General features: G+C 69.6%; 49 protein-coding genes, 1 pseudogene and 2 riboswitches (1 of these 52 running past the window's edge). Of the genes and pseudogenes, 28 read left to right on the top strand and 22 right to left on the bottom strand.

Annotation, left to right across the window (positions count from 1 at the left end):
* The 4 genes in view from ABTX24_RS12825 to ABTX24_RS12810 are tightly spaced (at most 56 nt apart) and all read left to right on the top strand, a layout consistent with a single transcriptional unit that may run on beyond the window.
* Positions 1 to 794, top strand: partial view of a hypothetical protein gene (locus ABTX24_RS12825; RefSeq protein ID WP_350840056.1) — the 3' portion only. 277 nt of this gene lie to the left of the window's left edge; only the last 794 of its 1071 coding nucleotides appear in the window; its start codon lies beyond the left edge, outside the window; its stop codon occupies positions 792 to 794.
* Complete coding sequence (locus ABTX24_RS12820; RefSeq protein ID WP_350840054.1) at positions 791 to 1288, top strand: DUF4919 domain-containing protein; 498 nt, start codon at positions 791 to 793, stop codon at positions 1286 to 1288. Before ABTX24_RS12825 ends, ABTX24_RS12820 begins: the two co-directional genes overlap by 4 nt.
* Positions 1289 to 1309: 21 nt before the next feature.
* Positions 1310 to 2365, top strand: a complete 1056-nt coding sequence (locus ABTX24_RS12815) for a WD40 repeat domain-containing protein (protein ID WP_350840053.1) — start codon at positions 1310 to 1312, stop codon at positions 2363 to 2365.
* A 56-nt stretch (positions 2366 to 2421) separates the two neighbouring features.
* Positions 2422 to 3366, top strand: coding sequence for a hypothetical protein (locus ABTX24_RS12810; protein ID WP_350840051.1), 945 nt, complete (start codon positions 2422 to 2424; stop codon positions 3364 to 3366).
* On the opposite strand, the gene ABTX24_RS12805 is transcribed toward ABTX24_RS12810, so the two are convergent.
* Complete coding sequence (locus ABTX24_RS12805) at positions 3351 to 5210, bottom strand: AMP-dependent synthetase/ligase (protein WP_160028164.1); 1860 nt, start codon at positions 5208 to 5210, stop codon at positions 3351 to 3353. The two genes, ABTX24_RS12810 and ABTX24_RS12805, sit on opposite strands and share 16 nt — an antisense overlap.
* 310 nt (positions 5211 to 5520) lie before the next feature.
* On the opposite strand from ABTX24_RS12805, the gene rpsT reads away from it, so the two are divergent.
* On the top strand, positions 5521 to 5781 hold the full coding sequence (gene rpsT, locus ABTX24_RS12800) for a 30S ribosomal protein S20 (protein ID WP_160028162.1): 261 nt from the start codon (positions 5521 to 5523) through the stop codon (positions 5779 to 5781).
* Positions 5782 to 6012: 231 nt separating this feature from the next.
* Here rpsT and holA read toward each other — a convergent pair whose 3' ends face one another.
* The 13 genes from holA to ABTX24_RS12735 form a co-directional block, all read right to left on the bottom strand.
* Positions 6013 to 6996, bottom strand: coding sequence for a DNA polymerase III subunit delta (gene holA, locus ABTX24_RS12795; protein WP_160028160.1), 984 nt, complete (start codon positions 6994 to 6996; stop codon positions 6013 to 6015).
* Positions 6997 to 7025: 29 nt separating this feature from the next.
* Entirely contained in the window at positions 7026 to 9314 is a 2289-nt protein-coding gene (locus ABTX24_RS12790; protein ID WP_350840049.1) for a ComEC/Rec2 family competence protein, read from the bottom strand.
* Complete coding sequence (locus ABTX24_RS12785; RefSeq protein WP_350840047.1) at positions 9311 to 10201, bottom strand: helix-hairpin-helix domain-containing protein; 891 nt, start codon at positions 10199 to 10201, stop codon at positions 9311 to 9313. Before ABTX24_RS12785 ends, ABTX24_RS12790 begins: the two co-directional genes overlap by 4 nt.
* A gap of 103 nt (positions 10202 to 10304) precedes the next feature.
* Positions 10305 to 11165 (bottom strand): DegV family protein, encoded by an 861-nt coding sequence (locus ABTX24_RS12780; RefSeq protein WP_160028156.1) that lies wholly within the window; start codon positions 11163 to 11165, stop codon positions 10305 to 10307.
* A gap of 51 nt (positions 11166 to 11216) precedes the next feature.
* A complete protein-coding gene (gene leuS, locus ABTX24_RS12775; RefSeq protein WP_350840045.1) occupies positions 11217 to 13700 on the bottom strand; it encodes a leucine--tRNA ligase in 2484 nt (827 codons plus the stop codon).
* Between the two features lie 580 nt (positions 13701 to 14280).
* Positions 14281 to 15336 carry a lipoate-protein ligase small subunit gene (gene lplB / locus ABTX24_RS12770; protein WP_350840043.1) on the bottom strand — a complete coding sequence of 352 codons (1056 nt, stop codon included), beginning with the start codon at positions 15334 to 15336 and terminating at the stop codon, positions 14281 to 14283.
* A gap of 199 nt (positions 15337 to 15535) precedes the next feature.
* Positions 15536 to 16873, bottom strand: coding sequence for an aminotransferase class V-fold PLP-dependent enzyme (locus ABTX24_RS12765; protein ID WP_350840041.1), 1338 nt, complete (start codon positions 16871 to 16873; stop codon positions 15536 to 15538).
* Between the two features lie 43 nt (positions 16874 to 16916).
* Positions 16917 to 17030: riboswitch (SAM riboswitch) on the bottom strand.
* 74 nt (positions 17031 to 17104) lie between these two features.
* Positions 17105 to 19567, bottom strand: a complete 2463-nt coding sequence (locus ABTX24_RS12760; RefSeq protein WP_350840040.1) for a transglycosylase domain-containing protein — start codon at positions 19565 to 19567, stop codon at positions 17105 to 17107.
* A 130-nt stretch (positions 19568 to 19697) separates the two neighbouring features.
* Positions 19698 to 21848 carry a catalase/peroxidase HPI gene (gene katG, locus ABTX24_RS12755; protein WP_350840038.1) on the bottom strand — a complete coding sequence of 717 codons (2151 nt, stop codon included), beginning with the start codon at positions 21846 to 21848 and terminating at the stop codon, positions 19698 to 19700.
* A 95-nt stretch (positions 21849 to 21943) separates the two neighbouring features.
* Positions 21944 to 22369 carry a Fur family transcriptional regulator gene (locus ABTX24_RS12750; RefSeq protein ID WP_160028146.1) on the bottom strand — a complete coding sequence of 142 codons (426 nt, stop codon included), beginning with the start codon at positions 22367 to 22369 and terminating at the stop codon, positions 21944 to 21946.
* A 63-nt stretch (positions 22370 to 22432) separates the two neighbouring features.
* Positions 22433 to 23623 (bottom strand): MFS transporter, encoded by a 1191-nt coding sequence (locus ABTX24_RS12745; RefSeq protein ID WP_350840036.1) that lies wholly within the window; start codon positions 23621 to 23623, stop codon positions 22433 to 22435.
* A 41-nt stretch (positions 23624 to 23664) separates the two neighbouring features.
* Complete coding sequence (locus ABTX24_RS12740) at positions 23665 to 25098, bottom strand: protein kinase domain-containing protein (RefSeq protein ID WP_350840034.1); 1434 nt, start codon at positions 25096 to 25098, stop codon at positions 23665 to 23667.
* 8 nt (positions 25099 to 25106) lie between these two features.
* Positions 25107 to 26204 carry a serpin family protein gene (locus tag ABTX24_RS12735; protein ID WP_350840032.1) on the bottom strand — a complete coding sequence of 366 codons (1098 nt, stop codon included), beginning with the start codon at positions 26202 to 26204 and terminating at the stop codon, positions 25107 to 25109.
* Between the two features lie 76 nt (positions 26205 to 26280).
* Between ABTX24_RS12735 and ABTX24_RS12730 the strand changes: the two genes are divergently transcribed.
* The 3 genes from ABTX24_RS12730 (at position 26281) to ABTX24_RS12720 (ending at position 30377) form a co-directional block, all read left to right on the top strand.
* Positions 26281 to 27150, top strand: a complete 870-nt coding sequence (locus ABTX24_RS12730; RefSeq protein ID WP_350840030.1) for an oxygenase MpaB family protein — start codon at positions 26281 to 26283, stop codon at positions 27148 to 27150.
* Positions 27151 to 27236: 86 nt separating this feature from the next.
* Positions 27237 to 28871 carry an alkaline phosphatase D family protein gene (locus ABTX24_RS12725; RefSeq protein ID WP_350840028.1) on the top strand — a complete coding sequence of 545 codons (1635 nt, stop codon included), beginning with the start codon at positions 27237 to 27239 and terminating at the stop codon, positions 28869 to 28871.
* A gap of 45 nt (positions 28872 to 28916) precedes the next feature.
* Entirely contained in the window at positions 28917 to 30377 is a 1461-nt protein-coding gene (locus ABTX24_RS12720; protein ID WP_350840026.1) for an ArnT family glycosyltransferase, read from the top strand.
* A gap of 13 nt (positions 30378 to 30390) precedes the next feature.
* Here the strand turns inward: ABTX24_RS12720 and ABTX24_RS12715 are convergent, their stop codons facing one another.
* Positions 30391 to 31272 (bottom strand): hypothetical protein, encoded by an 882-nt coding sequence (locus tag ABTX24_RS12715; protein WP_350840024.1) that lies wholly within the window; start codon positions 31270 to 31272, stop codon positions 30391 to 30393.
* A gap of 121 nt (positions 31273 to 31393) precedes the next feature.
* Here ABTX24_RS12715 and ABTX24_RS12710 point away from each other — a divergent pair, with 121 nt between their 5' ends.
* Complete coding sequence (locus ABTX24_RS12710) at positions 31394 to 31957, top strand: DUF6199 family natural product biosynthesis protein (RefSeq protein WP_350840022.1); 564 nt, start codon at positions 31394 to 31396, stop codon at positions 31955 to 31957.
* Here ABTX24_RS12710 and ABTX24_RS12705 read toward each other — a convergent pair.
* Positions 31923 to 32495, bottom strand: a complete 573-nt coding sequence (locus ABTX24_RS12705) for a TetR/AcrR family transcriptional regulator (protein ID WP_350840020.1) — start codon at positions 32493 to 32495, stop codon at positions 31923 to 31925. The two genes, ABTX24_RS12710 and ABTX24_RS12705, sit on opposite strands and share 35 nt — an antisense overlap.
* Before the next feature lie 78 nt (positions 32496 to 32573).
* Between ABTX24_RS12705 and ABTX24_RS12700 the strand changes: the two genes are divergently transcribed.
* Complete coding sequence (locus ABTX24_RS12700; protein WP_350840018.1) at positions 32574 to 33593, top strand: alpha/beta fold hydrolase; 1020 nt, start codon at positions 32574 to 32576, stop codon at positions 33591 to 33593.
* A gap of 15 nt (positions 33594 to 33608) precedes the next feature.
* On the opposite strand, the gene ABTX24_RS12695 is transcribed toward ABTX24_RS12700, so the two are convergent.
* Positions 33609 to 34085, bottom strand: a complete 477-nt coding sequence (locus ABTX24_RS12695; RefSeq protein WP_160028124.1) for a hypothetical protein — start codon at positions 34083 to 34085, stop codon at positions 33609 to 33611.
* A gap of 233 nt (positions 34086 to 34318) precedes the next feature.
* Here ABTX24_RS12695 and ABTX24_RS12690 point away from each other — a divergent pair, with 233 nt between their 5' ends.
* The 8 genes from ABTX24_RS12690 (at position 34319) to ABTX24_RS12655 (ending at position 40671) form a co-directional block, all read left to right on the top strand.
* Entirely contained in the window at positions 34319 to 34627 is a 309-nt protein-coding gene (locus tag ABTX24_RS12690; protein WP_160028122.1) for a hypothetical protein, read from the top strand.
* Positions 34627 to 36960: a WXG100 family type VII secretion target gene (locus ABTX24_RS12685; protein ID WP_350840016.1), complete on the top strand. Its 2334-nt coding sequence runs from the start codon at positions 34627 to 34629 to the stop codon at positions 36958 to 36960. Before ABTX24_RS12690 ends, ABTX24_RS12685 begins: the two co-directional genes overlap by 1 nt.
* The gene (locus ABTX24_RS12680) at positions 36953 to 37576 is read left to right on the top strand and encodes a hypothetical protein (protein ID WP_350840014.1); all 624 of its coding nucleotides are present in this window, start codon (positions 36953 to 36955) and stop codon (positions 37574 to 37576) included. Before ABTX24_RS12685 ends, ABTX24_RS12680 begins: the two co-directional genes overlap by 8 nt.
* Positions 37577 to 37731: 155 nt before the next feature.
* Positions 37732 to 38280, top strand: coding sequence for a hypothetical protein (locus ABTX24_RS12675; RefSeq protein ID WP_350840012.1), 549 nt, complete (start codon positions 37732 to 37734; stop codon positions 38278 to 38280).
* Positions 38281 to 38441: 161 nt separating this feature from the next.
* Entirely contained in the window at positions 38442 to 38771 is a 330-nt protein-coding gene (locus ABTX24_RS12670; protein ID WP_160028116.1) for a PadR family transcriptional regulator, read from the top strand.
* Positions 38772 to 38774: 3 nt separating this feature from the next.
* Positions 38775 to 39146, top strand: a complete 372-nt coding sequence (locus ABTX24_RS12665; protein WP_350840010.1) for a DUF1048 domain-containing protein — start codon at positions 38775 to 38777, stop codon at positions 39144 to 39146.
* Entirely contained in the window at positions 39143 to 39913 is a 771-nt protein-coding gene (locus ABTX24_RS12660; protein WP_350840008.1) for an ABC transporter ATP-binding protein, read from the top strand. The genes ABTX24_RS12665 and ABTX24_RS12660 overlap by 4 nt, the downstream gene beginning before the upstream one ends.
* Entirely contained in the window at positions 39910 to 40671 is a 762-nt protein-coding gene (locus tag ABTX24_RS12655; RefSeq protein WP_350840006.1) for an ABC transporter permease, read from the top strand. Before ABTX24_RS12660 ends, ABTX24_RS12655 begins: the two co-directional genes overlap by 4 nt.
* Positions 40672 to 40704: 33 nt before the next feature.
* Here the strand turns inward: ABTX24_RS12655 and ABTX24_RS12650 are convergent, their stop codons facing one another.
* A complete protein-coding gene (locus tag ABTX24_RS12650; protein WP_350840004.1) occupies positions 40705 to 41493 on the bottom strand; it encodes a metallophosphoesterase family protein in 789 nt (262 codons plus the stop codon).
* Between the two features lie 50 nt (positions 41494 to 41543).
* Complete coding sequence (locus tag ABTX24_RS12645; protein WP_160028108.1) at positions 41544 to 42302, bottom strand: DeoR/GlpR family DNA-binding transcription regulator; 759 nt, start codon at positions 42300 to 42302, stop codon at positions 41544 to 41546.
* Positions 42303 to 42332: 30 nt separating this feature from the next.
* On the opposite strand from ABTX24_RS12645, the gene ABTX24_RS12640 reads away from it, so the two are divergent.
* Together ABTX24_RS12640 and cobU are read left to right on the top strand one after the other, a co-directional pair.
* Positions 42333 to 43532, top strand: a complete 1200-nt coding sequence (locus ABTX24_RS12640; protein ID WP_350840002.1) for an MFS transporter — start codon at positions 42333 to 42335, stop codon at positions 43530 to 43532.
* On the top strand, positions 43529 to 44068 hold the full coding sequence (gene cobU, locus ABTX24_RS12635; RefSeq protein WP_350840000.1) for a bifunctional adenosylcobinamide kinase/adenosylcobinamide-phosphate guanylyltransferase: 540 nt from the start codon (positions 43529 to 43531) through the stop codon (positions 44066 to 44068). Before ABTX24_RS12640 ends, cobU begins: the two co-directional genes overlap by 4 nt.
* Here cobU and ABTX24_RS12630 read toward each other — a convergent pair.
* The 3 genes from ABTX24_RS12630 to ABTX24_RS12620 form a co-directional block, all read right to left on the bottom strand.
* Positions 44065 to 44841 carry an adenosylcobinamide-GDP ribazoletransferase gene (locus ABTX24_RS12630; protein ID WP_350839998.1) on the bottom strand — a complete coding sequence of 259 codons (777 nt, stop codon included), beginning with the start codon at positions 44839 to 44841 and terminating at the stop codon, positions 44065 to 44067. The genes cobU and ABTX24_RS12630 overlap by 4 nt on opposite strands.
* The gene (gene cobT, locus ABTX24_RS12625) at positions 44841 to 45890 is read right to left on the bottom strand and encodes a nicotinate-nucleotide--dimethylbenzimidazole phosphoribosyltransferase (protein ID WP_350839996.1); all 1050 of its coding nucleotides are present in this window, start codon (positions 45888 to 45890) and stop codon (positions 44841 to 44843) included. The genes ABTX24_RS12630 and cobT overlap by 1 nt, the downstream gene beginning before the upstream one ends.
* Before the next feature lie 130 nt (positions 45891 to 46020).
* Entirely contained in the window at positions 46021 to 46764 is a 744-nt protein-coding gene (locus tag ABTX24_RS12620) for an IclR family transcriptional regulator (RefSeq protein ID WP_160028100.1), read from the bottom strand.
* Between the two features lie 70 nt (positions 46765 to 46834).
* On the opposite strand from ABTX24_RS12620, the gene pcaH reads away from it, so the two are divergent.
* The 8 genes and pseudogenes from pcaH to ABTX24_RS12580 all read left to right on the top strand — a co-directional run.
* On the top strand, positions 46835 to 47611 hold the full coding sequence (pcaH, locus tag ABTX24_RS12615) for a protocatechuate 3,4-dioxygenase subunit beta (protein ID WP_160028098.1): 777 nt from the start codon (positions 46835 to 46837) through the stop codon (positions 47609 to 47611).
* Positions 47608 to 48159, top strand: coding sequence for a protocatechuate 3,4-dioxygenase subunit alpha (gene pcaG / locus ABTX24_RS12610; RefSeq protein ID WP_350839994.1), 552 nt, complete (start codon positions 47608 to 47610; stop codon positions 48157 to 48159). Before pcaH ends, pcaG begins: the two co-directional genes overlap by 4 nt.
* An 8-nt stretch (positions 48160 to 48167) precedes the next feature.
* On the top strand, positions 48168 to 49427 hold the full coding sequence (locus tag ABTX24_RS12605) for a lyase family protein (RefSeq protein WP_350839992.1): 1260 nt from the start codon (positions 48168 to 48170) through the stop codon (positions 49425 to 49427).
* A complete protein-coding gene (gene pcaDC / locus ABTX24_RS12600) occupies positions 49424 to 50575 on the top strand; it encodes a bifunctional 3-oxoadipate enol-lactonase/4-carboxymuconolactone decarboxylase PcaDC (RefSeq protein WP_350839990.1) in 1152 nt (383 codons plus the stop codon). The genes ABTX24_RS12605 and pcaDC overlap by 4 nt, the downstream gene beginning before the upstream one ends.
* Positions 50576 to 50615: 40 nt before the next feature.
* Complete coding sequence (locus ABTX24_RS12595; RefSeq protein ID WP_350839988.1) at positions 50616 to 51176, top strand: GNAT family N-acetyltransferase; 561 nt, start codon at positions 50616 to 50618, stop codon at positions 51174 to 51176.
* Positions 51172 to 51281: riboswitch (cobalamin riboswitch) on the top strand. Its footprint overlaps the gene before it by 5 nt.
* 51 nt (positions 51282 to 51332) lie before the next feature.
* On the top strand, positions 51333 to 54938 hold the full coding sequence (locus ABTX24_RS12590) for a cobaltochelatase subunit CobN (protein ID WP_350839986.1): 3606 nt from the start codon (positions 51333 to 51335) through the stop codon (positions 54936 to 54938).
* Complete coding sequence (gene cobF, locus ABTX24_RS12585; RefSeq protein WP_350839984.1) at positions 54935 to 55720, top strand: precorrin-6A synthase (deacetylating); 786 nt, start codon at positions 54935 to 54937, stop codon at positions 55718 to 55720. The genes ABTX24_RS12590 and cobF overlap by 4 nt, the downstream gene beginning before the upstream one ends.
* Positions 55717 to 57138 (top strand): annotated as a pseudogene (locus ABTX24_RS12580) (cobyric acid synthase); the annotation flags it as partial. The gene cobF and the pseudogene ABTX24_RS12580, both read left to right, overlap by 4 nt.
* Positions 57139 to 57308 lie beyond the last annotated feature (170 nt).

Genomic DNA, 57308 nt, shown 5'->3' with positions numbered 1-57308 from the left:
TCGCCGGGATCCTCGACCGGGCCAAGACCAACGAGTTCACCGTCAGCGACGACGGCACGGTGACCAGCACCGCCACGCCGCCGACGTTCAAGAGCCGTTTCGAGGCCGAGGAGTGGAGCAGCAGCCGTCAGAACATCGCCCAGGAGATCGCCGACGAGATCGAGAAGGCGCTCGCCAAGGCCGTCGGCGTCGACGCGATCCTCGCCCGCGGCCTGCCGACCGGCATCAACGAGCAGGGCGACGAGTACGGCAACATCGACCCGGCCATCGCGGAGAAGTGGGAGACGCTCACCATCGAGGAGCGCAAGGCCGTGCTCGAGGAGATGGTCAAGAAGATCGCCGAGGAGAGCGGCGTCGACATGCCCACCATCGACTGGTCCGATCTGGAGAACGACGACTGGAGCGACGGCAGCATCACCTACGGCTACTGGAACGACGAAGAGCCGACGATGGCGCTCAACCCCAACGTGCTCGACGACCCCGGCCAGCTGATCAACACCGTCGCCCACGAGGTCCGTCACGGTCGCCAGCACGAGGCCATCGACGACAAGAACGACTGGCAGTTCTGGTGGGAGGACGACCCCTTCGACGAGCACAAGGAAGACGGGATCACCGAGGAGCAGGCCGAGGACTGGGAGGAGAACTTCGACGACTACAAGAGCACCGACAACGGCGACTCCTTCGACGAGTACTACAACCAGCCCGTCGAGACCGACGCCCGCAACTCCGGCCGTGACTACCTGAACAACCTCACCGAGGAGGAGTTCAACCGGCTCCTGGAGGAGTCCCGATGACGACGTACGCCGACCTGGTCTCCGCCTACCTCGACGACCCTGGCCCCGAGACCCTCGGGCCGCTTCGCCGCGCCGTCCGTGGCGCGGCGAACTTCACCGCCGATCTCGACCTCGACTCGGTCGACAGACTGCTCGCCGAGGGGTCGTACGCCGCGGCCGCCGCCGAGCTGCGGCGGGCCATGCCGGGGGCGATCTTCAGCCCCTCGGTCCACCTGCGGATGGCCGCCGCGCTGGAGCAGTCCGGCGACGGCCGGGCCGCCGCCCGCGAGCGGCAGGTCGCCGGTGCCGCGCTGCGCAGCATCCGCTCCACCGGCGACGGCAGCGAGCAACATCCGTGGTCGGTGCTGCGTATCAACGACGAGTACGACATGCTCCGAGCCCTCGACAAGGTCCGGGACCGCCAGGACCTCGTCGAGACCGGGGGCCGTCGACTCGACCGCCTCACCTGCACCGACGGCACCGTCGCCTACTTCGACGTGTCCTCGTTCGCCTGACCGATCTCTCCAGAAGGACCGATGAAACCCCGAACGTACGTCCTCAGCGTCCCGCTCATCGGCGTGCTCGCCGCCGCGCTCCTGGCCGGGTGCGCCGGCGACCCCGACCAGGACGGCTGCGACATCTCCGCGCTCGGGACGTCCGGCGGCACGATCAGCCTGGCCGCCGCGGTCATGCCGTCGCGGGTCGACGCCGGCTCGCTGGTCACCGACCCCGACGGGAAGTACGTCGTGGCCAGCTGCACCGACGGCACCTGCCGCTGGAACGCCGCCGGTGGTGCGTACGAGACGGTCTCCGACACCGGCTACAGCGCCATCAGCCCCGATCTCACGCTCGTCGCGCGGAAGGTCGGCTGCTCGGACATCGCGCTGGTCGAGGTGGACGGCGACAAGCAGGCCCAGAGGCTCGAGGGCCTGCCGAACCCGCAGGTCACCGACGCCAGCCCGGTCGGCGAGATCGCGTTCAGTCCCGACGGTCGGCTCGTGGCCGGCGCCGGGCTCGAGGGCGACCTGATCATCTGGTCGGTCGAGGACGGCGACGAGGTGGCGAGCACCGATCTCGGCAACGGTGTCGGATCGATCTCGTTCAGCCCCGACAGCAAGAAGGTGGCGGTCGCCTCCGGCGACAGCGTCTCGATCCTCGAGTCCGAATCGGGCGACGAGGTCGACAGCCTCGTGGCCGCGAACGTAGCCGACCCGGTCTGGAGCCCGGACGGCCGCTGGATCGCCGGCGCCACCACCGAGGGCTACCCCACGATCTGGGACGCCGAGACGCTCGAGGCCGTCGAGACGCTACCTGATCACCCGGTCGGCGCCGTCGCTTTCTCCCCCGACTCTCGCACGCTGGCTGTCACGAGCGCCTCCGCCGATGCCGAGCTGGTCCTGTGGGCACCGAAGTCGCTGGGAGGTACGGGCGAGTCCCGTGACCTCGTCCGGTCCGCGGTGCCGGGTTCGAACGTGATCTTCAGCCCCGACGGGAAGGCCCTCTACACCGCGTCGGCCGTGGAGGGCATCGCCGCCTGGGACATCGCCACGGGCAAGCCCGCCGCACAGCTCGACCAGCCGCCGATGTCCTAGCTTCCCGTGCCGTGGTGCGCTGGCGCTTCATGGCCGGCGTACACAAGGATGTGGTCGTGAGCGCGATCCCGACGAACATCCCGCACGGGCAGACCGCCCGCCGCCTGGAGTGGCCGCACCTGCCGCCGTTCCTGCGGTCCTCGATCGAGAAACGCCTCGGCGGTGGGCCGGTGGTCTCGGCGGAGTCGCACGGGGCCGGGTTCACGCCGGGGTTCGCCTCGGTGCTGACCTGCCAGGACGGATCCCAGCACTTCGTGAAGGCGGCCTCCGCCAAGGCGCAGCGCGACTCCGCGGCGCTCTACCGGGAGGAGGCCGCGAAGCTGAAGAAGCTCGCCGGCTGGGTCCCCACCCCGAAGCTGAGGTGGTTCGACGACGGCGAGTGGGTCGTCCTGGCCTTCGAGCACATCGAGTCGCGGCTGCCTTCGCGGCCCTGGACTCCCGCGGACCTCGAGGTCGTCTCCCAGGCGCTGGTCGAGACCGCAACCGCCCTCACCCCGGCCCCGGGCATCGGCTGGCCGACCTTCGCCGAGGAGCACGCCTCGTACCCCGCCTTGTGGGACCGGGTGGCCGGCTACCCGCACGCCGACCGGGCGGCCGAGATCGCCGCGGGGTTCGCGGAGCACACCGCCGGCGAGACACTGGTCCACCTGGACGTACGCGACGACACCATCCGCATCCGCCCCGACGGCGGCGTCCTGCTGCTCGAGTGGACCTGGCCGGTCCTCGGCGCCGACTGGATCGACTCGCTCCTGCTGCTGGTCGGACCTCGCGGTGACGGCCTCGACGCCGAGTCGTTCCTGGCCACCCATCCGCTGCTGTCGCAGGCCGCCCCGGAGGCCATCGACTCCGTCCTGGCCCTCTTCGCCGGCTACTTCCTGGCCGCCGCCGACCAGCCGGTCAAGACGACCTCGCCCCACCTCCGCAGGATGCAGCGGTGGCAGGGCGAGGTGTGTCTGGACTGGCTGGCGGAGCGCCGAGCCTGGGATCAGGACCCGGCGTAGAACGCGTCGATCCGCGCCTGCTCCTTCGCCTCCACGACGTTGCGCTTCACCTTCAGCGACGGGGTGAGCTCACCGCTCTCGACGGTCAGGTCGTGCTCGAGGATCTCCCACTTCTTGATGGTCTCCCAGCGGTTGAGGCCGGCGTTGAGCTCGTCGACGTAGCCGCCGATCAGCTCACGCACCTGCGGCGAGGTGACGATCTCCTCGTACGACTTCCCCTCCAGACCGTGGGAGGCGCCCCAAGCGGTGATCGACTCGGGGTCGAGGGCGATCAGGGCGCTGACGAAGTTACGGTTGGCACCGAAGACCAGGAACTGGCTGGTGTAGGGGCACAGCGCGGCGAACTTCGACTCGATCGCCGGCGGCGCGACGTACTTCCCGCCCGAGGTCTTGAAGAGCTCCTTGATCCGGCCGGTGATGGTGATGTAGCCCTCCTCGTCGATCGAGGCCTTGTCACCGGTGTGGTACCACCCCTCGGCGTCGAGCGCCTTGGCGGTCTCCTCGGGCAGGTTGTGGTAGCCCGGCATCACGTGCGGGCCGCGGATGAGCAGCTCGTCGTTCTCGCCGATCTTCACCTCACTGCCCGGGAACGCCTTGCCGACGGTGCCGAGCTTGTTCTCCGTCAGGGTGCCGACGGACGCGCCCGCAGCGTTCTCGGTCGAGCCGTAGCCCTCCATGATCAGGATCCCCGCGGCCCGGAACCACTCGGCGATCTCACGGTTGAGCGGGGCCGAGCCGGAGATGAAGAACCGTACGCGGCCACCGAAGCGCTCACGCACCTTGCTGAGCACCAGCTTGTCGAGCACGGCGTGCTTGAGCGCCATCGAGGTCGGCACGGACTTGCCCTCGCGCAGCAGCCGGTCGCGGGCGATGCCGTTGGCGAAGGCGGCGTCGAAGAGCTTCTTCTTCACACCACCGTCGTTCTCGACCATCATCGTGATCCTGGCGTGCACCTTCTCGAAGATGCGCGGGGCGGCGCCCATGAAGGTCGGCTTCACGATCGCCAGGTTGTCGACGATCTTGTCCATCCGGCCGTCGATCGCGGTCGGGAAGCCGCAGGCGATCTGGACCGAGAGCAGCACCTTGCCGAAGACGTGCGACATCGGCAGCCACAGGAACTGCAGGTCGTCGGGGCCGAGCACGTCGCCCTTGGCCCGGAACACCTCGCCCTCGTAGACCCAGGCGCGGTGGAGCAGGCGTACGCCCTTCGGCCGACCGGTGGTGCCGGAGGTGTAGACCAGCGTGGCCAGGTGGTCCGGGGTGATCTTGGCCGCGGTCTCCTCGATCACGTCCGGGTGGTCGGCGAGGTACTTGTCGCCGATGGCCGCGAGGTCGTCCAGACCGATGACCCGCTCACCGTCGGTCTGACCGTCGAAGGTGATCACCTTGACGATCTCGGGCAGGTCGGCGGCCCTCTCGGCGATCTTGGCGAGCTGACCGTCGTCCTCGGCGAAGACGAAGCGGCACTCGGCGTCACCGAGGATGTAGGCGGTGTCGTCGACGTTGGTCGTCGGGTAGACAGTCGTGGTGGCGCCACCGGCGAGCATCACCGCGAGGTCGGCGATGATCCACTCGTAGCGGGTGGTCGAGGCGATGCCGACCCGCTGCTCGAGCTCGAGGCCGAGCGAGACGAGGCCCGCGGCGAGGCGGCTGGCCAGGTCGCTGGCCTCCTTCCAGGTCAGCGACTTCCACTCCTCTCCGCCTGCCTCGGTCGTCGAGCCGACCACGGGATAGCGGAACGCTTCCGCATTCGGGGTCGCCTTGACCCGGTTGAGGAAGTGAAGGGCGAAGTTCGCCGGCATCTCGTCGAGGAATGCGAGATCGATCGCGGACTGGGTCGGCATGATTCTCCTGGCCTGCAGTGTGTGCGTGGGGGGTGAACGGTGGGCGGTTAGCACGAGAGGGACCGCGCGGGGGACCCTAGACGCTGGAGCCGAGCCGCAACAGGGGGTTCCGCCGGAAATCTCGTGACCGAGATCACCACAGCCTACCCCGGAGTAGCTATGGGAGGTACGGCGATTTGAGGCCAAACGACGCGAGTCTGTAATCTTGACCGCAAGCGTGTTCGCGTAGGCCTCTCCCCTCTCATTTCCCCGAGGGGCCGGATTGAGAGCTCGCACCACCACACGTCGAAGCACTGGAGATCATTCACCCATGGCGAACATCAAGTCGCAGATCAAGCGCAACAAGCAGAACGAGAAGGCGCACGAGCGGAACAAGGCCGTCAAGAGCGAGCTCAAGACCGTCATCCGCAAGTTCCACGCCGCCGCTGAGGCCGGCGAGAAGGACGCGGCGGTCGAGACCGCCAAGGTCGTCGCCAAGAAGCTCGACAAGGCCGCCTCCAAGGGCGTCATCCACAAGAACCAGGCCGCCAACCGCAAGTCGGCGATCGCCAAGAAGGCTGCCTCCCTCTGAGGTAAGCCCCACCGAAGCCCCCGTCCTCCGCGACGGGGGCTTTCGCATGTGCCGAGACGTCACTTACGTCGGCCGAGGCGTCACTTACGTCGGCCGAGACGTCACTTACGTCGGCCGAGACGTCACTTACGTCGGTCGAGACGTCACTTAGCTGCCGTCTCGACCGACCGGACTGACATCTCGACCGACCGGACTGACGTCTCGGCCGACCGGAGTGACGCCTCGGCGGGGTCAGCGCTGGCGGAGGGCGGCGATCGTGAGGACGAGGCGCTCGAGCGTGTACGCCGGGTCGCTGGCGGCGCCCTTGAGGTCGGCGTCAGCTCGGGCGACCGAGCGGAGGGCCTCGCCGATGCCTTCGCGGGACCAGCCGCGGGCGAGGCCGGCGATGGACTTCTGCTTCCAGGGCGGAGTGCCGCTGTCGCGGATCCCGGCGACGTGGTTGGCGACCGTGCGCAGCTGGCCAGCGACGGCGGAGAGGACGTAGACCGGGGAGGAGCCGGTGTCGAGCGCCCAGCGGATCTCCTCGAGGGCCTTGACCCGGTCGCCGGAGATGATCGCGTCCGCGATCACGTAGTTCTTCACCTCGGCCCGGCCGCCGAAGTACTGCTTCACATGCTCCAGGCCGAGCCGCTTGGCCTCATTGTCGCCGGCGAGCTGGCTGGCAGCGGCGGCCAGGGCGCGGAGGTCTTGGCCGACGGCCTGGATCAGGAAGTCGGCGCCCTCCTCGTCGATGCTCGCTCCGTGCAGCCGCAGCTCGGCCTTCACGAAGCTGCCGAACTCACGCGCCTTCAGCTCGACCGACTTGTGCTCGGTCACCTTCGGAAGCTTGCGGAGCTTGGCGAGCGTGCCGCTGCCCTTCTGCCCACCACCGTGGACGAGGACGAGGGCGACCTCCTCCGCGGGCATCCCGGCATAGTCCATCAGGCCCGCCACCGACTCGTCCGGCAAGTTCTCGAGGTTCCGGACGACGACGCACCTGATGCTCGAGAAGAGCGACGGTGCGCTCAGCTCGCCGAGCGTTGCCAGCGTCAGGTCGGCGGCGGTCGCCTCGGAGACCTCAGCCTCGGCGTCGTAGGCCTTCACCGCGGCTTTCGCAGCCGCGACCGTACGCTCCCCCAGGAACTCCTCCTTGCCGGTCACCAGGGTCACCCGCCCGAGGACGTCGGAGGCCGAGAGGTTGCCGGTGGGGCTCGGTGCGGAGGCGGTGCGTGCCATGCTCAAACCCTCCCACACGGCACCGACACTTATCTCGTCACCACGGCGGCCTCACCTCCCGACTCGACGACCGCGACCGAGCCGTCGCGGTCGGTGCGGTAGACCTTGGTGCCGCTCTCCGCGAGCCCCTGGACCGTGGCGGTGGCCGGATGGCCGTAGTCATTGCCGGCACCGACCGGGACGAGAGCGACCTGCGCGCGCAGCGTACGCAGCCAGTCGAGGTCCTGATAGCGCGAGCCGTGGTGGGGCACCTTGAGCACGTCGATGTCGAGCTCGGCCAGGTCGTCGGCGAGCTGGTCCTGACCCTCCGGCTCGATGTCGCCGGTCAACAGCAGACGCAGGCCGCGGGACTCGACGAGAAGAACCACGCTCGCGTCGTTCGCGGTGGAGCCGTCCCCGGGGCCGCGGGTGTCGGACTCGCCCGTCGGCCAGAGCACCTGGATCCGTACCTCACCGATCGTGGTCGTGGCCGCGTAGGGAGCCGGAACCGGCACCACCCCGGCCGCACCGGCAGTCTCGCCGAGGACCCGTACGCCTTCGGGCGGGTCCTGGAGCCGTGAGGTCCACAGCTCCCCGACCCGGCGGCCGGCGAAGACGCCCCCGACTCCGTTGACGTGGTCGGCGTGGAAGTGGGTGATCACGGCGAGCGGGACGTCCTCGATCTCGAGGCGGTCGAGGCAGTCGTCGACGAGGTCCGGATCAGGGCCGGCGTCCACCACAACGGCACTCCCCGACCCGGTGCGCACCACCAGGGCGTCTCCCTGTCCCACGTCGCACATCACGAGCACCCATCCCGGCGGGGGCCAGCCCGGGCTGGGCAGCCGCACCAGCGCGACCGCGAGCAGCACCAGGCATCCGGCCACCCCGGTGACCGGATGCCGCAGGATCCGCGGCGCCAGGAAGGCGATGGCGACACAGACGACCACGAGCACCGCCAGGGCCAGCGGCCCGGTCGCCCACCCGACCTCCGCGGTCGGCAGCCCGGCACCGAAGCGGGCGACCGCGATGATCCAGGCGACGCGCCAGGTCGCGATCGTGCCCGCGACCATGCCGAGCGGATCCCATACCAACCCGAGCAGACCTCCCAGGAGACCGAGCACCGTCGCCGGTGCGACGGCGGGCTCGACCAGCAGGTTGGCGAGCACCGCGACCAGGCTGACCTGGCCGGAGATGGCGGCGACCACCGGAGTGCAGGCCAGCTGCGCCGCTGCCGGGACGGCGATCGCCTCCGCACACCACTGCGGCATCCAGCGCCGCAGAGCGTCCCGCCACGGTGGCCCGAAGAGCAGGATGCCGGCCGTGGCCAGAACCGAGAGGGTGAACCCGATCGAGGTCGCCAGCCCGGGGTCGATCAGCAGCAGCCCGATCACCGCCGCGCCGAGCCCACGCAGCGCTCGCTGGCGTCCGTTGTGCGTCATCGCCAGCAGTCCGACCGCACCCATCGCGGCCGCCCGCACCACACTCGGCTCGGTGCGGGCGAGCACGATGAACCCGAGGATGCCGAGCACCCCGACGGCGTACAGCCCTCTCCCCCGCACCCCGGCCCAGCGGGCGACGATGAGCAGGAATCCCACCACCAGGGTCAGGTTGGTGCCGGAGACCGCGAGCAGGTGGGTCAGACCGGTCGTGCGGAAGTCGTCCGCGAGGTCGTCGGAGAGACCGGTGTCGTCACCGTCGACCAGCGCCGGAACCAATGCCGCCTGGTCCGGCGGCCGATGCGCCACCGCGTCCCGGATCGAGCCACGCAGCGTCTCGGAGGCGCGCCACCAGATCCCCGGACCCGCGACGACTCGCGGCTGCCCCGCGATCAGCAGCGCCGACTCCTCGTGCGAGCCGCTCTCCCCCAGACGTCCGGTCGTCGACACCGTCGCCCCGAGCGGGATGTCCGCCCAGGGGTCGCCGCCGAGCACGACCACCGGCGCACGCAGCCTGTAGACCACCCCGCGGCCCCTGATCTCTCGCACGCTGGCGCGCCGGAGCTGGTACGTCCCGTGCTGACCCGTCACCTCCTTCGGGTCGGTGGTGACGGTGGCGACCACCCGCACCTGCGCCTTGCGCGCGGCCAGGTCCGCCACCGGGTTGTCGCTGACCCGGGCGGCATGCAGCCCCGCGACGACGGCGGTCCCGGCGACCATCAGTGCCAACGCCAGCGCCGTCGGGCGGCGCTTCCGAACGGCCCAGCCACCGCCGATGCCGAAGACCGCGGCAAGGAGCACGAGCAGAACCACCCCGGACCGTCCGCCGGCCACCACCACCGGCCCGGCCAACGCCCCCGCCCACGCACCGGCTCCGAGTAGCGGCAGTCGCAGGTCGTTCACAACGTGACCAGCGGCGCCAGCGAGTCGTAGGTCTTCGGTCCGATCCCGTCGACCTCGAGCAGCTCGTCGACGGAGGTGAACGCGCCGTTGGTGGTGCGCCAGTCGATGATCGCCTGCGCTGTCACCGGCCCCACTCCGGGCAACGTCTCCAGCTCCTCCAACGAGGCGGCGTTGAGGCTCACCCCCGCCCCTGGCGCACCAGCCGCCGGGGCACCAGAGCCGGGCGCCGCGGCTCCACCTCCCCCGTTGGGCGCACCGACCACGATCTGCTGACCGTCGCTGAGCAGAGCAGCGAGGTTGAGCCCGGCGAGCTGCTTGTGGGAGGCCCCACCGGCAGCCTCGACGGCATCCACCACCCGGGACCCGATCGGCAGCACGACGATGCCGGGCTTGGGCACCTTGCCCTCGACGTCGACCGTCACCGTCCCGGCCGACGCCCCGCCCGACGGCATCGCGGGCGTGCTCCCGGGTGCCACCGAGGCGGTCGGCAGCGCGACCAGCGGGGAGGCCGAGGGCGAGGCCCGGGCGGCCGGCACCACCTCCGGGTCGGCGCGGATCATCCACCAGCAGGCCACCGCCAGCCCGGCGACCAGTACCAGCGAGACGACGACGAGATGCCATGGGCCGAGGCTCACCCGCCCGCGCAGCGGCTCGGGCAGCACCGCATCAGGCGAGATCACGACCTGACGCCGAGACGCGTGGCGTCCCGGGACCGGCACCAGCGGATCCAGCTCCGCGGTGTCGGTCGCTCTCGGCCCGTCCCACCACGGCGGCTGCCAGTCCTCCTCGCCCTCGTCCTCCTCCTTTGGCGGGTCCAGCTCGGCGCGCAGCTGCTCCAGCCGCCGGGCGACGGCATCGGCGTGATCAGAGGTCGGTCGGGTCCGCATGACGCCGAAGCTATGCGCCCGCGCCGACACTTCCGAGCGCGTTCTCAGCGCCTGTGGAGAACCCGATCCTCAACCGCCCCTGTGGACGGTAATCGGCCCAGAATCAGAGCTTGGGACCCACCACGACCGCCACACACCCCGGCCCGACATGCGCACCCAGTACCGCGCCCAGCACCCCGACGCGTACGTCGCCGTTGATCTTGCCGTTCAGCTCGGCGGAGAGTCCCTCGCTCATCGCGGCTGCCCGGTCGGGGCTGCCCAGGTGAGCGACGACGATCTCGACGGCGTCCGCATCCTCGCCCGCCTCGACCCCGAGTGCCTGCAGCCGCGCGATCGCCCGCTCAGCCGTACGCACCCGCTCGTGCGGCACGACCCGCCCGTCCTCGATCGTGAGCAGCGGCTTGACCGCGAGCGCCGTCCCGAGCAGAGCAGCAGCCGCGCCGATCCGCCCGCCCCGGCGCAGGTACTCGAGCGTGTCGACGTAGAAGTAGGAACGAGTGGCGGCGACCCGCGCCAGCGCGGCCTCGCGAGCCTCGGCAGCACTCCCGCCGCGCCCGGCCACCTCCGCGGCAGCCAGAACGGCGAACCCGACCCCGGGTCCGACCACCTTCGTGTCCACGGTGATCACCGGCACCGGAGCCTCCCGCGCCGCGAGCATCGAGGACTCGCACGTCGCGCTCAGCTCCGCGGAGAGGTGGATGGAGACGATCTCCTCGAAGCCCTGCGCCGCGAGCTTCGCGTAGACCTCCGCCAGGAGCGCCGGCGAGGGCCGGGAGGTCGTCACCGTCTTGTGTGCCGCCAACGCCGCCAGCAGCGCTTCGGGCGACGTCTCCTCCACCCCGTCGTCGTACGACGTCCCATCCACGATCACCTGCAACGGCACCGATGTGATCAGCTCCGTGGCATCCCCGAGATCGGATGGAAGCATCGCGGTCGAGTCGGTCACGATCGCTACCCGGGCCATGTCAGAAGCCTACAGATCGACCCATCGCCTCGACAGCGCGAGCCGAGCCGATCAGACGACGATGTTGACGAGCTTCGGCGCGCGGACGATGACCTTGCGGACGGTCTGGCCCTCGATCGCTGCCGCGATCGTCGGGTCGGCCAGCGCGGCGGCCTCCAGGTCGGCCTCGGAGATCGAGGGCGAGACCTCCAGGCGCGCACGCACCTTGCCCTTGATCTGCACGACCGCCGTCACCGAGTCCTCCACGAGCAGGTGGGGCTCGACCGTCGGCCACGCAACCCGCGCAACCGTCGGCTCGTGCCCCAGACGCTCCCACATCTCCTCGGCGGTGTAGGGCGCGACCAGCGAGAGCAGGATCGCGACCGTCTCCGCGGCCTCACGTACGGCGGGGTCGGCGGGACCGACACCGGAGTCGATCGCCTTCCGGGTCGCGTTGACCAGCTCCATCACCCGAGCCACCACCACGTTGAACCGGTAGGACTCGATCAGCTGCTCGGCCTCGGCGACGGTCTTGTGAGTCGTACGCCGCAGCGCGACGTCGCCACCGGAGACGTCGACGCCCGGGGACGACGTCACGTCTCCGGCCAGGCGCCAGGCTCGCTGCAGGAACTTCACCGAACCCGCCGGGGAGACGTCGGCCCAGTCGATGTTGTCCTCCGGCGGGGAGGCGAAGACCAGCGTCAGCCGGGTCGCGTCGACGCCGAACTCCTCCAGCACGTCCGACAGGTTCACACCGTTGCCCAGCGACTTCGACATCTTCTTGCCGCCGTTGATGACCTTGCCCTGAGACAGGTACGCCGAGAACGGCTCGTCCCAGTCGACCAGGCCGATGTCGCGCAGCGCCTTGGTGAAGAAGCGGGCGTACATCAGGTGCAGCACAGCGTGCTCGTCGCCGCCCAGGTAGAAGTCGACCGGGCCCCACTCGCGTGCCAGCTCCGAGGAGAACGCCTGGGTCTCGTCGGTCGGCGACAGGTAGCGCAGGAAGTACCACGACGAGTCGACGAAGGTGTCCATCGTGTCCGAGTCACGCGTGGCCGGACCGCCACACTTCGGGCAGGTGACGTTGACCCACTCCGAGGCCGCGGCCAGCGGCGAGACGCCCTTCGGCTTCAGGTCGGCGCCCTTCAGCTCCGGCAGCTGCACCGGCAGCTGGGCCTCAGGAACCGGCACCTCACCGTCGACCGGGCAGTGGATGATCGGGATCGGCGCGCCCCAGTAGCGCTGCCGCGACAGCAGCCAGTCACGCAGCCGGTAGTTGATCGTGCCCTTGCCGTGGCCCTCGGCCTCCAGCTTCTCGATGATCTTGTGGATGCCGCTCGCCTTGTCGGCGACGCCCTCCAGCTCCGGCGAGTTCACGTACGCGCCGTCACCTGCGGTCGCGACGTACGTCTCCTCGGGGTTGTCCGCGCCCGGCACGTCGACGACGCGGCGCACCGGCAGCGAGAACGCCTTGGCGAAGTCCAGGTCGCGCTGGTCGTGGGCCGGGACGGCCATCACGGCGCCGGTGCCGTAGTCGGCCAGCACGTAGTCGGCCGCCCACACCGGGATCTGCTCGCCGTTGACCGGGTTGGTCGCGGTGACGCCCAGGTCGACACCGGTCTTGGGACGGTCGGTCGCCAGGCGGTCGATGTCGGAGGCCTTGCGTACGTCCTCCAGGTAGCCCTCCAGCGCAGCAGCCTGCTCCGGGGCCACGATCTCCTTGGCCAGGTCGGCATCGGCGGCGACGACCATGAAGGTCGCTCCGTACAGCGTGTCGGGGCGCGTCGTGAAGACGGTGACCTTCTTGGTCCCACCAGTGGTCAGCGAGATCTCGAAGTCGACGTGTGCACCCTCGGACCGGCCGATCCAGTTGCGCTGCATGTTGACGACCTTGCCGATCCAGGTGTCCTGCAGCTGGTCCAGGCCGTTGTAGAGCTCCTCGGCGTACGCCGTGGTCTTGAAGTACCACTGCGTCAGGTCACGCTTGGTGACCACCGCGCCGCAGCGCTCGCACTCGCCGTTGACGACCTGCTCGTTGGCCAGCACCGTCTGGTCGTTGGGGCACCAGTTGACCGGCGACTTCTTGCGGTAGGCCAGGCCGGCCTCGTACAGCTTCAGGAAGATCCACTGCGTCCACTTGTAGTACTCCGGGTCGGAGGTGTGCAGACGGCGCGACCAGTCGAAGGAGATGCCGTAGCGCTTGAACGACTCCGCCTGGGTCTCGATGTTGGCGTAGGTCCAGCCGGCGGGGTTCTCGTTGCGCTTGATCGCGGCGTTCTCGGCAGGCAGGCCGAAGGAGTCCCAGCCGATCGGGTTCAGGACGTCGAAGCCCTTCAGCCACCAGTAGCGGGCCAGCACGTCGTGCAGCGCGGTCACCTCGGCGTGGCCCATGTGCAGGTCACCCGACGGGTAGGGGAACATCGTGAGCGCGTAGCGCTTCTCGGCCCCCTCGCGCTGGCCCGCCTTGAACGGCTCCAGCTTCTCCCAGATGGGGCGCCACTTGTCCTGCAGCTCGGTGACGTCGTACGTCGCGTGCTCGGCCTGCTCCTGCGTCATTGGTCTTTCGTCCTTGTCGAGTGTCGTGCGTCAAGACTGCTTCTGGAACGATCCCTAGAAATAAGAAGGGCCCCTCACATGGAGGGGTAGCCGCGTGACCGGGGTGTGTCCCTCAGGGTCAGCGCGGCTGCCTAAGAAGCAGGACAGACATCTGCATGTGTCCAGGGTAGCCGACCACCGCCGCCATCGTCATACACAGCCCGGCCATACCCCTGCGCGCGGCGCCGGTGACAGGGTCGAAGTCCTCTAGAAAGGCACTTTCGATAGTCCATGAGTTCTGCCCTGCGGATCGACCGACAGAAAATATCGCCGGAGGGGCTCTCACCTATTGCGACGACAAGTTCGAGCGTGCCAAACTGGCGACGCTCCGCTGCTCGTGATGTCGGTCGTGAATGAGGACCCCCCCATCTCATCCAAGGAACGCTCCGAGCAGCGGAGTCCAAATCTTTGAGGCCTGGCGACGAAGTCGCCGGGCCTCAAAACGATTTGGAGATCGAGCGAGCGCAGCGGCTGAGCGGCGGAGCCGCGAAGGCGCGAAGCGGGTCGAGATCCAGTCGCGTACGCGGAGCCAGCACCACGGCTACGGCACCCGACTGACCCATTGCCGTGTGCCGTGCTTGCTCTCGACCAGCGCCGCGGCCTCGTCGATCGTGGCCTGATCCAGGCCGACGTACGCTGCCCCGAAGCTCTGCTCGAACTCCGAGAGCAGGGCGTCGATGACCTTCTCGCGGCTCAGCCCGGTCTGGGAACGGATGGGGTCGACGCGCTTGGCGGCGCTCCGGGTTCCCTTGTCGGACATCTTCTCCCGGCCGATCCGGAGCACCTCGAGCATCTTGTCGGCGTCGATGTCGTAGGCCATCGTGACGTGGTGCAGGACGCCGCCGGGGATCCGCTTCTGGGCGGCGCCGGCGATCTTGCCGACCGGCGAGGCGATGTCGTTGAGACCGGCGTAGGCGGCCTCGATGCCGACGCTGCGCAGTCCGCGCAGCACCCACTCGTCGAGGAAGGCGTACGACTCCTGGAAGGACATGCCGGCCACGAGCGTGTCGGGAACGGCGAGGCTGTAGGTGATCGTGTTGCCCGGCTCGATGAACATGGCGCCGCCACCGGAGATGCGGCGTACGACCTCGATGCCGTGACGCTCGGCGGCGGCCTCGTCGACCTCGTTGGAGATCGACTGGTAGCTGCCGATCACGACCGCGCTGCTGGCCCAGTCCCAGAACCTCAGGTTGGGGGCGCGGCGACCCTCGGCGACCTGGCGGACGATGACCTCGTCGAGCGCCATCTGCATCCGCGGCGACAGCGGCCCGGTCTCCACGATCTCGAGGTCGAGGTCGTCCCAGGTCGTGGCCCGGCCCAGCGCCCGCAGCACCGTCAGGGCGACGTCGCGGGTGCCGAAGCCGACCAGCTCGGCATCGCGGGCGGCGACGTCGAGCACCGCGGTCAGCTGGTCGAGAGAGGCGTCGACCGACTGCCCCTCCAGCGCTTCGGTCAGCCAGCCCAGCGCCTCGTCGGGTTCCAGGAAGAAGTCGCCCGAGAGGACGACGTCGATGATCGTGTCAGCGGAGACTGTCGCGTCGACGACGACCAGCTTGCCGCCGCGTACCTTCCGCTCGCCATGCACTCTTTCACTCACAATTTCTCAACACCGTGAGCGCCCCGAATCATCCCGGCGAGACGTCACCCCGGTCGACCGAGACGTCACTCCGGTCGGCCGAGATGTCACCCCCGTCGGCCGAGACGTCACCAACTGCCAACTCGGCCGACGCAACTGCCCACTCGGCCGACGCAACTGCCAACTCGGCCGACCTACCTGACGCCTCGGCAGGCGTTCCTCAGACGGCCGCTCCGCAGGAGCCGGCGGTGTCGGCGAGACGGGTCAGGCCGGCGGGGCCTACGAGCGGGCGCGGGTCCTCGGCGAGCGTCCAGGCACCGTCGACGAGGACGTAGTCGCCTCGGACGTCACCCGCGAGAAGAGCCCGTACGCCGGCCACGAGCCGGTCCACCTCGGCGACCGAGGTGCCGATCCCGATGCTCGCGCGGACCGCGCCGCCGGTGAGCCCGAGGCGCTTGAGGAGCGGCTGGGCGCAGAAGCGGCCGTCGCGTACGCCGAGGCCGTGCTCGGCGGAGAGGTACGCCGCGACCCGGCCGGGCTCGAACCCGTCGACCGTGAACGTCACGACCCCGACCGGCTCCTCGGAGTCAGGCCACAAGCGCAGGACGTCGACACCCTCCAGCGCGGACAGACCGGCCACGAGACGCCCCCTCAGTGACGCCTCGTGGCGGTCCAGCTCGGCGGGCTCGAGGCCGCCGAGAGTCGTACAGGCAGCGGCCAGGGCAGCGGCGCCGATGACGTTGGGCGAGCCGCCCTCGTGACGTGCGGGGGCGGGCTGCCACGTGGTCTCGACAAGCTCGACCTCCGACGCGTGAGTGACGTCGTCGACGGCCCCTCCCCCGGCAAGATAGGGGGTGCCGACGTCCAGCCAGTCGCGGCGCCCGACCAGGGCGCCGGCGCCGTAGGGCGCGTAGAGCTTGTGGCCGGAGAGAACGACGTAGTCGGCGCCGGTTCCGGCGAGCGAGAAGTGGCGGTGGGCGAGCAGCTGGGCGCCGTCGACGAGGACCCGCGCGCCGTGGGCGTGGGCAAGGGTGACGATCTCGGCGACCGGCAGCGCCTCGCCGGTGACGTTGGAGGCGCCGGTGATCGCGACCAAGGCAAAGGTGTCCCGGGCCAGCTCACCAGCGAGTGCGTCGATCGTGCCGGCGAGGGTGTCCCGGCCGGCGACAACGGTGACGCCGGCCTCGACGCGGCGCCACGGGAGCAGGTTGGCGTGGTGCTCGATGTCGAGGACGAGCACCCGGCCGGGTACGCAGCCGGCCAGCAGGTTCACCGAGTCGGTGGTGTTGCGGGTGATGACGGTGACGTCGTTCTCGCGGGCGCCGACATAGGCGCCGATGGTCGCGCGCGACTCCTCGTAGAGGGCGGTCGAGACCTGGGACAGGTAGCCGGCGCCACGATGCACCGAGGCGTACCAGGGCAGGACCTCGGCCACCCGGTCGGCCACGCTCTGCAGTGCCGGCGCCGAGGCGGCGACATCCAGGTTGGCGTACGTCGTGGTCGTTCCGTCCAGCAGCGGGACCTGCGTGTTCGAGCCGACGAGCGGAAGCAGGGACATGGGGGCACCCTTCGGGTCATGGCTCCCCAGGGCTGCCCGGCGAAGCACGCGCTTGCCCGCGCCACCTCGGCGAGGGCCTGGTCGTCACCCGGAGCACCCCACCGCGTGGGAGGGTTGCCCGCCAGCAAGCCGGGGCTTCGCGCTGGCAGTCGTGACCTTCGCCGACGATGGTGCCGGAGACCGCGTGCCCTCTCCAACTCGTTGTCTCGATCCGTGGGCACGGATCTCACATCACGGACGACCTTCCCAGGGGTTGCCGCCGCCTCCCCAGCCGCCCTCGCCGTCACCCTCGCAGGTGCCGAAGAACTCCGAGACCGGGTCGCACTCCTCGCCGTCGTCCTCCTCCTCCGGCGGAGCGGGCGGAGCGATCAGCTCCTCCTCGTGCCCGGTCTCGGGATCCTGGCCGTCGACGTAGACGGGCTCGGGGAAGTTCTCGACCTCCTTGCCCTCCATGGCCTTCGCCATGATGGCCGCCCAGGTCTCGGTGGGATAGTCGGCACCGAAGTAGGACGGCATCCAGCCGCCGTCGAGCTTGCCCTCGCCGTTGCCGCGCGAGTAGCGCACGGCGGTGGCGATCTGCGGGGTGAACCCGACGAACCACGACGAGCAGACGTACTGCGCGCTGGTGCAGGTGCCGGTGCCGGTCTTGCCGGCCACCGGGCGGCCGATGCTCTGGGCCTTCTGGCCCGAGCCGCTCTGCACCACACCCTGCATCGCGTACGTCACATCGGCGGCGATGTCCTCGGAGATCGCGTGCCGGGCGTTCTTCCGGCCGTTCCAGCTGTAGAGGACGTTGCCGGCGCGGTCGCGGACCTTCTTCACCACGTGTACGTCGTGGCGGTAGCCGCCGTTGGCGATCGTGGCGTAGGCGTTGGCCATGTTGATCGGGCTGACGTTGGCGCGGCCGAGGGCGATCCGGTCGTCGGTCTGGTGGTCGAAGTCGGTGGTGGTGCTGGGGATCCCCGGGAACTTCGGGTCCGCCTTCGCCGGCGCGACCCCCGCGGCGACCGCGGTGTCGTAGATCGCCTTGCGGCCCTCCTCGGGGCCACCCATCGACTCGGTCATGTCGATGTAGGCCGTGTTCACCGACTGCTCCATCGCCTTGAGCATGGTGATGTGCTGGCCGTAGTCCATCCCGTCCGCGATCCCGGCCTGCTCACCCTCGTTGACCACCTCGGAGCCGGCGTAGGTCGTGAACGGCGAGTCACCGGCCCACGTCGAGTTCAGCGAGTAGCCCTTCGCGATCGCCGCCGCGGTGGCGAAGGCCTTCATCGTCGACCCGGCGTGACCACCGGTCGCGGCCCAGTTGTGCTGGCTGTCGAGGTAGTCCTGGCCACCGTAGAAGCCGAGCAGCGCACCGGACTCGACGTCGACCGAGGCGGTCGCCACGTGCAGGGCGTTCTTCTGCTCGGGGTCGCCCTTGACGTACGCCTTCCGGTTCTTCGGCTTCACGGTCTTGGCCGCGGTCGCCGACGCCTTCATGACCTTGGGCGACAGCGTCGCGGTGATCCGGAGGCCACCGCTGTCGATCTTCTCCTCGGTGAACAGCGGCTTGCCGTCGGCGCCCTTCAGGCCGAGCAGCTCGGCCTTGATCATGGTGAGCGCGTGGCCGCGCTGACCGCCGAGCCGGCTCGGCACCGTCTTCGCGGGGAACTTCGGCAGCGCGTCCTTCACCTTGTCGGCGTCGGCCTGCTTCAGATAGCCGAGGTCGACCATGCCGGAGAGGACGTACTGGTAGCGGCCGAGCAGCTTCTCCTCGCCACGGAAGGTGCTGCTGGCGGGGTCGAAGCCGGCCGGGTTGTTGAGGATGGCTGCGAGCGCGACCGTCTCCCGCAGCGAGAGGTCCTTGGTGGACTTCGCGAAGTAGGCCTTCGCGGCCGCCTCGATGCCGTAGGCGCCGCGGTTGAAGTAGATCGTGTTGAGGTAGTCGGTGAGGATCTGGTCCTTGCTCTTCTGCCTGGTCAGCTTCAGGGCGATGACCGCTTCCTTCAGCTTGCGGGAGTAGGAGCGCTCGGCGCTGAGGTAGTAGTTCTTGACGTACTGCTGGGTGATCGTGGAGGCGCCACCCGAGGTGCCCTCGGTGGTGTTGGAGAAGGCGGCCCGCACGATGCCCTTCACGTCGACGCCGCTGTTCACGTAGAACGTACGGTCCTCGGCGGCCACCACGGCGTGCTTGACGGTCTCCGGGATCTCGTCGGCCTCGAGCTTGATCCGGTTCTGGTCGCCGTCCTGGTAGCGGCCGAGCTCGGTCTTGCCGTTGCCGTAGTAGACGAAGGAGGTCTCGACCTCGAACTCGGCGTTGGGGTCCGGCACCGTGATCCGGTTGTAGGCCACGATCGCCGTCACCGACCCGATCAGGGCGATGGCCAGGAACCCGACCAGCGCCACCTTCGCCGTGACCTTCCCCCAGCGGCGCCAGGTCGTGGCCGGTGGACGACCGCCGGTGCCCCTGGATCCGGTGCTCCGGGTGGCCCACTTCTCGGCTGCCCAGGCCTTGGCCGGCTCGAGCTTGGCGAGCAAGTCGCGGGCCGCGGACGGCTTGGGATCTGCCCGACGCGCACCCGGCCGGCTGGGCACGACCCGAGGCGGCTCGGGCGCGATCCGAGGACCCTGCGCGGCGGGCGGAGGAGGCGGTCGCCACGACGGCGGCGGGCCGGTCGGACCCTTCGGAGGCTCGGCGCTCCGGTGTTCCATTGCTCCACCTGACCTAGGCGACTGACTGCGGCGGCCGTTGATCCTACCCGGGTGGGTATGACAAACGGAGGCCGACCCCACAAGGGGCCGGCCTCCGTGTCAGGCGTACGCCGCGGCGTACGGCCTCAGATCACTTCTTGAGGTCGAAGCGGTCGTTCTCCATGACCTTGACCCACGCCTTGACGAAGTCGTTGACGAACTTCTCCTTGGCGTCGTCGGCACCGTAGACCTCCGCCAGGGCGCGGAGCTCGGAGTTGGCACCGAAGACCAGGTCGACGCGGGAACCGGTCCAGCCGTTGGAGCTGGTGTAGGTCGCCTCGTCGGCGGACGGGGTCCACTGCTGGTCGTAGTCGAGCAGGTTGACGAAGAAGTCGTTCGTCAGCACGCCCGGGGTCTTGGTGAAGACACCGAGGTCGGAGCCGTCCCAGTTGTTGCCGAGCACGCGCAGGCCGCCGACCAGAACCGTGGCCTCGGGGGCCGAGAGGCCGAGGAGGCTCGCCCGGTCGAGGAACAGGAACTCGGTGGGGAGGTTGAGGAACCCGGAGTCGTAGTTGCGGAAGCCGTCGGCGACCGGCTCGAGCCAGGCGAAGTTGTCGACATCGGTCTGCTCCTGGGTCGCGTCGACGCGGCCGGCGGAGAACGGGACCGTGACGTCCTGGCCCGCGGCCTTGGCGGCCAGCTCGATGCCCACGCCACCGGCGAGGACGAGCACGTCGGCGAAGGAGACACCGGTCGCGGCCGCGATCTCCTCGTACTTCGCGAGGACCGGCTTGAGCTCCTCGGGCTGGTTGACCTTCCACGAGACCTGCGGCTCGAGCCGGATACGACCGCCGTTGGCGCCACCGCGGTGGTCGGACGTACGGTGCGTGGCCGCCGCCTTCCACGCGGTGGAGACCAGCTGCTGCACGCTCAGACCGGACTCGGCGATGGCCGCCTTGGCTGCGGAGATCGCGGCCTCGTCGGTCGCGCCGCCCTCGGCCGGGAGCGGGTCCTGCCAGAGCAGGTCCTCGGCCGGGACCTCGGAGCCGACGTAGCGGCTCTTCGGACCCATGTCGCGGTGGGTCAGCTTGAACCAGGCACGGGCGTACGCGTCAGAGAAGGCCTCCTGGTCGTCCCTGAAGCGGCGCGAGATCTCGTCGAACTCCGGGTCCACGCGCAGCGCCAGGTCGGAGGTGAGCATGCGCGGCTCGCGCTTGCCCTCACCGTGCGCCTCGGGGACCATGTCGGAGCCCGCGCCGTTCTTCGGACGCCACTGCTTGGCGCCAGCAGGCGACTCGAACAGCTCCCACTCGTAGGCGTAGAGGATGTGGAAGAACTCGTTGTCCCAGCGGGTCGGGTGGTAGGTCCAGGTGACCTCGAGGCCCGAGGTGAGTGCGTCCGCGCCGACACCGGTGCCGTGGCCGTTCTTCCAGCCGATGCCCTGGTTCTCCAGCGGCGCGGCCTCCGGGTCGGGGCCGACCAGATCGTCGGGGTGGGCGCCGTGGGTCTTGCCGAAGGTGTGGCCACCGGCGATGAGGGCGACGGTCTCCTCGGAGTTCATCCCCATGCGGCGGAAGGTCTCCTTGATGTCCACCGCGGACTTCATCGGGTCGGGCTCGCCGTTGGGGCCTTCCGGGTTGACGTAGATCAGACCCATCTGGACAGCGGCCAGCGGCGCCTGCAGGTCGCGGTCGCCGGTGTAGCGCTCGTCGTCGAGCCAGACCTTCTCCGGACCCCAGTAGATGTCGTCGTCGGACTCCCAGACGTCCGCGCGACCGCCCGAGAAGCCGAAGGTCTTGAAGCCGCCCTCCTCCATCGCCACGTTGCCCGCCAGAACCATCAGATCGGCCCAGGAGAGGTTCTTGCCGTACTTCTTCTTGACCGGCCACAGCAGACGACGGGCCTTGTCGAGGGAGACGTTGTCCGGCCAGGAGTTGAGCGGCGCGAAACGCTGCTGGCCACGGCCGGCGCCACCGCGACCGTCGTGACTGCGGTAGGTGCCGGCGGCGTGCCACGCCATCCGGACGAAGAGCCCGGCGTAGCTACCGAAGTCAGCCGGCCACCAGTCCTTGGAATCGGTCATGACCGCGGCGATGTCCGCCTTGACGGCAGGCAGGTCCAGGGACTCGAAAGCCTTCGCATAGTCGAAGTCCTCGCCCATCGGGTCGCTCACAGGGGCGTCCTTGGCGAGAATCTTCAGGTTGAGCTTGTTCGGCCACCACTCCTGGTTGGCACTGCCGGCGGTGGGGTGAACGCGGCCTGCGTTCATCACCGGGCACTTGCTCACGGCCTCTTCAGACATGAGATTCCTATCCGTTTCTGATCGGACTGGCTGCTGCCAGACGCTGTGATTCACATGTGTTGCGCCGGCCGATGACAGCTCGGCCGGCGCGGGCTCTACCCCTGGGACAGGCTGCAGTCCGCGCAGGTGCCCCAGTAGATGACCTCGGCCTCATCGACCGTGAAGCCGTTGTCATCAGATGCCGTCAGGCAGGGCGCATGGCCGACAGCGCAGTCGACGTCGGCGATCGCCCCGCAGGAGCGGCAGACCACGTGGTGGTGGTTGTCCCCGACCCGGGTCTCATAACGAGCCACCGAGCCGGACGGCTGGATGCGGCGTACGATCCCGGCCGCCGAGAGGGCGGCGAGGGAGTCGTAGACGGCTTGATGGGAGACGTCCGGAAGCCGCTCGCGCACCGCGCCGAGGATGGTCTCGGTGTCGGCGTGCGCGTTCTCGGTGACGGCCCCCAGAACGGCCACTCGCGGGCGAGTGACGCGCAGGGAGGCACCTCTCAGCAGCTGTTCGTAGTCCGCGTTCCCCACGCCTCAGACACTACGCCAATTCTTGAATGAGTCAAGAAACGGCGAGGAAATTTCTGACGGAAATCAACCCAGTTTCACGGTCTCCGGAGACTCCGGCGCCGGACGGGTCGCGAAGCGGCCCGCCATCAGCGGGATCAGCACGGAGATGGCCAGCGGGATGACGAACATCGAGCGCTCGCCGAAGACCTCGGCGACCGCGGCGATCAGGGAGGCGGCGGCGAGATAGCCGGCGTAGTTGGCGAGGTTGACCCGGGCGATCGCGTCCTCGGCGTTGTCCGGGGAGATGTGCGCGGCGGCGACGAAGGACTGCGGCGGGACCATCGCCAGGCTGCCGCCGAGCACGGCGAAGCCGACGGCCGCCACGCTCCAGTGCGGGGCGACGACGATCAGCACCAGCGCACCGACGCCGACGATGCCGCCGGTCCGGATCACCCGCTCGGGACCGAAGCGGGCGACGAGGCGGTCGCCGGGGAGGCGTACGGCCAAGAGCACCAGCTGGTAGGCGGCGTAGATCGCCGGCGCGACCGCCGCCGCGGCCCCGAGTCCGTCGACGACATAGATCCCGCCCCAGGCGGAGGCCGCCGAGTCGATGAACCACATCGCGAACGTCGGCACCGCGACCAGGAGGAGGGGCAGCCACGGCAGCGGGGGCTTCGGGTGCTGCGTACCGCTGGTCCGTTTCTCCGCCGCGTCGACCGCCTCCGGCGGCAGCAGGAGCCGGAACGTGGCGAGGTTGGCGGCCAGGCCGATGACGGCGATGGGGATCATGTCCAGACCCAGAGGTACGCCGAGGGCGATCGTCGCGGTCGCATAGACGGCGCCGAGGACGGCCGCCGCGCTCCACATCGCGTGGAACCCGTTCATCAGCGGGCGTCCGTACGCGTCCTGGGTGGCCGTGCCCTGCATGTTCATGGAGGCGTCGACGCCACCGAGGAAGAAGCCGTAGACGCCGTTGAGCACCAGCAGCGTCACCATCGTCGGCGCGAAGGCGGGCGCGACCGCGGCCAGCGAGGCCCCGCCGAGCATCAGCGAGAGGGTCGCGGCGCTGCCGATCCTGGTGGCGAGGTGACCCGCGACGACACTGCCGATCGCCCCGACCGCGGTGGTGATGCCGAGCACCACGAACACGTCGCCGGCGCTGAGGTCGAGCTTCGTCGCGATCGACTCGAGCCTGGTGATCAGCGAGGCGAAGGTCAGTCCCTGGATCGCGAAGGCGACGAAGACCGCCATCCGGGCCAGCTGGAGTCGGGTCATGGACGCGAAGTCTGCACCTTCACGTCGCGTTGGTCGAGGGGTCAGTTGCCCTTCAGCAGGCCGTCGAGGATCTTCTCGCCGTCCTTGCCGTCACCCTTGCTCAGGCTGTCGAACTCCTCGCGGAGCTGCTCCATCTCGCGCTTGGCGCTCTCGCCCTTCTCGACGAGGTCGCGGATCTGCTGGATCTGGTCCTCCCACTCCTGGGACTGACCCTCGTCGATGACGTTCCAGCCCTCGAGGTTCTCGCGCCAGCGGTCGAGCCGGTCGAGACGGTTGAGGGTCTTGTTGTCCGCCGTGTCGACGGGCTCGTCGGCGGAGTTGTCGGTGTTGTCCGAGTTGTCGGTGTTGTCCGCGGTGTTGGAGTTGTCGGAGCTCTGGGACGGCTGGGCCTCGGCGGGAGAGGGCTCGTAGGCGGCCAGCCAGGAGGCGGCGAAGACGCACGCGATCACGATCGCGACCGCGCCGAGGAGGCGGCCGGTCGGGAACTTCCGCAGCGACCTCGGGCGCGGCCCGCGGACCGGAGGCGGGGTGCCAGGGCTGGGCAGGACGCCGGTGCGGGAGTTGGCCAGCGCCATCGGCTCGTCGAGCGGGCGCGGCGCCATCGCCTGGGTCGGCCGCGGCGCCTGCCCGGCGGAGAGCCGGTCGGTGGCGTCGGGGTCGGCTCCGCTGAGGACATAGCCGAGCTCGTGACCGACCTGGTCCATCGAGGGCCGGGCGGCCGGGTTCTTGTCGAGCATCCGGGTGACCAGCCGCGCCAGGGGCGCGGGCACCGCCCGGAAGTCGGTGATGCGCGGCACCGGCTCGCTGAGGTGCATGTGCAGGATCTTGACCGGGTGCGGCGCGGAGTAGGGCACCTTGCCGGTGAGCATCTCGAAGAGCACGCAGCCCAGCGAGTAGACGTCGGCGGGCGGCCCGACCGGGTCGCCGGAGGCCTGCTCGGGCGAGAGGTAGGACGGGCTGCCGATCACGTGGCCAGTCTGGGTCAGCCCGGCGTCGACCCCCGTCATGGCGTACGCGATGCCGAAGTCGAGCACGGTCAGCCGGCCGTCACCGTCGAACATGAGGTTGGCCGGCTTGATGTCGCGGTGCACCACACCGACCCGGTGGGCGGCGCCGAGCGCACCGGCGACCTGGCGGGTGTATTCGACCGCCATGTCGACCGGCATCGGGCCACGCTGCTGCAGCGGCTCGGCCAAGGTGGGCCCGGGCAGCAGCTCCATCACCAGGAAGACGTCGTTGTCGTCGCTGCCGGCGTCGAAGATCTTGACCACGTCGTCGTGGACGACCCGGGCGGTCGAGAGCGACTCACGGCGGAACCGCTCGGCCATCGTGGGGTCGTCCACGTCCCGCATCAGCTTCACCGCGACATCGCGGTCGAGGACGGTGTCACGCGCCCGCCAGACCTCGCCCATGCCGCCGGCTCCGAGCAAGGTGAGGAGCCGGTAGCGGCCGGCGATCGGGGGAAGCTCGTCCATGCCGGAAATTATGCCGGGGTCACCCAGGAGCCGAAGAGCGGGATACCCTCCCAGGCTCCCCCGCGTGCGACCGCCACCACCGCGTGCGGCCGGTCGAACCTCAGGTCGATCTGCCGCACCGTCGTCTCGCGCGGCGCCGCGGCGGCGGCGCGGACCATCATTCCGGTCACGGCGGCCGCCTTGAAGCCCTCCCGGTCGTAGGACGCGACCGCCTTCTGCACGCAGACGGCCTCCGTCTCCTCCGCGACCGCGGCCATCACTCCGCGGGCGATCTCGGCGACGCCTGGCGCGGCCGACAGGTCGTGACGGTCCTCCGCACTCCACTCCGGGAGGTGGCTGCGCCAGCGGTCGGACGGAGCGCTGCCGAAGGCGGTCACCTCGCGGACCGTCCAGGCGTGCCCGTCCTCCTGGCCGGCATCGAAGGTGCGATCGTGGACCTCACCGGCGTCGATCCTCCGGACGACCTCGTCGGCGGCCCGCCAGACATCGTCGGCGGACACGCCCTCCTCGGCGATCACGGAGTAGACCGAGATGCCGTCCTCGCTCGGCGGGCAGGCGACCGCGACCGCTCCGGCGGCCTCTGTCGCCACCACCGCCTGAAAGCCGCCCTCGAGCACCAGCAGCCCATCCTCGCCCTCCTCCAGCTGCTCGCTCCAGCGCGGCGTCACCACCAGCGCGGAGGCGAGCACGAGCAGCGTCCGGGCATCGATCTCGAGCGGGAACTCCGTGATCAGGCCGCGGGTGTGCGCATCGGCCCACGCGTCGAGCCCGGCCTGGTCCGGGAGCGGGTCGAGCACGATCGGCAGGCCCTTGGTCAGCTCGACACCCGACCGCAGCCAGCCGGCGACCGCCGCCCCGATCGTCGGGTGCGGCGCCTCCAGCAGCGTCAGCGCTGCGGCCCGCGCGTCGGCCTTGTTCAGGCCGAGGATCTCGTCGGTCTCGGCCTCCGACGCGGGTGCCAGCGAGGCGAGGAGCAGCCACAGACCTGCGTACGAGATCACCGGGGACTCGGCGGACCCGAGGGCGGAGCGGGTGGTGGCGGCGTACGTTCGGACCGCCTCGGCGGCCGCGAGGGACAGGGGCGTCTGCGTTCCCGACTTCTCCATGCAGAAGACATTACGGCGGGAGACACCACATGTGAGCCAAGTCACGATACAGTTATGTATCGAGCGAGGAGGCATCATGGCCAAGAAGTCGCGTACAGCAGGGCTGGACCCGGAGACCGAGTTCCAGGAGATCTCGAGGCGTCTGGGGCTCTACGAGTTCCCCTGGGACACGACTCAGGCGCTCAGCTTCGCACTGTTCCGGACCTACGCGGTGCCCTCGATCGGCCGGCTGCTGGCCGACACGCACCAGTTCACCGAGAACACCCAGAAGCGCTACGACGACACCGCGCTGCTGCTGGAGGACGCGGCGATCGAGGACCTGGACAGCCCTCGCGGCCGGGCCGCGGTGCGGCGGATCAACCAGATGCACAAGATGTACGACATCTCCAACGACGACATGGTCTATGTCCTCTCCACGTTCGTGGTGATCCCCCGGCGCTGGAACCAGGAGTTCGGCTGGCGGCAGTCGACCCCCGACGAGCAGCTCGCAGCCCTGCGCTACTACCAGGCGCTCGGGAAGCGGATGGGGATCAAGGACATCCCGGCGACCTATGAGGAGTTCGAGCAGCTCCTCGACTCCTACGAGGCCGAGCACTTCGGGTACGACGAGGGCGGCCGTGCCGTCGCCGACTCGACCCTCGAGCTGCTGACGACCTTCTACCCGCGGCCGTTGGCTCCGCTCATCCGCATCTTCTCGCTGTCGCTGATGGAGCCGCATCTGCTGGAGGCGTTCGGCTATCCCGAGCCCGGGCGGCTTGCCCGGACGCTGTCGCGTGGGTTGCTGAAGGCGCGGGCGCGCGTCGTCGCGCTGCTGCCGGCACGGCGCAAACCCGCGTACGTCCGGGACATGCCGCGCATCAAGAGCTACCCGCACGGGTTCAACACCGAGGACCTCGGCACCTTCGCGCCGGGCTGCCCGGTGCACCGTACGGCCGAGACCGCTTAGCCCGGTTCTCCCCCGCCCGTCACCACGGCTTTACCGGGCACCGCTTCGCTGTTGTCGATCACCCCCATATCGACAGGAGCACGTCCGTGCCTGCCCCCAGCAACACTCCTGATCTCCGCCCTGACCTCCGTGGCGCCCTCCGAGGCCTCGACCGCCGCCGCTTCCTGACCGTCTCGGCCGCCGCGACCGCGTTGGCCTTCACGACCGGCCTGCCACGTACGGGCGCCTTCGCCGCTCCGGCCGGCTCCCCCGCCGACATCACCTCGGACCCGTTCACCCTCGCCGTGGCCTCCGGAGACCCGCTGCCCGACTCGGTGCTGCTGTGGACCCGGCTCGCACCGCTCCCGCTGGAGCCCACCGGCGGGATGCCGCCGTCGCGCTTCGACGTCGGCTGGGAGGTGGCGCGCGACGCCGCCTTCAGACGCGTCGTACGCCGCGGCACCGCTGCCGCGCACACCGAGTTCAACCACTCCGTGCACGCCGAGGTCCGCGGCCTGGACTCGGCGACCGAGTACTTCTACCGCTTCCGGGTGGGCCAGTGGATCAGCCCGGTCGGCCGGACCCGGACCGCCCCGGCCGTGGGGGCCGCGGTGTCGTCGCTGACCTTCGCCCTCGCCTCCTGCCAGCGCTACGACCAGGGCTACTACACGGCGTACAAGCATCTCGCCGGCGAGGACGTGGACGCGGTCTTCCACTTGGGCGACTATCTCTACGAGTACGCCGTGAACGCCACCGCCGGGGCGCGCGCCTACACCGAGCCGCTGCCGGCGCACCTCAACCACGAGACCGTCACGCTGGACGACTACCGGGCGCGCTACGGGCTGTACAAGTCCGACCCGGACCAGATCGCCGCCCACCTGGCGCACCCGTTCATCGTCACCTGGGACGACCACGAGACCGAGAACAACTACGCGGCCGACATCCCGGAGAACTCGGTGCCGCCGGAGGAGTTCCTGGTGCGCCGCGCCGCCGCCTACCGCGCCTACTGGGAGAACCAGCCGCTGCGGCTCCCGCAGCAGCCGTCCGGTCCCGACCTGACGCTCTACCGTCGGCTGCAGTGGGGCCGGCTGGCGCAGTTCGACATCCTCGACACCCGCCAGTACCGCACCAACCAGGCCAACGGCGACGGCTGGAAGGTGCCCTCGGCGGCGTCCGAGGCCGAGTCGATGACACTTCCGGGGAACGAGCAGGAGCAGTGGCTGATCAACGGCTGGCGACGCTCCTCAGCGCTGTGGAACATCGTCCCGCAGCAGGTCACCTTCTCGCGCCGCGACAACCCGTCCGGCGACGGCACCCGCTCGATGGACTCCTGGGACGGCTACCCCGCCTCCCGGCGCCGGATCCTCGAGGGCTGGAAGGCGTCCGAACAGTCGAACCTGATGGTGCTGACCGGTGACGTGCACGTCCACTACGGCCTCGACATCCACGACGACTTCGACGACCCGTCCTCGCGGGTGCTCGGCACCGAGATCGTCACCAGCTCCATCACCTCCGGCGGCAACGGCGCCGAGCACCCCGCCAACTGGGCGGCCTACCTCGAGCGCAACCCGCACATGAAGTTCTACAACGGCCTCCGCGGCTACACCACGATCTCCCTCGACACCGCCGGCGCCGAGATCACCTACAAGAACGTCGCCCAGGTCAGCACCCCCGGCGCTCCGCTCAGCGTCGGTGGGCGCTTCGTCACGGAGTCCGGCCGCCCGGGTCTCGTGGAGGCGTAGGGATTCGTACGTTCTGGCGGCGCCCGCGCCGCTACTCTCAGAGGCGTGACCCGGCCGCGGTACTCCCCTGCTGTCGGGATCGTCGTTGCCACGCAGGCCGCCGTGCTGCTGGCGATGAGCCCTTTCTACGGACCGCATCGGGACGAGCTCTACTTCGTCTCCGCAGGTCAGCGGTTGGCTTGGGGATATCCCGACCAGCCGGTGCTGACCCCGTTCCTGGCGCGGGTCGCGACCGAGATCGCCCCGTACAACCTCGTCGTACTGCGGTTGTGGAGTCTGCTGGCGATGGTCGGACTGGTCCTGCTGGCGGCGGAGTTCACACGGCTGCTCAACGGCGGACGTACGGCGCAGGTGCTGACCGCGGGACTCGTGGCCGTCGGGGTGGTCACGATGACGTTCGGGCACTGGCACTCGACCGCGACGTTCGACGCGCTGGCGTGGACCGCGATCCTGGTGCTGGTGGCCCGGGCGCTGACCGCCGACGGCGGACGGCAGCGGGGGCTGTTCTGGCTGGCGGCCGGGATCGTCGCCGGGATCGGGCTGGAGAACAAGCACTCGGTGGTCTTCCTCCTCGGCGCGATCCTGCTCGGCATCGCGCTCGTTCCGGCGACCCGGCGCAACCTGACCACGCCGTGGCCGTGGTTGGCCGGGATCATCGCGCTGGCCCTGTGGACGCCCAACCTCCTCTGGCAGCTCGAGCACGACTGGCCGGTGCTCGACCTCTCCGAGGACATCCGGGAGGAGTACGGCGGGCTGTCCGGACGGATCGGGTACGTCACCCAGGCGCTGATCCTGCTCAGCCCGGTGATCACGCCGATCTGGATCATCGGTCTGGTCGCGCTCTTCCGGCGACGTGAGTGGGCGCTCTTCCGACCGGTTGCCGTCGCGTTCGTGCTCGTTGCGGGGTTCTTCCTCGTCGCCGGAGGCAAGGGCTACTACCTGGCCGGCCTGTTCCCGCCGCTGGTCGCGGCAGGCTCCGTGGTGGTCGCCGAGCGACTGCGGCCGCGCACCGTCGGCCTTCTCGGCGCCGGCCTGGCCCTGCTGACCATCCCCGCCTGGCCGATCAACCTCCCGGTGCTCCCGGCGAAGACGTACGCCGGCTCCTTCTACACCGCCGCCGGCGAAGACCAGCTGGAGACGATCGGCTGGCCCCAGTACGCCGCCCAGGTCCGCGCCGTCGTCGACGACCTCACGCCGGCCCAGCGGCGTACGGCCGTGGTCTTCACGACCAACTACGGAGAAGCCGGGGCCCTGGAGTGGTACGGCGCGGGGGTCCCCGTCCACAGCGGGCACAACGGCTGGCGGTTCTGGGAGCAGCCGCCGAAGGACGCGACACCGATCGTCGTGGTCGGGTTCGAGGCCCCCGACCGCTTCTTCGACGGCTGCCGCCAGGTCGCCTCACTCCACAACCGCGAAGGTGCCGACAACGAGGAGAACGGCGCCCCGATCCACGTCTGCGACACCCCGACGCGGCCGTGGTCACAGCTCTGGCACTACAGCGCCTGATCTGCGTCGGTTGCTACCAGGGAGACCGTCCCGTCGTGTCCGACAACGGCGAGATCTCGAGGTCCCCGGTCAGGTAGGCCAGGGTCGTGTCGTTGGACAACACCACCCGGCGACCTTCGTCCGTACGCCGCTGCAGCGACCTCAACGTCGTGAGCACCTGCTCCGGGCGGTCGAGGAGCGGGTAGCCGACCCGGACGACGCCCTTGTGCCAGCGCTTCGGAATCACCCGGATCCGGTGACGCCGCGTCACCGTCCATGGCGGCGCATCGCCACGCGCCGTGATCTCGAGGAAGCGGTTCCTCACCGTGATCCCGTTCGGACTCATGACCTGCTCGAACAGGTCGACGCGGAAGTCCGCCCACGCCGCCGAGACCGTCTCGGGGCCGAGCTCGACCCTCAGCACCTCGGGCGTGATCAGCACTGCTCGTCGCAGTCCCAGCGTCGTCGCATGCTCGGCCACGACGACGGCGAAGAAGACCGCGAGGAGCGAGAACAGCAGCCCGATGAACGGATCGCCGGCCCGAAAGCCGAGCCCCGCCGCCAGGCACAGCATCGCCACGAAGCACACCAGCATCAGCTCTCCGCAGATGCCTGGCGCTCGCCTCAGCCGGATCACGATCCCGTCACCGGCAACCCCACCCAGCCGCTCGATCCTGCGCGTGGCGCTCCCGGCTGGACGTACGCCCTTGGTGAGCAGTCCGTGCACACCCGTCAGGAACAACAGGATCCCGAAGCCGGTCCCCAGCAGATAGGGCCCGTACGTACCACCGTCGGCCACCACCGACCCGACACCGATGGCGAGCCCGAGCATGGCGTTGACCACCCCCGTCACCGTCCAAGCAACGCGGCGCACCGTCGCCATCCACGGCGAGCCCAGATCCTCATCCCCGACCACGCCGTAGACCTTAAGGGTCGCCGCTGCGGCCGCGCTCGCAGCTGACGTCATTCCCGGGCGAACGAATTTTCGTTCGCCGTGTGCACGTGGTGCCTCCGGCTCGGGGTATACGTATCTCGTGATGCTGCTCGCGATCATCCTCGTTCTCGGGGCCGTCTGGTCCTTCTTCATCGCCGCACGGCCGGAGGTCGGCTTCTTCCTCGAGGAGGGCTGGAAGTTCCGCGATGCGGAGCCCTCCGACCTCTACCTCGGCGTGACCCGCTTCAGCTCCGCTGCCGTCGGCATCGCCTGCCTCGTGTTCGCCGCGATCCTCGCGTTCGGCGGCCCCGGCGGGGGTTCATCGGACTCGGACGACTCCGCCACAGGTACGGCGAGCTCGGACCCCATCGCTGAAGGCTTTCAGCGAGCGCAGGAGAAGGAGGACGAGGCGGATGCGCGGGCCAAGGAGGAGTGCCAGCGCCTGAAGCCGAAGTTTGAGCAGGCAGTGGAGTGGAACGCCGAGGACAAGGTCGCCAATCCGGATGCCGTGCGATCCCTGGCCGGCACCGAGGGTGCCTCGGTGGAGATCGAGCAGCGCGCGAACGGCGAGGTGGTCACGGTGCGCGGCGGCGAATCAGCGTTCGCGGGCGCTCCCGGGCGAGTCCTCTTCTTCATGACCCCCGAGGGCGCGACCTGCATGCCCTGATCAGAGCCTCAGCCTCCTCGGCGGTGATGTCTCCGATGAGAGCTCGCAGGGTGAGTCCGTCGGAAAGCGCGAGCAGTTCGACGGCGTGTGATCGTGCCTCGGCCTCATCGAGACCGTCAGCTTCCTGGATGTGGCGGGTGCACTCCTCGACACCGACCCGGGTCGCCTCGGCGAGGATCTCGCGCACGGCGGTGTGGGTCATCGCCTTGGCGACGTAGGCGTACCAGACCGTGACGCCGATCCTGCCCGCCTCGGTGGCGGGGATCTGCTGGAGCAGGATGTGGAGGAGGCGGTCCCCGGGAGGGCGGCCTTCGGTGGCCTCGTACTCGATGACGGCCCTCTTGACGAGCAGGTCGATACCGGCGACGACCAGTGCGTCCTTGGTGCCGAAGTAGTGCTGTACGCGCCCCATCGAGACCCCGGCCCGGGCGGCGACGGTCCGCAGGCTGACGCCCTCGATCCCCTGCTCGGCGACGATCTGCCAGAGCCCGGCGACAATCTCGAACCGGCGCTGTTCGTGGTCGACGGCTCTTGGCATGGCGCCCAGGTTAGCAATACAGTCGCATCGCAATAGGTTTCAATGCGATCGCATCGTTATCGGGGACGTGAGGCTGGCATGAACGGGGACATTCAGGATGAGCACATCGAATCGCGCAGGAAGCGCCGGCGCTGGCCGGTGGTGCTCCTCACCGTCATCGCGGTCGTCTCGACCGGGTGCCTGGTGATGGTGCTCGGCACGAGCGGCCCCGGCGTCGGCCACTTCCGCTCCCCGGCGGGACGCCAGACCTACACCAAGGCGTACGACGCGGCCTTCGCCGCGCTTCCGAGGCCGACCAAGACGCACGACGTGGAGACCACCTTCGGCACGGTCCGTGCGTACGCCTGGGTCAACCCGGACCCGGTCGACGAGATCCCGGTCGTGCTGGTGCCGGGACGGGCCAGCGGCGTACCGATGTGGGGCGAGAACCTGCGCGACTTCGTCGAGCACCGGACCGTGTACGCCTTCGACGCGATCGGCGACAGTGGGCTCTCCGAGCAGACCCTGCCGCTGCGCGGCATGGACGACAACGCCCGCTGGGTCGAGGAGGCGCTCGCAGGTCTCGGACTCGACCGGATCCACCTGGTCGGGCACTCCCAGGGCGGCGGGCTCGCCGCGGCCGTCGCCGTGCGCCACCCGGATCGGCTGGCCAGCCTCACCCTGCTCGAGCCGATCATGACGGTCGGCATGCTGCCGGCCTGGGCGATCGCCTGGTCGGCGGTGGCCGCTCTCCCGTTTCTGCCCGACTCCTGGCGCGACCATGCGCTGAACCGGATCGGAGGCGTCGAGGACGACGAGGTCGACCCGGATGATCCGATGGCCCGGATGATCGCCGCCGGTACGGCGCACTTCGACTCCGGCAGCCTGCCGACGCCGTCGCGACTGACCGACGAGCAGATCCGCTCACTGCGGATGCCGGTCTACGTCGCGATCGCGAGCGACAAGTCGCTGGCCGGCGGCGAGGACGCCGCAAAGAGGGCCGAACTGCTCCCCCGCGCGACCGTCAAGGTCTGGCCGAAGACCACTCACTCCCTGCCGATGCAGGTGGCGTCCGAGCTCGACGCCGAGCTCGAGACGTTCTGGGCGGGCGTACGTTGACGGCGGACGCCGCCCTCAAGCCCAGAGACCGACGTACTCGATGAACACCCTGAGTCCGCCGTTGAACTCGATCGCGTTCGCAATCGCGTTGATGAGCCGTACGACCCAGAAGACCGCCAGTGTGTAGCCGATCCCGAGCGCGATCCCTGCAGTTGCGGCGCTCGTTCCCGTTGCCTTCGCCCGGCTCACGCCGAGATGGCCGAGGACGACCCCGACGGCGATCGGGACGATCGAGGCGATGAGCAGGAGGCCTAGGATGACCCAACCGACCGGGCGGTCCTCCATGTTGTAGAAGGAGTTGTAATAGCCCTGGCTGACCTTCGGGATGCCGACGATCACCCGCACCAGAGCGACGATCACCAGCATTCCCGCCCCGATCCCCAGCCCGGCAAGCCCGAGCCCGACGCCGCTTCTCGGACCGCCAGCAGGTGCCGGAGCGCTCGTCGCGGACCACGTCGGTCCCGTCCCTGGTGCCTCGTTCGGTTGTGACATCGCGCCCTTTTTCGTCAAGTTGGACCGCGCCCGCCCTATCGGTGCTGAACGGCCTCGTATGGCCCGAGACGTTATCCCAAAGGCCGGGCCCCCACGGGCAGATCCGCGCGGGCGAGCACGTCGAGATGCGGAAGCTGCGCGGTACAAGATTTCTCGACGATTTGTGTTTGAAACCCGGAATTTGGGGTAGGAGATAGTTACCAATCGCTCCGAACGTCTTGGGGGATCCTCTCGTGAACGTCGAAATCGTGGCGCCGCAGGTCAAGACCGCGGCCAATTCCATCGGGACCGCGGCCGACGCCGTCGCCGGTCTCGATCTCGAAGGCCCGATGGGCAAGGTCGCATCCGCGCTCCCGGGAAGCACGTCGGCAGGCGCCGCGAACGGCCTCAAGACCGAGTGGAAGAGCGACAAGGACAAGTGGGTCAAGGACGCCCGCGATCACAAGACGACCACCGTCGCCGACGCCGACGCGATCGTCGAGGCCGACACCATCACGGCGCAGCAGGCGCGCTACCGCGAAGCAATGATCGGACGAGACTGATGGCCGTCACCTATGAGCAGCTGCAGAGTTGGAAGCCCGAAGACCTCGACACCGCGGCGGACCAGCTCAACACCGCCCGCAAGAGCTTCCAGGACCAACAGGACGAGATGGACGCCGGCAAGGTCCCCGACACCTGGGTCGGCGAAGCGTCTACCCGTGCCGAGAACCGTCATCGCCGACTGATCGCCGACCTCAACGACATCGCGGCTCCGCTGTCTCAGGTCATCAACGCCCTCGACGAGGCCGCCGCCTCCATCAAGAAGGCCAAGGACAGCGCCAAGCACGCCTACGACGACGCCACCGGCCGAGGCTGGAAGGTCTCCTTCTCCGGCGGCGTACAGATCACCGATCCGAGCCCGGACGAGAAGGACCCGGACAAGGACAAGGGCACCATGCAGCAGCTCGCCCAGACCATCCAGGATGCGCTGACCGACGCCGCGTCCGCTGACGCCGACCTGACGGCTGTCCTCAACCACGCGACCAAGGGCGACTACGACGGTGGCGAGGGCACGATCGAGCAGGCCAGCCTCCCGCCCGAGCTGCGCAACCTGCCCGAGGACGAGCTCATCGACAAGATGCTCAGCGATCCGGGCAAGTACGACGGCTATATCGACGCCCTCCCGCCGGATGCTCAGACACGGCTCGGCAAGGAGATCAGCGACCGCCTCGACAGCACGCTCAACGACGACGACTACAAGCTCAGCAAGGAAGAGGCCGACCGTCTCAACTCCATGCTGAGCGCATACACCGACGACTCGACCGTCGCCGCCGGGCTCTACAAAGACCTCGGGGCGGACGGCACCGTCGCCAGCATGGCGAGGATCGAGGAGTACCTGCGCATGCAGATGCCGGATTCCGGCTCTGTCAACACACTCGCGTCCAACCTTCGAAGTGGTCTCGCATCGGCCTCGAACGACCCCGGTTTCCCGGCCGAACAGTTCGGCCACGACATCGTGAAGTACGCCGGCCCCTCAGGGGTCTACCTCTCCGACGATGAGCAGGATGCCCTCCGCGACCGCTACCCGAACTGGGGCGGCACCGGCGGCGCCTCGGTCCTCACCTATCTGATGAAGGACCACGACCTCAACGGCAACCTCGTGCTCGGGGCTGCCGAAGAGCTGGACCGCTTCGAGCGGGCCGACGGCGCGCTGATGGATGCCAAGACCTGGTACCAGCACACAGGCCACAGCCCGCTGGACACGGGCAACGAGGGGGGCTGGGGCGACGACCCGATGGCCGCCATCATGGGCAACCTCGGCGACCACCCGGAGCAGGGCTACCAGTTCTTCACCGAAGACGCGGAGCGTCAGAAGTTCTACTTCAACGACAGGACCTGGCAGGCCGACGGCTACGCGGGCATCTCGCAGGCCGCTGCCGGCATCAGCACCGATCCCGAACTGGTCAAGCAGCACCCTGAAGGCACCGCGATGATCGCCTCCCGGTTCGTGGACTACGTCGCGAACAGCGAGGGGTTCAACGCTGAGGACGCGAAACCTGCTTCCCCGTACGTCTCCGAGATCCTCAAGAACTACATGCACTCGGTCGACGACGCGCTGCACGCGCGAGGGGAAGACGGGGAAGCCGGTGTCTACACGTCGACGCCTGTCGCGCTGGGTGACATCGCCAACAGCCCGAGGTTCTTCGCGAACGACATCGAGTCCTTGCTCAAGGTCGGAGCAAGCAGCCAGGAAGGGCTCGTCAATCTCGCCGAAGGCGTCGGCACCTACCAGCAGTCCCAGATCAACAACGCTGCGTACCAGATCCAGCAGAACCCCGGCGACTACCGCGACGGCAACGTGCTCAGCGATGTCATGCAGCATTCCGCCTATCTGAACGGCGCCGTCGAGCACGCGATCGGGAGCGTCGAGATCGAGGGCGCCGCGAACACCGACAAGCAGATTCAAACGTTTACCAGCCTTGTCGGCGAAGTCGCTGGGATGGTTCCGCTGCCTGGCACGGGGGCCGTTGGGACGGTGGTTGAGTTCGGTGTCGGCCAGGCGATCGACCTTGCCACTGACAAGGCAGACGGGCACTTCGCCAACTTCGAAGAGGCCGCGACCGACCATGCCAACGAGCGGGCGGCGGCGTCCCTGAACGAGTCGAGGGTGAACGCCCTGGATGCGTTGGTGAAGAGCGGTGTCGTCGAACTCGCTCCGGAACACCGCGAGCGCTTCTTCCCTGAGGGGCAGCCGGTCGACCTCTCGAAGCTCAGCGACGAGGAGCTCGGCGACCTCGCGAACCTGGCCTCCAACAGGTACCTCAACGAGTATGGGATGGGAAGCATTGAGTACCAGAACGCATACGGCGCGGCCTTCCGTGAGTTCTATGAGTAACCGTCGAGCTCGAGAGTCGGACCGCGGAAAGCTTTACCCGCTGATCTGCACTCTCATCGCCCTGGCGCTCGGCACGCTTGCGCTGACGTCGTGCGGTGAAGAGTCGCCGACCACGCTGATCAAACCGGACGACTTCGAGGCGGCCAAGGGTGAGGCGCACGACGCCGGCGGCGGAATCGTCGGGATGCCGCCGTGCCGCGCCCTTCGCGAGTTCAACCAGGACCTCAACCTCGCAGCATCGGGGGAGGTGACCGGAACCACCATCGGGATCGAAGGTGGCGGCTCCGTCTTCGCCGTCGTGTTCTCACCGACCGCAACACCTCCGTCAGCGACCGAAGTCGTCGCCGACGTCCCCGGGAACGTCGAGGACTGCGTCAAGGAGACGGCCGGCGATCCGTCCCGCAAGGTTGAAGAGCTCAGCGACCTGCCTTTGGACGCCACCGGCTTCCACGGCGAGGAGAACAACTCCACCAGCGAGTACGCGTACGCAGTCACAAGCGACGATCGGCTGCTAGTCGTAGGAACGGAGTACACCACCGGAGACAACCCACCGGTCTCCATCGACCGTCTGCTCGAGCTCGCAGCCGACCGCGCTCCCGACGTCTCTACGGACTAGATGAGCTTCCCCCATCGTCTGCCGTCGTTCCGGTTCAGGTCTTCGCGCTGCTAGTGCTAGCGACTTCGAAGGGACTTACAAGAATGCCTTCTTGGGCTACTACGCCAAGGAGTAGGTATCGCCTGGCTGTCGCACTGTGTGCCACATCGTTCCTGATGACTGCTTGCAGTGGCGACTCGACACTGCTGGACACCGAGGCGCTCCCTCAGGTCGAAGAGACCGGGGATGGAACCAGGGGAGCCCCGGGAGTCGGCTGGTGTGACGCACTTGGGTACTTGGAGACAGCGAAGCTGTCGACCGCCGAAGACGGGACCACCGGCGACCAGTACGTGCTCGAGAACGGGGATGTCGTCGGCGCCACCGTCTTCGTTCCCGGGGGCGGGAAATACCCCGATGCCGGGTCGATGCTCACTGCCATTGAGGAGGCTGTTGACGAGTGCACTGCCGATGCCGCCAAGGGCGAATACGGCGAGGCGACATCGGAGCCAATCAGCGGGCTTCCAGACGGAGCAGTGGGATTCAAGTTCACGAGTACGTCGTCAAACCCCGTTGAGGTTGGCAGCACCGCATTCGCGGAGGCGAGCGATGGACGCCTCGTCGGAGTCGGCGTGACGCACAGCGGGAGCGGCGAGGCATCCGTGGACGTGGCGGAACTACTCACCACGGCACTCGATCGCGTTGCCGAGGTGGACAGCAAGAGCTGAGCCCACCTGAGACTTGACCAGCGGCGCTGGTACGACGGTTGATCCCGTCGTACCAGCGCCGCTGGCATTTCTGCCTGCGATAAGGACTTGACCTTTCGTCACTACTCAGCGCTACTATGTACCGGTAGTCAGCAACACTGAGTAGTGGAAGGAGGTGCCCGATGGGCAAGCAGATGACCGAGATGCTCAAGGGGACGCTGGAGGGGATCGTGTTGGCGTTCCTGACCGGCAACCCGGCGTACGGATACGAGATCACGACCTGGCTGCGGAGCCAGGGGTTCACCGAGATCGCCGAGGGCACGGTCTACGCGCTGCTGGTCCGGATCGAGAAGAACGGACTGGTGGACGTCGAGAAGCGGCCGTCCGAGAAGGGGCCGCCGCGGAAGGTCTACTCGCTCAACGCAGATGGCGAGAAGTACCTCGAAGAGTTCTGGACCACGTGGGGGTTCCTGGCCGAACGGCTGGAGAACCTCCGTACGGAAGGGAAGTAAGGCATGTCGATCCGATCAATGTTCGAGGCCGTCGTCGGCGAGCTCGAGCTGAAGAAGCGCTGGCGGCAGCTCAAGGCCCGCAAGCAGCAGCTTCCTGAGAACCACCGCAAGGCGCACGACGCGGTCGAGCGCTACCTGATGTACTCCGCCGGCATCGCCGACGGCGCGATCGTGACGGCAATGGCCGAGGACCTCCTCGAGCTCTTCGAGCAGGGCGCCGCCGACGGCACCCCGGTCAGCGCGATCGTCGGCGACGACCCGGTCGAGTTCGCCGAGGAGTTCGCCCGGAACTACTCCGAGGGCGCCTGGATCAAGAAGGAGCGCGCCCGGCTCAACGAGGCCATCGACAACATCAACGAGGAGGACGAGTCATGAGCGCGACAGCTGCCATCTCCGTACGGGGATTGGAGAAGTCCTACAAGGACAACCAGGTCCTGCGAGGCGTCGACTTCGAGGTGGCGCGGGGCACGATCTTCGCGCTGCTCGGGTCCAACGGAGCCGGAAAGACCACAGCCGTACGCATCCTCTCGACCCTTCTGAAACCTGATGGCGGCGCGGCGCTGGTCGAGGGTGCATCGGTGGTCGACGAGGCGCAGCGGGTGCGGGAGGCGATCTCGCTGACCGGCCAGTTCGCGGCGGTCGACGAGATCCTGACCGGGCGGGAGAACCTGATCCTGGTCGCGAAGCTGCGGCACCTCCCCTCCCCCGGCGACGTGGCCGACGGGCTGCTGAAGCGCTTCGACCTGGTCGAGGCGGGCGCCCGGAAGGTCGCGACGTACTCGGGTGGCATGCGGCGGCGGCTGGACATCGCCATGTCGCTGATCGGCTCGCCGTCGGTGATCTTCCTCGACGAGCCGACCACCGGGCTGGACCCGGAGGCACGCCTGGAGGTGTGGCGGGTCGTTCGCGAGCTGACCGCGCAAGGCACGACCGTCCTGCTCACCACGCAGTATCTGGAGGAGGCCGAGCAGCTCGCCGACCGGATCGCGATCCTGCACGGCGGGACGATCATCGCCAACGGCACGCTCGCCGAGCTCAAGGCGATGCTGCCGCCGGCGAAGGTCGAGTACGTCGAGAAGCAACCGTCGCTCGAAGAGATCTTTCTTTCACTCACCGGCTCCACCAAGGGAGGACAGTCATGACCAAGCACGCTTTCGCCGATGCCGGCACCCTGCTGGGCCGCTCGCTGCGGCACATCACCCGCAGCCCGGACACGATCATCACCACCGCGCTCACGCCGATCGCCATGATGCTGCTCTTCGTCTACGTGCTGGGCGGCGCGATCCGGACCGGCACCGACAACTACGTCAACTATGTGCTCCCCGGGATCATGGTCATGGCGATCGCCTCGGGCATCGCGTACACCGCACTTCGGCTCTTCACCGACATGAAGAGCGGGATCTTCGAGCGGTTCCAGTCGATGCCGATCGCCCGCTCGGCGGTGCTGTGGGCGCATGTCGGGACCTCGATGGTGGCCAACATGCTCACCCTCGTGATCATCGTGGGCGTCGCGTTCGTGATGGGGTTCCGCACCTCGGCGGACCTGGGCGCCTGGCTCGCGGTCACCGGGATCCTGGCGCTGCTCACCCTGGCGCTGACCTGGCTCGCGGTCATCCCCGGGCTGGCGGCACAGACCATGGAGGGAGCCACCGGGTTCTCCTACCCGCTGATCTTCCTGCCGTTCATCAGCTCGGCGTTCGCGCCGACGGAGACGATGCCCGGCCCGGTGCGCGCCTTCGCCGAGAACCAGCCGGTCACCTCGATCGTCAACACCATCCAGGCGCTCTTCGCGGGGAAGCCGGTCGGTGACGACATCTGGGTCGCACTGGCCTGGTGCGTGGGCATCCTGGTCGTCTCGTACGTCGCCGCCATGGCTGTCTACCGGCGCAAGATCAGTTGACGGCTTCAGGTTCAGGAGCGGTGAAGAGCCGATCTACCCCTTGCGGTGGTAGGTCGGCTGCTCGCCGTCCCTGAGGTTGCCCCGGTAGAAGCCGGTACGCAGCTCGTAGGTGTATTCGTCGAGCTCGGGCATGCCGACCTCGGCGGCGTACGCGATCTCGGCCTCCGCGTCGTAGGGGACCCGGACCCACTGGATGCCGAACGGCGCCTCCTGGTCGCTGTCCATCACGCCCTCGAGGATGACGTAGACCGGGGTCGGGTCGCTCATGCAGTTGCCGACGCTGCCGGTGTTGAAGACGGTGCGCCGGTGCCGGTCGGTCTCGTAGTAGGGATCATGGGTGTCGGCGTAGCCGACGATGTCGGGCTCCGGCCGGTCGAAGCCGGTGGCCTCGGTGTTCTGGAACAGGCCCAGGAACTCCTGCTCGTCATGGTCGAACCTGACCCGGCGATGGACCGTCTCCTCGGAGGCGTGGAAGAGCCTGATCCGGCGGCCGCTCATCGTGAAGTCGTAGGAGAACGGGAGCGTACGCAGCCACTCGGCCTGCTCCCACGCCTGCAGCCGCCACCACATCAGCCCCACCGAATCGCGGCCGAAGTCGGGCTCGGGGGTGAGCAGGAAGTCCTCCCAGTTGCCGAGGATGTTGACCTCGCACCGCTCTCGGCAGATCTCGGCTACTTCTCGACCTCTCGGGCCCTTGCCGACGTAGTCGCCCAGGTTGAAGATCCTGGTGATTCCTCGTGCTTCGATGTCTGCGAGGACGGCTTCCAGGGCGGTGAGGTTGCCGTGTACGTCCGAGATCAGCGCGATGCGCTCTGGGGTCATGGACGAAAGGCTAAAGGGTGTCGGTGGGGCTGACGGGGGGCCGGTCGAGCTCATCCGTTGTCGATGATCTCGATCCCGGCAATGGTCATCCACGTCTTGGCTTCGCTGGGGAGGTTCTGAGTCACGAGCGCATGGATTCGATCGGTCGGGCACGCAGTGAACGTCGCGGAGGTTCCGATCTTGTTTGCGGTCGAGACCGCGATGACGCGCTGGGCTGAGTCGATGATCGCCTTCTTGACATCGGCGTCATGCGCGGAGGTTGCGGTCAGCCCGGCCTCCTCGTCCCAGGCGCAGACGCCGATCACGGCGTAGTCGGCTCGGAACTCGCGTATCTCGCGGATGGCCCGGTGCCCCGTCCAGGCGAGTTCGTCGAGGTCGAGCTCCCCTCCGGGGGTGATGATCCGTGCGCCGGGGCAGCTCCCTAGCGCTGATGCGGCGGGCACCGAGAGCACGAGTGCTGTGATGTCACGCCCAGCGAGCGCCTGCGTGACGGCGGCACAGGTCGTGCCGGTGTCGATGATCACGCTCGCGCCATCGGGGATCAGCGAAGCAGCGCTTGTGGCGATGGCGTGCTTCTGCTCGACCTCGCTGTCGATCCGCATGCTGTAGGGCAGTCGCGTGCCCCGTGCGGGCAGAGTGATCGCGCCTCCGTGGGTGCGGCGCAGCATCCCTTGACGTTCGAGTTCGGACAGGTCTCGTCGGATCGTCATCGTCGACGCCCCCGTTGCACGCGCCAGTTCTCCGACTCGGGCACCGCCCGACACTCGCACGGCGTTGATGATCGTTTTGAGGCGAACCGAACGTTGCATGTGTTCGATTCAAGCGCGAGAGTGCCGGGCATGCAACAGTCACGGATCAATCGGCGAGCGCGCACGGCGACGATGGTTGCGTTCGCCACGAACGGGGCACTCCCCGCCACGTTGCTCGCCCGCTACGCCGAGGTCAAAGACACCCTGGGCGTCGATGCGGGCGTGTTCGGGCTCCTTGTCGCAGGGTTCATGATCGGCGCTGCCGGTGCTTTCCACATGCCAGGAGCGTTCCTCCGACGCTGGGGCAGCCGAAGGGTGACCTCCCTCGGCACCGTGTGGGTGGCTCTCGCGCTGCTGCTTGCCACCGTCGGTGTCGCGACCGGTGATCCTTGGGTGTTCGTTGCCGGGCTGGTCTTGGCCGGGTACGGAGACGCCGTGGTCGATGTGGCGCAGAACTCCCAGGGCCTGTGCGTCCAGGAGGCCTACGGCCGCTCCTTGTTGTCCTCGATGCACGCAGGGTGGAGTATCGGCGCCGCCGCCGGAGGGCTCGTCGGTACGTTCGCAGCCTCGGCGGGAGTGCCGCTATCGATCCACCTCGGTGCATGGGGAGTTCTGTGCGGGATCGCGATGGCCTGGGCCGCACGTTCGTTCCTTCCCGATCGTGATGCCGGGACGGAGAACGAGAACGCATCCGGCTCTCTCGGGCGGCGTGCGTTGTGGCTGCTCATCCCGCTCGCGCTCGTCGCCCTGGCAGGGGTGGCGGTTGAGGATGTCGGCAACAACTGGTCAGCGGTGTTTCTCGCTGCCGAACGCGGCGTGCCCACGTCGATGGCGGGCATCGGGTTGAGCGTGCTCCTGGTAGCTCAGTTCGTCGGGCGCATCCTCGGCGATCGTTTCATCGATCGAGTCGGCAACAAGCCGGCAGTCGTCACCAGTCTGATCCTCATCGCGGGTGGACTCATCATGGTCGCGTGGAGTCCCTGGGTCGCGCTGACGCTGACAGGCTTCGCGCTGGCGGGTGTCGGCTGCGCGATCACGGTGCCGCTCGCCTTCGCCGGTGCCGACGCGCTGCCAGGCCTCAAGGCCCACGCGGGCGTGACGTGGGTCAACTGGATCATGCGCGTAGCAACCATCGCGCTCACGCCTGCAATCGGGGGCATCACGACGCTGGCCTCGCTCCCGATCGCGATCACAGCAGCATCTCTCATCGCGTTCGTCGCGCTTGCCACGCAAGTTCGATCAGCGTCGCGAACTCCAAAGCCTGAAGGCCGACCTACGCTTGCCCCGTGAAGGTTCTGGTGACAGGTGGCGTCCGGTCGGGGAAGTCGCGGCATGCGGAGTCGCTGTTCGCGGCCGCGCCCTCGGTGGCGTACGTCGCGCCGGGGCCGACGGTCGAGGAGGAGCCGGATCCTGACTGGGCCGCACGGCTGGCTTCGCATCGGGCTCGGCGGCCGGAGGGGTGGCGTACGGTCGAGTCGCGGGATCTCGCGGGGGCGCTCGTCGAGGGGTTGGCCAACGGCGACGCGGTGATGGTGGACTGCTTGGGCACCTGGCTCACGGCCGTCATGGATTCCCACCAGCTGTGGGAGGCCACGTCGGATGAGGCGACCGCGGCGGTCTCGGCGCTGGCCGAGGATGCGGCTGCCGTGCTGGAGCAGCACAACGGCGACGTCGTGCTGGTGACGAACGAAGTCGGCCTCGGGGTCGTGCCCGCCCACCGCTCGGGCCGTCTCTTCCGCGACCTGCTCGGGCTGGTCAACCAGCGGCTGGCCGCGGCGTGCGACGAGGTGCATCTCGTCATCGCCGGACGGGTCCTGAAGCTCTAGCCGGTGCTCAGGGTGACCAGGATGGTCGCCAATGCCGCCTCGACGGCCGCCCCGAAGACGTCGCCGGTCACTCCCCCGAACCGCTTGACGGCTCGGACCAGGATCAGCGCGACGACCAGCGCCGCGAGCACGGCGGCCGATGCACCTCGCCACCAGCCGATGCCGGCCCACCACGCGGCGGCCGCCAGCGCGGCGCCCGATGCCAGCCAGACAACGGCGGCGAGGAGCGGCGAGACGGTCTGGGTGAACGTGCGCCCGAGGCCGTCCTGGCGGGCGGGCCGCACGCCGCGTACACAGCACAGCGACAGCGCCGCGCGCGACGCACAGACCGCGACAAGGGCGAGAAGAGCCAGGCGTACGCCGCCATCACCTCCCAGCACCGAGGCCAGCGCCGCCACCTGGAGACCGAGGACCAGGACGATCGCGGTGACACCGGCGGGGCCAGACGTGCCGGTCTTCATGACCGCCAGCGAGCGCTCGCGGTCGTAGGACGCCGCCATGCCGTCGACCGTGTCGGCGAGACCGTCGAGGTGGAGGGCCCGGTTGCCGGCGACCACGACGCCGATCGCAAGCAGGGCGGTGACCAGGTGCGGTAGCCCGGTGAGCTGCCCCAGGAGTGCGATAGCGGCGGCCCCCAGTGCGAGCGGCAACACCGCCAGCGGCGCGACGGCCATCGCCATCGCGGCGCGACGGCGATCGACGTGCTCGGGAGGAGGCACGGGCATCGCGGTCAGCGTGCCGACCGCGAGACGCCAGGCGTCCCGCACGAGCATCAGGCAGGGTCTCCCGGCGCGAGCTCGGAGAGCAGGGCGACGTCGCGCAGCAGGGCGACGGCGCTGCGGACGACCGGCACGGCGGCGACGGCACCGGAGCCTTCGCCGAGGCGCAGGTCGAGGTCGAGCAGCGGCTCGAGGCCGAGCTTCTCCAGGGCCATCGACTGGGCGGGCTCGGTGGAGCGGTGGCCGGCGGCGTACCAGGTCGCGGCGCCGGGCTCGATCCGGTCGGCGGTGAGGGCACAGGCGACGCTCATCAGGCCGTCGAGAAGGACCGGGGTGCCGCTGCGGGCGGCCTCGAGGAGGTATCCGGTCGTCGCGGCCAGGTCGGCGCTGCCGAGCGCGGCGAGGGTCTCGACCGGGTCGCCGGCGCGCTCACCGGCGCGCTCCAGTGCCGCGGTGATGACGTCGGTCTTGGTCCGCAGCGCCTCGTCGCCGATGCCGGTCCCACGACCGGTGACCTCGCTCGCGGGCAGCCCGAGCCCGGCGGCCACCATCGCGGCCGCGGGGGTGGTGTTGCCGATGCCCATGTCGCCGCTGATCAGCAGCTGCGCACCGGCGGCGATCTCCTCGCGCGCCACCGCGGCGCCGGCCTCCAGCGCGGCCGTGGTCTCCTCGGCGGTGAGTGCGTCCTCGAGATGGATCGCGCCGCTCCCCCGCCGGATCTTGTGCTGAGTCAGCGCCGCCCGGGTCGTCGCGTCGAGGTCCGGGAACTCCTCGTCGACGCCGAGGTCGAGCACCCGGACCTGGACACCGTGCGCCTTCGCGAGCGCGCTGACTCCGGCCCGGCCGCCCAGGAACGTACGCACCATCGCGCCCGTGATCGCCGGCGGAAACGCCGAGACCCCGTGCTGGGCGACGCCGTGGTCGCCGGCGAAGATCACCAGTCGTACGTTCTCGACCGGTCGCGGCGGCACCTCGCCCTGGCACGCGGCCACCCAGACCGCCAGCTCGCCCAGGCGGCCCAGGGCCCCCGGCGGCGTCGCCAATGCTCCGAGGCGCTCAGCGGCAGCGCGGCGTACATCGTCGTCAGGGGTCTGGATCGTCACCAGCGCAAGGTACCCCACCCGCCGAGAAGGTAGTGATGGCGGCCGAGAAGTGAGTTGTGGGCGACGAGTGTCTACTTTCGTCGCCCATAACTGCAGTCTCGGCCGCCACAAGTGCAGATTCGGCGGGCGGCTACGGGAGGGCGCGGGAGACGCCTTGGGCGGCGACCTTGAGCGCGGAGACGAGGCGGAGGCGGTTGCGGCGGAGGTCGGAGACGACGATGCCGAGGGAGCCGACGACGCCGGAGCCGGTGGTGATCGGGACCGCGACCGAGCAGGCACCGAGGGTCATCTCCTCGGCGGTGGTCGCATAGCCCTCGGTGATCACCCGGTCGAGCTGGCGCCGCAGCAGGCCGGGGGTGGTGATGGTGTGGCGGGTGAACGGCTTGAGCGGGCCGGCCAGCACCTGGTTGCGTACGTCCTCGGGCGCGTGGGCCAGGAGCACCTTGCCGACGCCGGTGGAGTACATCGGCAGGCGCGAGCCGACCGAGGAGACGATGGGTACGTTGCGGGTGCCGCGGAGCGTCTCGAGGTAGAGCACGTGGTCGTCCTCGCGAACGGCCAGGTGGACCGTCTCCAGGGTCGCGCCGTAGAGGTCGTGGAGGAACGGAGAGGCGACCGAGCGCAGGTCCGTGGCCACCGGGGCGAGCAGGCCGGCATCCCACAGCCGGCGGCCGACGGCGTACGTCCCGTCCTCCTCCCGCACCAGCGCACCCCACTCGACCAGCTCGGCGACCAGGCGATGGGCGGTCGGGAGGGAGAGGTCCGCGCGGGCGGCGAGCTCGCTCAGCGTGAGCCGGCGATGGCCGGCGTCGAAGGCGCCGATGAGACCGAGCACTCGGGAGGCGACGGTCCGGCCTCCGCTGCCTCCTGCCATCTCGCCCCACCTTTCGCTCAGCGGAAGTCCCTGCTTTCATCGTACGCCTCCGCCACCTAGCGTTCGGAGCGTGACAGCGCCCACCAAGAAACCACCAGTCGAGACTCAGGCCGACCTCTCGGCCGAGATCGAGAAGCTCGAGGCAGACTCCGCGGGCCAGAACGTACGTCAGCCGCTGCTGGACTACCCGCCCTACCGGTCCAGCATCCTGCGCCATCCGACCAAGGACCCGCGCCATGCCGACCCCGAGACCATCGAGCTGTGGGCGCCGTGCTTCGGGAACTCCGACGTGGACCCGCTCGAGGCCGACCTGACCATCGCCGGCAGCAACGAGCCGATCGGCGAGCGGATCACGGTCAGCGGCCGGGTGACCGACGGCGAGGGGCGCCCCGTGCGCAACCAGCTCGTCGAGATCTGGCAGGCCAACTCCGCCGGCCGCTACATCCACAAGCGCGAGCAGCACCCGGCGCCGCTCGACCCCAACTTCACCGGCGTCGGCCGCTGCATCACCGACTCCGAGGGGCGCTACCGGTTCCAGACGATCAAGCCCGGCCCCTACCCGTGGGGAAACCACATCAACGCCTGGCGGCCTGCGCACATCCACTTCTCGCTGTTCGGCCGCGCGTTCACGCAGCGGCTGATCACGCAGATGTACTTCCCCAGCGACCCGCTCTTCGCGCTCGACCCGATCTATCAGTCGATCACCGACCAGAAGGCTCGTGACGCCCTGGTGGCGAGGTACGACCACGACCTCTCCACCCCCGAGTACTCGATGGGCTACCACTGGGACATCGTCCTGACCGGCCCGAGCCGCACCTGGACCGAGCCCGAGGAGGGCGACCTGTGAGCACCCCCGACCGCCCGACTCCGGGGCAGACGATCGGCCCGTTCTTCGGCTACGCGCTCCCCTACGAGGGCGACGCCGACCTGGTCCCGCCCGGCAGCCCCGGCTCGATCCGACTGCACGGCAAGGTCTACGACGGCGCCGGCAACCCGATCCCCGACGCCCTCCTCGAGATCTGGCAGACCGACGCCGCGGGCAACGTCCCGCAGGCCGAGGGGTCGCTGCACCGCGACGGCTGGACCTTCACCGGCTGGGGCCGCGCCGACACCGACCTGAACGGCCACTACACGTTCTCGACGGTGCTCCCCGGGGCGTCCGAGGACGGCGCGGCGCCGTTCTTCGCGCTCACCGTCTTCGCCCGCGGTCTGCTCGACAAGCTGCACACCCGGATCTACCTGCCCGAGCACCCCGCCAACGCCGGTGACCCCCTGCTGGTGTCGCTGCCCGAGGACGAGCGTGCGACGCTGGTGGCAACCGCGGACGCAACCGGTTTGCGTTTCGACATCCACCTCCAGGGCGACCGCGAGACCACCTTTCTCACCTACCGCTGAGGAGTCGAATGTCGCTGCTGTGGCCGGGCGAGGAGCGCGCCGGGGACCTCTTCTCCGAGACCGCCTACCTCGCCGCGATGGTGCGGGTCGAGGAGGCCTGGCTGGCCGCTCTCGCTTCCTCGGGGATCGCTCCGGAGGAAGCACGTACGCCCCTGGCCGGTCTGGTCTCCGCCGACGACGTCCCGGCGCTCGCCGAGGGCGCTGAGGCCGGGGGCAACCCGGTCATCGGGCTGGTGAAGCTGCTGCGTGGCCGGCTCGACGGCGAGGCTGCCCGGTGGGTCCACAAGGGCCTGACCAGCCAGGACGTGGTCGACACCGCGCTCGTGCTCTGTCTCGCCGACGTGCTCGACCGGGTCGAGGACGAGCTCGCCGTGCAGGCCGCCTCGCTGGTCGGTCTCGCCCGGGACAACCGCGCCACGGTGATGTCCGGCCGCACCCTGACCCAGCACGCGGTGCCGATCACCTTCGGACTCAAGGCCGCGACCTGGCTCTCCGGCCTGGGCGATGCCGCCGAGGCCCTCCGGCGGACACGTACGTCACTGCCCGCCCAGATCGGTGGCGCGGCCGGCACCCTGGCGGCCGTCGTCGGCCTGGCCCGGCTCCGCGGTCTCGGCGATCCCGTGGCCGCCGCGCAGGAGGCAGCCGCGACCGCCGCGACCACGCTCGGGCTGACCCCGCGAGCCCCCTGGCACACCAACCGCGCCCCGCTGACGGCGGCCGCCGACATGCTGGTCACCGCGGCCGACACCTGGGGCCGGATCGCCACCGACATCACCCTGCTGACCCGCCCGGAGATCGGCGAGCTCGCCGAGCCCGCCGGCGAGGGGCGCGGTGGTTCCTCGACCATGCCGCACAAGTCCAACCCGGTGCTCTCGGTCCTCATCCGTCGCCACACGCTCGCCGCTCCCCCGCTGGCGGCGACTCTCCACACCGCCGCGGCGACGTACGTCGACGAGCGTCCCGACGGCGCCTGGCACGTCGAGTGGGAGACCGTGGCGACCCTCGCCCGCCGCAGCGTCGTCGCGGCCTCGCAGACCGCCGAGCTTCTCGCCGGGCTCCGCGTCGACGCGGCCCGGATGCGCGCCACGGCCGAGGCCGCCGGCGCGGACCTGCTGGCCGAGCAGCGGTCGCTGACCGGGTTCGTGGGTGGCGAGATCCTCGCCGGGACCGAGGCCGCCGCCGGGCTCGACGACTATCTCGGCGCCACCGACGCTCTCATCGACACCACCGTCGCCCGCGCCCACGAAATCTGGAAGGACCTACCATGACGCCGAGGATCACCCCTGTCGAGCTGGCCGGAGGCCCGAGCAGGCCGCTCCTGGTCGTCGGCCCGTCCCTCGGCACCTCGGTGACCGCGCTCTGGGCCGCCACCGCCGAGCTGCTCGCGGACAGCTTCCACGTCATCGGCTGGGAGCTCCCGGGCCACGGCCACGGCGCCCCCACCACCGACGCGTTCTCCATGGCCGACCTCGCCGCGGGCGTGCTCGCCTGCGTCGACCGGGTCCTCACCGACCGCGGCGAGCGCCACGGCACCTTCGCCTACGCCGGCGACTCGGTCGGCGGGGCCGTCGGCCTCCAGCTCCTGCTCGACGCACCCAACCGGGTCAGCGCCGCGGTGCTCACCAACACCGGCGCCAAGATCGGCGAGCCCGATGGCTGGAACGACCGCGCGGCGACGGTCCGCAAGGCCGGCACCGCCTCGCAGATCGCCGGCTCCACCCAGCGCTGGTTCGCCCCCGGCTTCCTCGAGCGCGAGCCCGCCCGAGGCGGCGCCCTGCTCCACTCGCTGCGAGACGCCGACGCGGAGAGCTATGCGCTGGTCTGCGATGCGCTGGCGGCGTACGACGTCCGCGGCCGGCTCGCCGAGATCGCCGCCCCGGTCCTCGCGATCGCGGGTGTCGACGACGCCCCGACCCCGCCGGCCTCGCTCGAGGAGATCGCCGTCGGGGTGCGCAACGGGCGCCTCGTCACCCTCGACGCCGTCGGCCACCTCGCTCCTGCCGAGGCACCCCACGCCGTCTCCAGCCTGGTCACCTCCCACGTGACGGCCTCGGACCAGGCCTATGCGGCCGGGATGAACGTACGCCGCCAGGTGCTCGGCGACGCCCACGTCGACCGGGCCACCGCCGCGATCACCGACGTCAACCGCGACTACCAGGACCTGATCACCCGCTACGCCTGGGGCACGATCTGGACCCGGCCCGGCCTCGCCCGCCGGGACCGTTCGATCGGCGTGCTCACCGCCCTGGTCGCCGGGCGTCACTTCGAGGAGCTGGAGTTCCACCTCCGCGCCGCGCTCACCAACGGGCTGACCCGCGAGGAGATCATCGAGGTGCTCCTGCAGACCTCGATCTACGTCGGGGTACCGGCCGCCAACACCGCCTTCGCCGTCGCCAACCGGGTCCTGAACGAGTAACCAGGTGCCATCGGCGTACGTCCTGACTAACGTCGCACCCATGCCGCAAGCCCGTCTGCGCACCGAGCGCCTCGACCTGGTCCCGCTGTCCGAGGAGCATCTGCCGTTCCTGGTCGAGCTCAACTCCGACCCGGTGGTGCTCCGCCATCTGTTCACCCGCGCGCTCCGGCCGGAGGAGACCGAGGAGCGGATGCACAAGTGGATCCGGGTGGCGAAGGAGGCCGAGGTGCTGGGCAAATGGATCGGGTTCTCGGCCGGCGAGTTCGTCGGTCTCTACATGTTCGACCCGCCCGACAACCCGCCGCGCACCGATGCGGCCGAGCTCGGCTACCGGCTCCCACAGCGCCACTGGCGCAAGGGGTTCGCGAAGGAAGGCTCGCTCGAGCTGCTCCGCCACGGGTTCGAGGACCTCGGGATCGATCGGGTGATCGCGCAGACGATGGCCGTCAACGAGGCCTCCCGCGCGACCATGGTCTCTGTCGGGATGAGCTTCGTGCGCGGCTTCCATCAGGACTGGGACGAGCCGCTCGCCGGTCACGCCGACGGCGAGGTCGAGTACGAGATCACCCGCGAGACCTGGCTCGAGCGCCGCGCGGGGTAGGCTGCGAGCACGCTCGTGGCGCAGGAACCCGGTGAGAGTCCGGGGCGGTTCCGCCACTGTGACGTCCGTACAGCTGCTGGGCACGGACACAGCCAGACACTGGCCGCGGGCTATCCGACCGATCGACGGGGCGAGAACCCCTAGGAGGACCTCGGCATGGCCGACTCTGCACGCGTACGCATCGCCCTTCTGTCCACCTCGGACACCGACCTGCTCTCGGCCCGTGCCAGCGGCGCCGACTACGCCTGGGCGAACCCGTCGCGGGCCACCGACCTCGAGCAGGTCGTCGCCGATGCCGACCTGGTCGTCTTCCGGCTCCTCGGCTCGCCCACCGATCTCTGGGACGGCCTGAGCGCGGTCAAGGAGCGTGGCACTCCGGTCGTCGTCCTCGGCGGCGAGCAGCAGCCGAGTGCCGAGCTGATGGAGCACTCCACCGTCCCGATGGGCGTCGCCGCCGAGGCCCACCGCTATCTCGCCGAGGGTGGGCCGACCAACCTCGCTCAGCTGCACGCGTTCCTCTCCGACACGGTCCTGCTGACCGGCTTCGGGTTCGAGCCGCCGGCGACGGTGCCGGCCTGGGGCTTCGCGGAGCGTCCCTCGCCTGCCGACGACACTCTTCCCCGCATCGGGGTGCTCTACTACCGCGCCCACGAGACCAGCGGGAACACCGCGTTCGCCCATGCACTGGCCGACGCCATCGACGCGACCGGCGCGGCCACCGGCGTACCCGTCTTCGCGGGCTCGCTGCGCTCGGCCCCCGACGACCTCTACGAGGCGCTCGGCACCCTCGACGCGCTGATCGTGACCGTGCTCGCGGCCGGTGGCTCCGTGCCCGCCTCGGCGAGCGCCGGCGGCGAGGACGAGGCCTGGGACGTGGAGCGGATGGCCGCGCTCGACATCCCGGTGCTCCAGGGGCTCTGCCTGACCAGCTCGCGTGCGGACTGGGAGGCCTCCGACGACGGCGTGACGCCGCTCGACTCGGCCAACCAGATCGCGATCCCCGAGTTCGACGGGCGGATCATCACCGCGCCGTTCTCGTTCAAGGAGCTCGACGAGCAGGGTCTCCCCCACTACGTCGCCGACCCCGAGCGCACCGCGCGGGTCGCCCGGATCGCGGTCAACCACGCCCGCCTGCGGCACACGCCCAACCCGGACAAGCGCCTCGCGCTGGTGCTCTCCGCCTACCCGACCAAGCATGCTCGCATCGGCAACGCGGTCGGCCTGGACACCCCGGTCTCCGCGATCCGGATGCTGCGCCGCCTGCGCGAGGAGGGCTACGACCTGGGCCAGGACAACGAGGTCGTACGCATCCTCGACTCCGTCGCCGCCGCGGAGGGCGACACCGCCGCGGGCGACGCGCTGATCCACGCGCTGATCGCGGCCGGCGGCCAGGACGAGGAGTGGCTGACCAACGCCCAGCTCACCGACGCCCATGTCCGCATCTCCAAGGCCGACTACGACCGGTGGACCGCGGATCTCCCCGCTGACCTGCGCGAACAGATGGTCGAGACCTGGGGGCCGACCCCGGGCAAGCTCTTCGTCAACGACAACGACGAGCTCGTGCTGGCCACGCTCCAGGCCGGCAACATCGTCATCCTGATCCAGCCGCCGCGCGGGTTCGGCGAGAACCCGGTCGCGATCTACCACGACCCGGACCTGCCGCCGTCGCACCACTACCTCGGTGCCTATCGCTGGCTCGAGCACGGCTTCGGGGCCGACGCCGTCGTACACCTCGGCAAGCACGGCTCGATGGAGTGGCTGCCCGGCAAGAACGCCGCGCTCTCGGCGTCCTGCGGCCCGGATGCGGCCATCGGCAACATGCCGCTGATCTACCCGTTCCTGGTCAACGACCCGGGCGAGGGCGCCCAGGCGAAGCGCCGTGCGCACGCCACGATCATCGACCACCTGGTGCCGCCGATGGCGCGTGCGGAGTCCTACGGCGACATCGCGCGGCTGGAGTCGCTGATGGAGGAGTACGATCGCATCTCCTCCATGGACCCGGCCAAGCTGCCCGCCATCCGCGGCGAGATCTGGCAGCTGATGAAGGCCGCCGAGCTCCACCGCGACCTCGGCATGGAGGAACGTCCCGAGGACGACGACTTCGACGACTTCATGCTCCACATCGACGGCTGGCTCTGCGAGATCAAGGACGCCCAGATCCGCGACGGCCTGCACGTGCTCGGTGCCGCGCCGGAGGGTGAGGCACGCGTCAACCTGGTGCTCTCGATCCTGCGTGCCGCGCAGGTGTGGGGCGGCGTCGGCGGTGCCGTGCCCGGGCTGCGGGCGGCGCTCGGGCTCAAGGAGGGCGCCGACACCCGGGCGGTCGACGAGATCGAGACCCAGGCTCGCGCCCTGGTGGAGCGGATGGATGCGGCCGGCTGGGACCCGGCCGTCGCCGAGACGCTCCACGACGACCCGGCCGTGCGGCAGGTGCTCGTCTTCGCCGCCGAGCAGGTGGTGCCGCGGCTGAACGGGACGACCGACGAGCTGTCCGCGGTCCTGCATGCGCTGGACGGTGGCTTCGTCCCCGCGGGGCCGTCGGGCTCGCCGCTGCGCGGGCTCGTCAACGTACTTCCGACCGGGCGCAACTTCTACACCGTCGACCCGCGGGCGGTGCCGTCGCGGCTGGCCTGGCAGACCGGGCAGGCGATGGCCGACTCGCTGCTGCAGCGCTACCTGGACGAGACCGGCGACTACCCGACATCGGTCGGACTCTCCGTCTGGGGCACCTCCGCGATGCGTACGTCCGGCGACGACGTCGCCGAGGTGCTCGCGCTGCTCGGAGTGCGCCCCGAGTGGGACGAGGCCTCCCGCCGGATCACGCACCTCGACGTCATCTCGCTCGAGGAGCTGGGCAGGCCCCGGATCGACGTGACCGTACGCATCTCCGGGTTCTTCCGCGACGCGTTCCCGCACGTGGTCTCGATGCTCGACGACGCGGTCCGGATGGTGGCCGACCTCGACGAGCCGGACACCGACAACTTCGTCCGCGCACACACCCTCGAGGACCTCGCCGATCACGGCGACCAGCGCCGCGCGACGTCCCGGATCTTCGGCTCCAAGCCCGGCTCGTACGGCGCCGGGATCCTGCAGGTGATCGAGGCCGGCAACTGGCGCTCCGACCAGGACCTGGCCGACGTCTACGCGGCGTGGGGCGGCTTCGCCTACGGCCGCGACCTCGACGGCGCCCCGGCGGCCGACGACATGCGCGCCAACTACCGCCGGATCAAGGTCGCCGCCAAGAACGTCGACTCCGCCGAGCACGACATCGCCGACTCCGACGACTACTTCCAGTACCACGGCGGGATGGTCGCGACGGTCCGAGCGCTGACCGGCAGCGAGCCGAAGGCGTACGTCGGCGACTCCACCTCCCCCGATGCCATCAAGACCCGCACGCTGCAGGAGGAGACCAACCGCGTCTTCCGGGCCCGGGTGGTCAACCCGCGCTGGATCTCGGCGATGCAGCGCCACGGCTACAAGGGCGCCTTCGAGCTGGCCGCGACCGTCGACTACCTCTTCGGCTTCGACGCGACCGCCGGTGTGGTGCAGGACTGGATGTACGAGAAGCTCGCCCGCGAGTACGTCCTGGACGAGACCAACCAGGAGTTCATGCGATCCTCGAACCCGTGGGCGCTGCGCGGCATCGTCGAGCGGCTGCACGAGGCTGCCGAGCGCGGGCTGTGGGAGTCGCCCGACCCCGAGCTCGTCGCGGCGATGCAGGAGATCTATCTCGACATCGAAGGTGATCTGGAGGAGGAATGAGTTCTTCTGGCAAGCGTCGGATCAAGATCATCGGGGTCGGCCCCGGTGACCCCGACCAGGTCACCCTCGAGGCCGTGGCCGCGATGCGGTCGGTCGACTACTTCCTGGTCACCGACAAGTCGGGCACGGTCAAGCAGGGCATGCCCGACCCGCTGGTTCGGGCCCGCGAAGAGCTGCTCGACCGCCACCTCTCCGCTCCCGCGCGGGTCGTCAAGGTCGACGACGCGCCTCGCGAGCGGCGTGAGGAGTTCACCGGGACCGACGCCGAGTACCGGGCGGCGGTCGCAGCCTGGCACCGGGCCCGGGTCGAGCGATACCTCGCCGTGCTCGCCGAGCACCCCGGCGACGTCGGCTTCCTGGTCTGGGGCGACCCGGCCTTCTACGACTCCACCATCCGTGTCGTCGACCAGATCTCCGAGCAGCTCGACATCGAGGTCGACGTCATCCCCGGGATCTCCTCGGTGCAGCTGCTCGCCGCGCGGCACCGGCTCGTCCTCCACGACGTCGGTCGGCCGCTCTACATCACCACCGGCCGCGCCGTGCTCGAGGCCGTCGAGGCCGGGCACGACAACCTCGTGGTGATGCTCAACCGGGTCGTCGACCTCCCCGGGCTCGAGGACTGGCGGATCTGGTGGGGCGGCAACCTCGGCACGCGTGAGGAGGAGCTGGTCGCAGGCACGGTCGGCGAGGTCCTGCCGGCGATCGAGTCCGCTCGGGCACGGTTGCGCGAGACGTCCGGCTGGGTGATGGACATCTACCTGTTGCGAGCCCCGCGCCGATGAGCGGGCTGCTGGTCGCCGGCACCACCTCGGATGCGGGCAAGTCGGTCGTGACGACCGGGCTGTGCCGGGCGTTCGCCCGCCGCGGCGTCAAGGTGGCGCCCTACAAGGCCCAGAACATGTCCAACAACTCGATGGTCTGCGAGGCGCCGGACGGGACGACGGCGGAGATCGGCCGGGCGCAGTGGGTCCAGGCCCTGGCGGCGCGGGTCACCCCCGAGCCGGCGATGAACCCGGTGCTGCTCAAGCCCGGCTCCGACCGCCGCAGCCACGTGGTCCTGATGGGGCATCCCGCGGGCGAGGTGTCCTCCCACGACTGGGCGGCGGGGCGCCGGCATCTGGCGACCGCGGCCCATGCGGCGTACGACGATCTGGCCTCGCGTTTCGACGTCATCGTCGCCGAAGGCGCGGGCAGCCCGGCCGAGATCAACCTGCGGGCCGGGGACTACGTCAACATGGGGCTGGCCCGGCACGCCGGGCTGCCGACCGTCGTCGTGGGCGACATCGACCGGGGCGGGGTGTTCGCGGCGATGTACGGCACCCTGGCGCTCCTCGAGCCCGATGACCAGGCCCTGATCAGCGGTTTTGTGGTCAACAAGTTCCGCGGTGATCTCGGCTTGCTGAGGCCCGGACTCGACTCGCTGGAGTCGATCACCCAGCGCCCGGTCTTCGGCGTGCTCCCCTGGGAGCCGTCGTTGTGGCTCGACTCCGAGGACGCGCTCGACCTCGAAGGGCGCCGTTCGGCGCCAGGTGCCACTCGCAAGGTCGCGGTCGTACGCCTCCCCCGGATCTCCAACTTCACCGACGTCGACGCGCTCGGGCTGGAGCCGGATCTCGATGTCGTCTTCGCCTCCTCGCCGGCCGATGTCGCCGATGCCGACCTGGTCGTCCTGCCCGGCACCCGGTCCACGATCAGCGACCTGGCCTGGCTCCGCTCACGCGGCCTCGACGTGGCCCTGACCGAGCACGTACGCCGCGGCCGCCCGCTCCTCGGGATCTGCGGTGGCTTCCAGATGCTCGGCGGCGTGATCGCGGATCCCGACGGTGTCGAGGGCTCGGTCGCCGAGGTCGAGGGGCTCGGCCTGCTCGACGTACGCACCGACTTCACCCCCGCCAAGAACCTCCGCCTGCCCACCGGATCGGCGCTCGGGGTCGAGGCGAGCGGCTACGAGATCCACCACGGCCGGATCACCCGCGGCGACGGAGTCACCGAGTTCCTCGGGGGCGCTCGAACCGGCAACGTCTTCGGCACGATGTGGCACGGCAGCCTGGAGGGCGACGCGCTGCGCGGCGCCTTCCTCGCGGCGACGCTGGGCCGCGAGCCGTCCGCGGTCTCCTTCCCAGCCGCCCGCGAGCGCCGCCTGGACCTGATCGGCGACCTCGTCGAGGAGCACCTCGACGTCGACGCCCTGCTCGACCTCGCCCTCGCTGGTCGAGCCGACGTCGTGAGGAACGAACGACGTCGTGTCGAGACCAACACGTTCCCTCCGAGCGCTGCAGGGGGCCGTGTTGGGACCGAACGTTTCGGCAGCATCCTGATCGGCCCGGGCATCATGTGCGTGCACGAATCGCCTCCAACGCGACCGTTGCC

This window comes from Nocardioides sp. NPDC127514 (assembly GCF_040302125.1).
GTDB lineage: Bacteria > Actinomycetota > Actinomycetes > Propionibacteriales > Nocardioidaceae > Nocardioides.
Note: the sequence above shows the minus strand (reverse complement) of the source record. Positions and strands in the feature narration are given on the sequence as shown.

Excerpts from the sequence above, each read along its gene's own strand:
- ABTX24_RS12820 (WP_350840054.1), top strand. The coding sequence starts at position 791 with ATGACGACGTACGCCGACCTGGTCTCCGCCTACCTCGACGACCCTGGC.
- ABTX24_RS12815 (WP_350840053.1), top strand. The coding sequence starts at position 1,310 with ATGAAACCCCGAACGTACGTCCTCAGCGTCCCGCTCATCGGCGTGCTC.
- ABTX24_RS12805 (WP_160028164.1), bottom strand. The coding sequence starts at position 5,210 with ATGCCGACCCAGTCCGCGATCGATCTCGCATTCCTCGACGAGATGCCG.
- rpsT (WP_160028162.1), top strand. The coding sequence starts at position 5,521 with ATGGCGAACATCAAGTCGCAGATCAAGCGCAACAAGCAGAACGAGAAG.
- holA (WP_160028160.1), bottom strand. The coding sequence starts at position 6,996 with ATGGCACGCACCGCCTCCGCACCGAGCCCCACCGGCAACCTCTCGGCC.
- ABTX24_RS12785 (WP_350840047.1), bottom strand. The coding sequence starts at position 10,201 with ATGCGGACCCGACCGACCTCTGATCACGCCGATGCCGTCGCCCGGCGG.
- ABTX24_RS12780 (WP_160028156.1), bottom strand. The coding sequence starts at position 11,165 with ATGGCCCGGGTAGCGATCGTGACCGACTCGACCGCGATGCTTCCATCC.
- leuS (WP_350840045.1), bottom strand. The coding sequence starts at position 13,700 with ATGACGCAGGAGCAGGCCGAGCACGCGACGTACGACGTCACCGAGCTG.
- ABTX24_RS12765 (WP_350840041.1), bottom strand. The coding sequence starts at position 16,873 with ATGTCCCTGCTTCCGCTCGTCGGCTCGAACACGCAGGTCCCGCTGCTG.
- ABTX24_RS12760 (WP_350840040.1), bottom strand. The coding sequence starts at position 19,567 with ATGGAACACCGGAGCGCCGAGCCTCCGAAGGGTCCGACCGGCCCGCCG.
- katG (WP_350840038.1), bottom strand. The coding sequence starts at position 21,848 with ATGTCTGAAGAGGCCGTGAGCAAGTGCCCGGTGATGAACGCAGGCCGC.
- ABTX24_RS12745 (WP_350840036.1), bottom strand. The coding sequence starts at position 23,623 with ATGACCCGACTCCAGCTGGCCCGGATGGCGGTCTTCGTCGCCTTCGCG.
- ABTX24_RS12740 (WP_350840034.1), bottom strand. The coding sequence starts at position 25,098 with ATGGACGAGCTTCCCCCGATCGCCGGCCGCTACCGGCTCCTCACCTTG.
- ABTX24_RS12735 (WP_350840032.1), bottom strand. The coding sequence starts at position 26,204 with ATGGAGAAGTCGGGAACGCAGACGCCCCTGTCCCTCGCGGCCGCCGAG.
- ABTX24_RS12730 (WP_350840030.1), top strand. The coding sequence starts at position 26,281 with ATGGCCAAGAAGTCGCGTACAGCAGGGCTGGACCCGGAGACCGAGTTC.
- ABTX24_RS12710 (WP_350840022.1), top strand. The coding sequence starts at position 31,394 with ATGCTGCTCGCGATCATCCTCGTTCTCGGGGCCGTCTGGTCCTTCTTC.
- ABTX24_RS12705 (WP_350840020.1), bottom strand. The coding sequence starts at position 32,495 with ATGCCAAGAGCCGTCGACCACGAACAGCGCCGGTTCGAGATTGTCGCC.
- ABTX24_RS12700 (WP_350840018.1), top strand. The coding sequence starts at position 32,574 with ATGAACGGGGACATTCAGGATGAGCACATCGAATCGCGCAGGAAGCGC.
- ABTX24_RS12695 (WP_160028124.1), bottom strand. The coding sequence starts at position 34,085 with ATGTCACAACCGAACGAGGCACCAGGGACGGGACCGACGTGGTCCGCG.
- ABTX24_RS12685 (WP_350840016.1), top strand. The coding sequence starts at position 34,627 with ATGGCCGTCACCTATGAGCAGCTGCAGAGTTGGAAGCCCGAAGACCTC.
- ABTX24_RS12680 (WP_350840014.1), top strand. The coding sequence starts at position 36,953 with ATGAGTAACCGTCGAGCTCGAGAGTCGGACCGCGGAAAGCTTTACCCG.
- ABTX24_RS12675 (WP_350840012.1), top strand. The coding sequence starts at position 37,732 with ATGACTGCTTGCAGTGGCGACTCGACACTGCTGGACACCGAGGCGCTC.
- ABTX24_RS12670 (WP_160028116.1), top strand. The coding sequence starts at position 38,442 with ATGGGCAAGCAGATGACCGAGATGCTCAAGGGGACGCTGGAGGGGATC.
- ABTX24_RS12665 (WP_350840010.1), top strand. The coding sequence starts at position 38,775 with ATGTCGATCCGATCAATGTTCGAGGCCGTCGTCGGCGAGCTCGAGCTG.
- ABTX24_RS12660 (WP_350840008.1), top strand. The coding sequence starts at position 39,143 with ATGAGCGCGACAGCTGCCATCTCCGTACGGGGATTGGAGAAGTCCTAC.
- ABTX24_RS12655 (WP_350840006.1), top strand. The coding sequence starts at position 39,910 with ATGACCAAGCACGCTTTCGCCGATGCCGGCACCCTGCTGGGCCGCTCG.
- ABTX24_RS12650 (WP_350840004.1), bottom strand. The coding sequence starts at position 41,493 with ATGACCCCAGAGCGCATCGCGCTGATCTCGGACGTACACGGCAACCTC.
- ABTX24_RS12645 (WP_160028108.1), bottom strand. The coding sequence starts at position 42,302 with ATGCAACGTTCGGTTCGCCTCAAAACGATCATCAACGCCGTGCGAGTG.
- ABTX24_RS12640 (WP_350840002.1), top strand. The coding sequence starts at position 42,333 with ATGCAACAGTCACGGATCAATCGGCGAGCGCGCACGGCGACGATGGTT.
- ABTX24_RS12630 (WP_350839998.1), bottom strand. The coding sequence starts at position 44,841 with ATGCTCGTGCGGGACGCCTGGCGTCTCGCGGTCGGCACGCTGACCGCG.
- ABTX24_RS12620 (WP_160028100.1), bottom strand. The coding sequence starts at position 46,764 with ATGGCAGGAGGCAGCGGAGGCCGGACCGTCGCCTCCCGAGTGCTCGGT.
- ABTX24_RS12605 (WP_350839992.1), top strand. The coding sequence starts at position 48,168 with ATGTCGCTGCTGTGGCCGGGCGAGGAGCGCGCCGGGGACCTCTTCTCC.
- pcaDC (WP_350839990.1), top strand. The coding sequence starts at position 49,424 with ATGACGCCGAGGATCACCCCTGTCGAGCTGGCCGGAGGCCCGAGCAGG.
- ABTX24_RS12595 (WP_350839988.1), top strand. The coding sequence starts at position 50,616 with ATGCCGCAAGCCCGTCTGCGCACCGAGCGCCTCGACCTGGTCCCGCTG.
- ABTX24_RS12590 (WP_350839986.1), top strand. The coding sequence starts at position 51,333 with ATGGCCGACTCTGCACGCGTACGCATCGCCCTTCTGTCCACCTCGGAC.
- cobF (WP_350839984.1), top strand. The coding sequence starts at position 54,935 with ATGAGTTCTTCTGGCAAGCGTCGGATCAAGATCATCGGGGTCGGCCCC.